Annotated in this window: 61 protein-coding genes, 1 tRNA gene and 1 pseudogene (1 of these 63 running past the window's edge); 25 read left to right on the top strand and 38 right to left on the bottom strand. The window is 63.0% G+C overall.

Annotation, left to right across the window (positions count from 1 at the left end):
• From coaBC to infC, 8 genes are all read left to right on the top strand, one after another.
• Positions 1–725, top strand: partial view of a bifunctional phosphopantothenoylcysteine decarboxylase/phosphopantothenate--cysteine ligase CoaBC gene (coaBC, locus tag WA070_RS17795; protein ID WP_422635236.1) — the 3' portion only. It extends 526 nt beyond the left edge of the window; only the last 725 of its 1,251 coding nucleotides appear in the window; its start codon lies off the left edge, out of view; its stop codon occupies positions 723–725.
• On the top strand, positions 700–1,155 hold the full coding sequence (gene dut / locus WA070_RS17790; protein ID WP_422635235.1) for a dUTP diphosphatase: 456 nt from the start codon (positions 700–702) through the stop codon (positions 1,153–1,155). Before coaBC ends, dut begins: the two co-directional genes overlap by 26 nt.
• A gap of 4 nt (positions 1,156–1,159) precedes the next feature.
• On the top strand, positions 1,160–1,570 hold the full coding sequence (locus tag WA070_RS17785) for a hypothetical protein (RefSeq protein ID WP_422635234.1): 411 nt from the start codon (positions 1,160–1,162) through the stop codon (positions 1,568–1,570).
• Positions 1,567–2,334, top strand: coding sequence for a HesA/MoeB/ThiF family protein (locus WA070_RS17780; RefSeq protein WP_422635233.1), 768 nt, complete (start codon positions 1,567–1,569; stop codon positions 2,332–2,334). The genes WA070_RS17785 and WA070_RS17780 overlap by 4 nt, the downstream gene beginning before the upstream one ends.
• On the top strand, positions 2,322–2,687 hold the full coding sequence (locus tag WA070_RS17775; RefSeq protein WP_422635232.1) for a DsrE/DsrF/DrsH-like family protein: 366 nt from the start codon (positions 2,322–2,324) through the stop codon (positions 2,685–2,687). Before WA070_RS17780 ends, WA070_RS17775 begins: the two co-directional genes overlap by 13 nt.
• Positions 2,688–2,770: 83 nt before the next feature.
• Entirely contained in the window at positions 2,771–3,937 is a 1,167-nt protein-coding gene (locus WA070_RS17770; protein WP_422635231.1) for a nucleotide sugar dehydrogenase, read from the top strand.
• A gap of 127 nt (positions 3,938–4,064) precedes the next feature.
• Positions 4,065–6,056 (top strand): threonine--tRNA ligase, encoded by a 1,992-nt coding sequence (gene thrS, locus WA070_RS17765; protein WP_422635491.1) that lies wholly within the window; start codon positions 4,065–4,067, stop codon positions 6,054–6,056.
• A gap of 130 nt (positions 6,057–6,186) precedes the next feature.
• The gene (gene infC, locus WA070_RS17760) at positions 6,187–6,720 is read left to right on the top strand and encodes a translation initiation factor IF-3 (protein ID WP_422635230.1); all 534 of its coding nucleotides are present in this window, start codon (positions 6,187–6,189) and stop codon (positions 6,718–6,720) included.
• Between the two features lie 96 nt (positions 6,721–6,816).
• Here infC and msrA read toward each other — a convergent pair whose 3' ends face one another.
• Positions 6,817–7,488, bottom strand: a complete 672-nt coding sequence (gene msrA / locus WA070_RS17755) for a peptide-methionine (S)-S-oxide reductase MsrA (RefSeq protein ID WP_422635229.1) — start codon at positions 7,486–7,488, stop codon at positions 6,817–6,819.
• 2 nt (positions 7,489–7,490) lie between these two features.
• Here msrA and WA070_RS17750 point away from each other — a divergent pair, with 2 nt between their 5' ends.
• A complete protein-coding gene (locus WA070_RS17750) occupies positions 7,491–7,799 on the top strand; it encodes a hypothetical protein (protein ID WP_422635228.1) in 309 nt (102 codons plus the stop codon).
• Positions 7,800–7,936: 137 nt separating this feature from the next.
• On the opposite strand, the gene WA070_RS17745 is transcribed toward WA070_RS17750, so the two are convergent.
• The 3 genes from WA070_RS17745 to pabB all read right to left on the bottom strand — a co-directional run bounded on the left by WA070_RS17745 (position 7,937) and on the right by pabB (position 11,212).
• The gene (locus WA070_RS17745) at positions 7,937–9,139 is read right to left on the bottom strand and encodes a pyridoxal phosphate-dependent aminotransferase (RefSeq protein ID WP_422635227.1); all 1,203 of its coding nucleotides are present in this window, start codon (positions 9,137–9,139) and stop codon (positions 7,937–7,939) included.
• A gap of 226 nt (positions 9,140–9,365) precedes the next feature.
• A complete protein-coding gene (locus tag WA070_RS17740; protein ID WP_422635226.1) occupies positions 9,366–9,989 on the bottom strand; it encodes an aminotransferase class IV in 624 nt (207 codons plus the stop codon).
• 47 nt (positions 9,990–10,036) lie between these two features.
• Complete coding sequence (pabB, locus tag WA070_RS17735) at positions 10,037–11,212, bottom strand: aminodeoxychorismate synthase component I (RefSeq protein ID WP_422635225.1); 1,176 nt, start codon at positions 11,210–11,212, stop codon at positions 10,037–10,039.
• Between the two features lie 93 nt (positions 11,213–11,305).
• Between pabB and WA070_RS17730 the strand changes: the two genes are divergently transcribed.
• Positions 11,306–11,698, top strand: coding sequence for a DUF983 domain-containing protein (locus tag WA070_RS17730; protein ID WP_422635224.1), 393 nt, complete (start codon positions 11,306–11,308; stop codon positions 11,696–11,698).
• A gap of 48 nt (positions 11,699–11,746) precedes the next feature.
• Here WA070_RS17730 and WA070_RS17725 read toward each other — a convergent pair whose 3' ends face one another.
• A complete protein-coding gene (locus WA070_RS17725) occupies positions 11,747–12,184 on the bottom strand; it encodes an acyl-CoA thioesterase (RefSeq protein ID WP_422635223.1) in 438 nt (145 codons plus the stop codon).
• Between the two features lie 191 nt (positions 12,185–12,375).
• Here WA070_RS17725 and WA070_RS17720 point away from each other — a divergent pair, with 191 nt between their 5' ends.
• From WA070_RS17720 to WA070_RS17710, 3 genes are all read left to right on the top strand, one after another.
• Positions 12,376–13,608, top strand: coding sequence for a YceI family protein (locus WA070_RS17720; RefSeq protein ID WP_422635222.1), 1,233 nt, complete (start codon positions 12,376–12,378; stop codon positions 13,606–13,608).
• Positions 13,609–13,705: 97 nt separating this feature from the next.
• Positions 13,706–14,068, top strand: coding sequence for a Rap1a/Tai family immunity protein (locus tag WA070_RS17715; protein WP_422635221.1), 363 nt, complete (start codon positions 13,706–13,708; stop codon positions 14,066–14,068).
• Positions 14,069–14,192: 124 nt separating this feature from the next.
• Positions 14,193–15,563, top strand: a complete 1,371-nt coding sequence (locus WA070_RS17710) for a class II 3-deoxy-7-phosphoheptulonate synthase (protein ID WP_422635220.1) — start codon at positions 14,193–14,195, stop codon at positions 15,561–15,563.
• Positions 15,564–16,166: 603 nt separating this feature from the next.
• Here the strand turns inward: WA070_RS17710 and WA070_RS17705 are convergent.
• Positions 16,167–16,955: a TerC family protein gene (locus tag WA070_RS17705; RefSeq protein WP_422635219.1), complete on the bottom strand. Its 789-nt coding sequence runs from the start codon at positions 16,953–16,955 to the stop codon at positions 16,167–16,169.
• Positions 16,956–17,174: 219 nt separating this feature from the next.
• On the opposite strand from WA070_RS17705, the gene WA070_RS17700 reads away from it, so the two are divergent.
• Positions 17,175–18,179, top strand: coding sequence for a class 1 fructose-bisphosphatase (locus WA070_RS17700; RefSeq protein ID WP_422635218.1), 1,005 nt, complete (start codon positions 17,175–17,177; stop codon positions 18,177–18,179).
• A gap of 404 nt (positions 18,180–18,583) precedes the next feature.
• Positions 18,584–20,470 carry an acyltransferase family protein gene (locus WA070_RS17695; protein WP_422635490.1) on the top strand — a complete coding sequence of 629 codons (1,887 nt, stop codon included), beginning with the start codon at positions 18,584–18,586 and terminating at the stop codon, positions 20,468–20,470.
• A gap of 6 nt (positions 20,471–20,476) precedes the next feature.
• Here WA070_RS17695 and WA070_RS17690 read toward each other — a convergent pair whose 3' ends face one another.
• Positions 20,477–21,370 (bottom strand): N-formylglutamate amidohydrolase, encoded by an 894-nt coding sequence (locus tag WA070_RS17690; RefSeq protein WP_422635217.1) that lies wholly within the window; start codon positions 21,368–21,370, stop codon positions 20,477–20,479.
• Positions 21,371–21,524: 154 nt separating this feature from the next.
• On the opposite strand from WA070_RS17690, the gene cpdR reads away from it, so the two are divergent.
• Positions 21,525–21,902 (top strand): cell cycle two-component system response regulator CpdR, encoded by a 378-nt coding sequence (cpdR, locus tag WA070_RS17685; protein ID WP_422635489.1) that lies wholly within the window; start codon positions 21,525–21,527, stop codon positions 21,900–21,902.
• Between the two features lie 5 nt (positions 21,903–21,907).
• On the opposite strand, the gene WA070_RS17680 is transcribed toward cpdR, so the two are convergent.
• Positions 21,908–23,239: a dicarboxylate/amino acid:cation symporter gene (locus WA070_RS17680; RefSeq protein ID WP_422635488.1), complete on the bottom strand. Its 1,332-nt coding sequence runs from the start codon at positions 23,237–23,239 to the stop codon at positions 21,908–21,910.
• A 128-nt stretch (positions 23,240–23,367) separates the two neighbouring features.
• Here WA070_RS17680 and WA070_RS17675 point away from each other — a divergent pair.
• Together WA070_RS17675 and WA070_RS17670 are read left to right on the top strand one after the other, a co-directional pair.
• Positions 23,368–23,442: transfer RNA gene (locus WA070_RS17675), tRNA-Val, on the top strand.
• Positions 23,443–23,531: 89 nt separating this feature from the next.
• Complete coding sequence (locus WA070_RS17670) at positions 23,532–24,167, top strand: 5'-methylthioadenosine/S-adenosylhomocysteine nucleosidase (protein WP_422635487.1); 636 nt, start codon at positions 23,532–23,534, stop codon at positions 24,165–24,167.
• Here WA070_RS17670 and WA070_RS17665 read toward each other — a convergent pair whose 3' ends face one another.
• The 4 genes from WA070_RS17665 to petA all read right to left on the bottom strand — a co-directional run bounded on the left by WA070_RS17665 (position 24,168) and on the right by petA (position 27,520).
• Positions 24,168–24,704: an adenine phosphoribosyltransferase gene (locus WA070_RS17665; protein WP_422635486.1), complete on the bottom strand. Its 537-nt coding sequence runs from the start codon at positions 24,702–24,704 to the stop codon at positions 24,168–24,170.
• Positions 24,705–24,782: 78 nt separating this feature from the next.
• Positions 24,783–25,634 (bottom strand): cytochrome c1, encoded by an 852-nt coding sequence (locus WA070_RS17660; protein ID WP_422635216.1) that lies wholly within the window; start codon positions 25,632–25,634, stop codon positions 24,783–24,785.
• A 15-nt stretch (positions 25,635–25,649) separates the two neighbouring features.
• On the bottom strand, positions 25,650–26,942 hold the full coding sequence (locus WA070_RS17655) for a cytochrome b (protein ID WP_422635215.1): 1,293 nt from the start codon (positions 26,940–26,942) through the stop codon (positions 25,650–25,652).
• 11 nt (positions 26,943–26,953) lie between these two features.
• Positions 26,954–27,520, bottom strand: a complete 567-nt coding sequence (petA, locus tag WA070_RS17650) for a ubiquinol-cytochrome c reductase iron-sulfur subunit (protein ID WP_422635214.1) — start codon at positions 27,518–27,520, stop codon at positions 26,954–26,956.
• 209 nt (positions 27,521–27,729) lie between these two features.
• On the opposite strand from petA, the gene WA070_RS17645 reads away from it, so the two are divergent.
• From WA070_RS17645 to WA070_RS17635, 3 genes are read left to right on the top strand one after another with little or no spacing between them, the layout of a single operon-like run.
• Positions 27,730–28,188 carry a tRNA (cytidine(34)-2'-O)-methyltransferase gene (locus WA070_RS17645; protein WP_422635213.1) on the top strand — a complete coding sequence of 153 codons (459 nt, stop codon included), beginning with the start codon at positions 27,730–27,732 and terminating at the stop codon, positions 28,186–28,188.
• Positions 28,185–29,069 (top strand): oxygen-dependent coproporphyrinogen oxidase, encoded by an 885-nt coding sequence (gene hemF, locus WA070_RS17640; RefSeq protein WP_422635212.1) that lies wholly within the window; start codon positions 28,185–28,187, stop codon positions 29,067–29,069. Before WA070_RS17645 ends, hemF begins: the two co-directional genes overlap by 4 nt.
• Positions 29,070–29,101: 32 nt before the next feature.
• A complete protein-coding gene (locus WA070_RS17635) occupies positions 29,102–29,674 on the top strand; it encodes a GNAT family N-acetyltransferase (protein ID WP_422635485.1) in 573 nt (190 codons plus the stop codon).
• Here the strand turns inward: WA070_RS17635 and WA070_RS17630 are convergent.
• Positions 29,663–30,454, bottom strand: a complete 792-nt coding sequence (locus WA070_RS17630) for a hypothetical protein (protein ID WP_422635211.1) — start codon at positions 30,452–30,454, stop codon at positions 29,663–29,665. The genes WA070_RS17635 and WA070_RS17630 overlap by 12 nt on opposite strands.
• A 77-nt stretch (positions 30,455–30,531) precedes the next feature.
• On the opposite strand from WA070_RS17630, the gene lipB reads away from it, so the two are divergent.
• The 3 genes from lipB (at position 30,532) to WA070_RS17615 (ending at position 32,368) form a co-directional block, all read left to right on the top strand.
• Positions 30,532–31,227: a lipoyl(octanoyl) transferase LipB gene (gene lipB, locus WA070_RS17625; protein WP_422635210.1), complete on the top strand. Its 696-nt coding sequence runs from the start codon at positions 30,532–30,534 to the stop codon at positions 31,225–31,227.
• A gap of 59 nt (positions 31,228–31,286) precedes the next feature.
• Positions 31,287–31,586 (top strand): hypothetical protein, encoded by a 300-nt coding sequence (locus WA070_RS17620; protein ID WP_422635209.1) that lies wholly within the window; start codon positions 31,287–31,289, stop codon positions 31,584–31,586.
• Between the two features lie 146 nt (positions 31,587–31,732).
• Positions 31,733–32,368: a hypothetical protein gene (locus WA070_RS17615; RefSeq protein WP_422635484.1), complete on the top strand. Its 636-nt coding sequence runs from the start codon at positions 31,733–31,735 to the stop codon at positions 32,366–32,368.
• Between the two features lie 247 nt (positions 32,369–32,615).
• Here WA070_RS17615 and queE read toward each other — a convergent pair whose 3' ends face one another.
• From queE to WA070_RS17490, 25 genes are all read right to left on the bottom strand, one after another.
• Complete coding sequence (gene queE, locus WA070_RS17610) at positions 32,616–33,263, bottom strand: 7-carboxy-7-deazaguanine synthase (RefSeq protein ID WP_422635208.1); 648 nt, start codon at positions 33,261–33,263, stop codon at positions 32,616–32,618.
• Between the two features lie 3 nt (positions 33,264–33,266).
• On the bottom strand, positions 33,267–33,968 hold the full coding sequence (gene queC, locus WA070_RS17605) for a 7-cyano-7-deazaguanine synthase QueC (protein WP_422635207.1): 702 nt from the start codon (positions 33,966–33,968) through the stop codon (positions 33,267–33,269).
• 71 nt (positions 33,969–34,039) lie between these two features.
• A complete protein-coding gene (locus WA070_RS17600; RefSeq protein WP_422635206.1) occupies positions 34,040–34,444 on the bottom strand; it encodes a DUF3617 domain-containing protein in 405 nt (134 codons plus the stop codon).
• Between the two features lie 137 nt (positions 34,445–34,581).
• Positions 34,582–35,490, bottom strand: a complete 909-nt coding sequence (locus tag WA070_RS17595; RefSeq protein WP_422635205.1) for an Hsp33 family molecular chaperone HslO — start codon at positions 35,488–35,490, stop codon at positions 34,582–34,584.
• Between the two features lie 103 nt (positions 35,491–35,593).
• Positions 35,594–36,523 (bottom strand): ornithine carbamoyltransferase, encoded by a 930-nt coding sequence (gene argF / locus WA070_RS17590; protein WP_422635204.1) that lies wholly within the window; start codon positions 36,521–36,523, stop codon positions 35,594–35,596.
• A 126-nt stretch (positions 36,524–36,649) separates the two neighbouring features.
• A complete protein-coding gene (locus WA070_RS17585) occupies positions 36,650–37,846 on the bottom strand; it encodes an aspartate aminotransferase family protein (protein WP_422635203.1) in 1,197 nt (398 codons plus the stop codon).
• Between the two features lie 159 nt (positions 37,847–38,005).
• Entirely contained in the window at positions 38,006–38,401 is a 396-nt protein-coding gene (gene fliS / locus WA070_RS17580; RefSeq protein WP_422635202.1) for a flagellar export chaperone FliS, read from the bottom strand.
• Positions 38,402–38,419: 18 nt separating this feature from the next.
• Entirely contained in the window at positions 38,420–39,823 is a 1,404-nt protein-coding gene (gene fliD / locus WA070_RS17575) for a flagellar filament capping protein FliD (RefSeq protein WP_422635201.1), read from the bottom strand.
• A gap of 83 nt (positions 39,824–39,906) precedes the next feature.
• The gene (locus WA070_RS17570; RefSeq protein ID WP_422635200.1) at positions 39,907–40,377 is read right to left on the bottom strand and encodes a hypothetical protein; all 471 of its coding nucleotides are present in this window, start codon (positions 40,375–40,377) and stop codon (positions 39,907–39,909) included.
• A 184-nt stretch (positions 40,378–40,561) separates the two neighbouring features.
• On the bottom strand, positions 40,562–41,698 hold the full coding sequence (flhB, locus tag WA070_RS17565) for a flagellar type III secretion system protein FlhB (protein WP_422635199.1): 1,137 nt from the start codon (positions 41,696–41,698) through the stop codon (positions 40,562–40,564).
• Positions 41,699–41,701: 3 nt separating this feature from the next.
• Positions 41,702–42,484, bottom strand: a complete 783-nt coding sequence (fliR, locus tag WA070_RS17560; RefSeq protein ID WP_422635198.1) for a flagellar biosynthetic protein FliR — start codon at positions 42,482–42,484, stop codon at positions 41,702–41,704.
• 10 nt (positions 42,485–42,494) lie between these two features.
• Positions 42,495–42,767 carry a flagellar biosynthesis protein FliQ gene (fliQ, locus tag WA070_RS17555; RefSeq protein WP_422635197.1) on the bottom strand — a complete coding sequence of 91 codons (273 nt, stop codon included), beginning with the start codon at positions 42,765–42,767 and terminating at the stop codon, positions 42,495–42,497.
• Between the two features lie 44 nt (positions 42,768–42,811).
• Positions 42,812–43,570, bottom strand: coding sequence for a flagellar type III secretion system pore protein FliP (gene fliP / locus WA070_RS17550; RefSeq protein WP_422635196.1), 759 nt, complete (start codon positions 43,568–43,570; stop codon positions 42,812–42,814).
• Positions 43,571–43,628: 58 nt separating this feature from the next.
• The gene (locus tag WA070_RS17545) at positions 43,629–43,892 is read right to left on the bottom strand and encodes a FliO/MopB family protein (protein WP_422635195.1); all 264 of its coding nucleotides are present in this window, start codon (positions 43,890–43,892) and stop codon (positions 43,629–43,631) included.
• Between the two features lie 85 nt (positions 43,893–43,977).
• Positions 43,978–44,307, bottom strand: coding sequence for a flagellar motor switch protein FliN (gene fliN / locus WA070_RS17540; RefSeq protein ID WP_422635194.1), 330 nt, complete (start codon positions 44,305–44,307; stop codon positions 43,978–43,980).
• Positions 44,304–45,188 (bottom strand): flagellar motor switch protein FliM, encoded by an 885-nt coding sequence (locus WA070_RS17535; RefSeq protein ID WP_422635193.1) that lies wholly within the window; start codon positions 45,186–45,188, stop codon positions 44,304–44,306. The genes fliN and WA070_RS17535 overlap by 4 nt, the downstream gene beginning before the upstream one ends.
• A 52-nt stretch (positions 45,189–45,240) precedes the next feature.
• Positions 45,241–45,870 carry a flagellar basal body-associated FliL family protein gene (locus tag WA070_RS17530; RefSeq protein WP_422635192.1) on the bottom strand — a complete coding sequence of 210 codons (630 nt, stop codon included), beginning with the start codon at positions 45,868–45,870 and terminating at the stop codon, positions 45,241–45,243.
• Positions 45,871–45,899: 29 nt separating this feature from the next.
• Positions 45,900–48,056 carry a hypothetical protein gene (locus tag WA070_RS17525; RefSeq protein ID WP_422635191.1) on the bottom strand — a complete coding sequence of 719 codons (2,157 nt, stop codon included), beginning with the start codon at positions 48,054–48,056 and terminating at the stop codon, positions 45,900–45,902.
• A gap of 1 nt (position 48,057) precedes the next feature.
• On the bottom strand, positions 48,058–48,483 hold the full coding sequence (locus tag WA070_RS17520; RefSeq protein ID WP_422635190.1) for a hypothetical protein: 426 nt from the start codon (positions 48,481–48,483) through the stop codon (positions 48,058–48,060).
• Positions 48,480–49,808 carry a FliI/YscN family ATPase gene (locus WA070_RS17515; protein ID WP_422635189.1) on the bottom strand — a complete coding sequence of 443 codons (1,329 nt, stop codon included), beginning with the start codon at positions 49,806–49,808 and terminating at the stop codon, positions 48,480–48,482. Before WA070_RS17515 ends, WA070_RS17520 begins: the two co-directional genes overlap by 4 nt.
• Complete coding sequence (locus WA070_RS17510; RefSeq protein WP_422635188.1) at positions 49,805–50,449, bottom strand: FliH/SctL family protein; 645 nt, start codon at positions 50,447–50,449, stop codon at positions 49,805–49,807. The genes WA070_RS17515 and WA070_RS17510 overlap by 4 nt, the downstream gene beginning before the upstream one ends.
• The gene (gene fliG, locus WA070_RS17505; RefSeq protein WP_422635187.1) at positions 50,436–51,452 is read right to left on the bottom strand and encodes a flagellar motor switch protein FliG; all 1,017 of its coding nucleotides are present in this window, start codon (positions 51,450–51,452) and stop codon (positions 50,436–50,438) included. The genes WA070_RS17510 and fliG overlap by 14 nt, the downstream gene beginning before the upstream one ends.
• Complete coding sequence (fliF, locus tag WA070_RS17500; protein ID WP_422635186.1) at positions 51,445–53,196, bottom strand: flagellar basal-body MS-ring/collar protein FliF; 1,752 nt, start codon at positions 53,194–53,196, stop codon at positions 51,445–51,447. The genes fliG and fliF overlap by 8 nt, the downstream gene beginning before the upstream one ends.
• A 3-nt stretch (positions 53,197–53,199) precedes the next feature.
• Positions 53,200–53,544: a flagellar hook-basal body complex protein FliE gene (fliE, locus tag WA070_RS17495; RefSeq protein WP_422635185.1), complete on the bottom strand. Its 345-nt coding sequence runs from the start codon at positions 53,542–53,544 to the stop codon at positions 53,200–53,202.
• 14 nt (positions 53,545–53,558) lie between these two features.
• A complete protein-coding gene (locus tag WA070_RS17490; RefSeq protein WP_422635184.1) occupies positions 53,559–54,854 on the bottom strand; it encodes a sigma 54-interacting transcriptional regulator in 1,296 nt (431 codons plus the stop codon).
• A gap of 359 nt (positions 54,855–55,213) precedes the next feature.
• Between WA070_RS17490 and WA070_RS17485 the strand changes: the two are divergent.
• Positions 55,214–55,490, top strand: a pseudogene (locus WA070_RS17485) (flagellin FliC); the annotation flags it as partial.

Genomic DNA, 55,490 nt, shown 5'->3' with positions numbered 1-55,490 from the left:
TGCTGGCGCTGCCCAGACAGGCTGATCAGCTGGCGGGCCAGCCCGACTTTGCGCCATCATCCGCCACTCGGACTTTGGCAGACCGCCACATCCTCATCACCGCCGGGCCAACCCATGAGCCGATCGACCCGGTGCGCTACATCGCCAATCGATCATCGGGCAAGCAGGGCTTTGCCATCGCCGCCGCCGCCGCGCAGGCCGGGGCGCGCGTCACGCTGGTCGCTGGCCCGGTGAACCTGCCCACCCCGGCGGGCGTCACCCGCATCGATGTGCAGACCGCGCGCGACATGCTGGCCGCCGTCGAAAACGCCCTGCCCGCCGACGCCGCCATCATGGTCGCCGCCGTGGCCGACTGGCGCACCGCCGACGCTGCGGACCAGAAGCTGAAGAAGGACGGATCGGGCCAGCCCGCCCCGCTCGCGCTGGTCGAAAACCCGGACATTCTCGCCACGCTCGGCCACCATGCCCAACGCCCAACGCTGCTGATCGGCTTCGCTGCCGAAACCCAGAATATTGCCGACCATGCCCGCGCCAAGCTGGCGCGCAAGGGTGCGGACTGGATCGTCGCCAACGACGTATCCGGTGACGTGATGGGCGGCGACACCAACGCCGTGCAGATCGTCACCGCCGACGGCATCGAAAGCTGGCCCGTCCTGCCCAAGGGCGATGTCGCCATCAAACTCATCGAAAAGGTCGCCCATGCCCTCTCCGCTCGCCTCGATTGATATCCAGCTCAAGCGCCTGCCCCACGGGGCGGGCCTCCCCGTCCCCGCCTACGCCACCGCCCACGCGGCGGGCATGGACGTGGTGTCGGCCGAAGACCTGACCCTCGCTCCCGGCGCGCGCCATGCCGTTGCCACCGGCTTCGCGATGGCCATTCCGCAAGGCTATGAGGTGCAGGCGCGCCCCCGCTCCGGCCTGGCGCTCAAGCACGGCATCAGCCTGCCCAACAGCCCCGGCACGATAGACGCCGACTATCGCGGCGAACTCAAGATCATCCTCATCAACCTGGGCGACCAGCCCTTCCCGATCCAGCGCGGCGACCGCATCGCGCAACTCGTCGTCGCACCCGTGCAGCTTGCCAGCTTTGTCGAGGTGGATATGCTGGACGACACCGCCCGTGGAGAGGGCGGTTTCGGTTCGACAGGAGTATGACGCCATGACGATGCTGCTTTCGCTGATGCTGGCCACGGCCAGTCCCGTGGCGGGTGCCGCCCTGCCCCCCATGCCGCAGGATCTGTCCACCGTGCCGGTGATCGACGGCTGGCTGGGCCGCAAGATTTCGCCGCGCTGGTCGGAAGAGGTCGCGCGCCTCTATCGCCGTGGGGAATGCGCCGGCGCGGTCCCTTATGAAGGCTCCAGCCTGCTGGAAATCGACATGCTGTTCCTGCTGTCGGGCGATGGCAAACCGCTGAAGATCGCGCCCGTCAACGCCAGTTGCCCCGGCGTCGAAAAGTTCGTCAACGCCCGCATCACCGGATCCCTGCGCAGCAGCTTTCCCAAAAATGGCGGCGACACGCCCCAATGGATGCGCTCGCAGGTCCGCTTCCTCTGGTCCGACGCCCCGTGACGCTGACGGACGATCAGCTTGAACGCTACGCCCGTCACATCGTCCTGAAAGAAATCGGCGGCGCGGGGCAGGCGCGCCTGCTGTCGGCGGACGTCGCCGTGATCGGTGCGGGCGGCATCGGCAGCCCCGCGATCCTCTATCTCGCGGCAGCGGGCGTCGGCACCATCCGGGTGATCGACGACGACAGCGTCGCCCTGTCCAACCTGCAACGGCAAATCCTGTTCGGCACCGCAGACATTGGCGCGGCCAAGGCGGAAACCGCCATGACCGCCGTCGCCCGGATCAATCCCGACGTCAAACTCATCCCCATCAATGCGCGGATCGATACCGACAACGCCGCCCTGATGCTGCGCGATGCCGATGTCGTGCTCGATGGCTGCGACAGTTTCGCGACCCGGCTGGCGGTGGCAGATGCGGCACAGGCGCTGCGGATGCCGCTGGTATCGGCAGCGGTCGGCCCGTTCGAGGGGCAATTGGCCACCTATCGCGGCTGGGAAAGCGACCGGCCCTGCTATCGCTGTCTGGTCGGCGATCCGGCGGACGCACCCGAACGCAATTGTTCGGAAACCGGCGTCATCGGCGCACTGACCGGCGTCATGGGCAGCCTCGCCGCGCTGGAAGTGATCCGTGCGCTCGTCCCCTTCGGCACCGACATGGCGGGCAAGCTGTTGATCGCGGACCTGCTGTCGATGCGCTTCCGCACATTGGACGTGCGCAAAGACCCCGCCTGCCCCGGTTGCGCGCCTGCCCTATGCGCGACCTGAACATCGTCCTGACCGTCCCCGATGCCGAACGGCTGCGCGGCGCACTGACGCTGGCAGCGGCACAGGCGGCGCTGGGCGGTCACGCGACCCTGTTCCTGCAACTCGACGCCGTGGGCCTGCTGCGTGCCCATACATCTGCGCCCTGCGATGCAGCACATCAGGCGGCGGGCCTGCCCGATCTGGCGACACTGATCGTGGAAGCGCAGGACATGGGTGTCACCCTGATCGCGTGCCAAAGCGGGATGGCGTTATCCGATTTGACGGCAAACGACCTGCCCGCAGGAGTCGAAATCGGCGGCCCGATTGGCTTCCTCCAACACACTGACGACGCGGCACGCCTACTCATCGCTTGATCGTTACGCTATTGTGCGGTTGCAGCATGGGGCCGATGGCGATAATGCCGTCGCGTTCAGCGGCCTTTGCACGAGTATAGCAAATGAAGATTGCGGTTTTCGGCCTTGGCTATGTCGGCCTCTCCAACGCAGTCCTGCTGGCGCAGCATAACGAAGTCGTCGCCGTCGATGTCACGGCCGAGCGTGTCGAGATGCTCAACGCCCGCCAATCGCCGATCAGCGATAAAGAACTGGAAGATTTCCTCGCCAACCGCCCGCTCAACCTGTCCGCCACGCTCGATCCGCTGGTCGCTCTGGACGGCGCGGATTATGTGATCGTCGCGACGCCTACCAATTATGACGTGCAGACCGACAAGTTCGACACATCTTCGGTCGAATCCGTCATCCGCACCGCGATCGCCGCCAACCAGACCGCGACCATCGTCATCAAATCGACCATCCCCGTCGGCTTCGTGGACGATGTCCGCGCCCGCTACGCCACCGATCAGGTGATTTTCAGCCCGGAATTCCTGCGCGAAGGTCAGGCGCTCTACGACAATCTTCACCCTTCGCGCATCATCGTTGGCGAACGGTCGGAACGCGCGCGCATCTTTGCCGACCTGCTGCGCGACGGCGCGATCAAGACAGACATCGACATTCTCTTCACCGATTCGCGCGAAGCCGAAGCGGTGAAACTCTTCGCCAACACCTTCCTCGCCATGCGCGTCGCCTTCTTCAACGAACTGGACAGCTATGCCATCGCCGGTGGCATGGACACGCGCCAGATCATCGACGGCATCGGTCTCGATCCGCGCATCGGCACCCATTATAACAATCCCAGCTTCGGCTATGGCGGCTATTGCCTGCCAAAGGATACCAAGCAGTTGCTGGCCAATTATTCCGAAGTGCCGCAAAACCTGATCCGCGCGATCGTTGACGCCAACCGCACGCGCAAGGATTTTCTGGCCGACCAGATCATCGCCCGCAAACCGCGCAAGGTCGGCGTGTTCCGTCTGGTGATGAAGGCCGGGTCCGACAATTTCCGCCAGTCCTCGATTCAGGGCATCATGAAACGGATCAAGGCCAAGGGCATAGAGGTCGTCATCTACGAACCCGCCATGACCGAAGCGGAATTTTACGGCTCGAAAGTGCTGCGCGACCTCGAAGTCTTCAAGGCGGATTGCGACGTCATCCTGGCCAACCGCATGACCCCGGCCATCACCGATGTCGCCGACAAGGTGTTCACCCGCGACCTGTTCGGGTCCGACTGACGGGGGCTTTGCGCCCACCCCCTTCTATTGACAGCGCAGGCGGCCCATTTATGGGGAAGGCGCAGCTATCTTCGCCGCGTGACGCCATAGTCATATCGTTTTTTCTGAGGGAAATCCCGTGTCCGCCATGCTCAACATCACTCTGCCCGACGGTTCCGTGCGTGAAGTCGCGCCCGGCACTACCCCGGCGGATATTGCAGCGGCGATCGGACCGGGTCTGGCCAAGGCGGCGATCGCCGCGCGCGTGGATGGCGAACTGCGCGACATCATGCGCCCGCTCGACCGCGACGCCCACCTCGCGCTGGTGACGAACAGGGACGAAGCCGACGCGCTCGAACTGGCACGCCACGACTTTGCGCATGTGCTGGCCGAAGCGGTGCAGCATCTGTTCCCCGGCACGCAGATCACGTTCGGCCCGTCCACCGACGACGGCTTTTATTACGACTTCGCCCCCGCCCCTGATCGCGGCCCGTTCACCGACGAAGACCTGCCCGCGATCGAGGCGGAGATGCGCCGCATCATCGCCGCGAACAAACCGCTGATCCGCAAGGAAATCGACCGCGAAACGCTGATCGCGCAATGGACCGCGCAGGGTGAGACGTTCAAGGCGCAATGGGCCGCTGAACTGTCCGGCGACGAACCACTGACCGTCTATCATTCGGGTGACGGCTGGTACGACATGTGCCGTGGGCCGCATCTCGCCTCCACCGGCCGCCTCGATCCGCAGGCGTTCAAACTGACGCGCGTGTCGGGCGCTTACTGGCGCGGCGATCAGAAGAACGCGATGCTCAGCCGCATCTACGGCACCGGCTGGCTGAACAAGAAGCAGTTGCAGGAACATCAGACGCGTCTGGAGGAGGCGGCCAAGCGCGACCATCGCAAGATCGGGCAGGAAATGGACCTGTTCCACCTCCAGCCCGAAGCGCAGGGCAGCGTCTTCTGGCATCCCAAGGGCTATATGATCTGGCGTCAGCTGGAGGCTTATATGCGCCGCCGCCTCGACGCGGCTGGCTATGAAGAGGTCAAGACGCCCCAACTGATGGACGCGCGCCAGTGGGAACAGTCGGGCCATTGGGGCAAATATCGCGAAAATATGTTCGTCGTCCCCGACGAAGTGCCCAACACCGACGATGAAGGCCCGGTCCTGTCGGGTGAGGCGGACATGATGGCCTTGAAGCCCATGAACTGCCCCGCCCACGTCCTCATTTTCCGTCAGGGCATCAAATCCTATCGCGACCTGCCGCTGCGCCTCGCCGAGTTCGGCTGTTGCCACCGCAACGAAGCGCATGGCGCGCTGCACGGCATCATGCGCGTGCGCCAGTTCACGCAGGACGACGCCCATATCTTCGTGCGCGCCGACCAGCTTGTCGATGAGGTCAAGGCTTTCTGCGACCTGCTCGACGTGATCTACAAGGATCTGGGCTTCGACAATTACGCCATCAAACTGGCGCTGCGCCCCGAAAAACGCTTCGGCTCCGACGAAATGTGGGACTGGTCCGAACAATCGCTGCGCGATGCCGTGGCGCAGGCCGGCCGCGCGACAGAGGCTTATGGGTGGGAGGAACTCGAGGGCGAAGGCGCTTTCTACGCGCCCAAGCTGGAGTTCCACCTGACCGATGCGATTGGCCGGACATGGCAGTGCGGCACGCTCCAGACCGACACCGTGCTGCCCGAACGACTCGACGCCAGCTATGTCGGCGAAGATGGCAGCCGCCATCGCCCGATCATGCTGCACCGCGCGATTCTCGGCACGTTCGAACGGTTCCTGGGCATATTGATCGAACATCATGCCGGTCGCTTCCCGCTCTGGCTCGCGCCGGTGCAGGCGGTCGTCGCCACCATCGTGTCGGACGCCGACGATTATGCGATACAGGTGGTCGACCGGCTGAAAGCGGCGGGAATCCGCGCCGAACTCGATGTCCGCAACGAAAAGATCAATTATAAGGTGCGCGAACACAGCCTCGCCAAAGTCCCCAACCTGCTGGTCGTGGGTCGCCGCGAAGCCGAAGAGGGCAAAGTCGCGCTGCGCGTGCTGGGCAGCGAGGGGCAGACCATCCTTTCGCTCGAAGACGTCATTTCACGCCTTGCAAATGAAGCCACGCCACCCGATATGCGGTGAGGCAGCAATGCCACAAGGGTTCGTGATTCCGCCAACGTGGGACCACGGACCCCTTTCGGCTTTGCGCAAAAGCCGTTAAGAGCCACTCGTTTTTGCAACGACCATAGGAGATACTGCTATACGACCCCCGATGATGCGCCGCCCGCTGGCGCCGCCGCCGAAATCCGGCCCTCGCTATAACGAATTCATCACCGTGCCAAAGGTGCGCGTGATTGACGAGGAAGGCGAAAATCTGGGCGTGTTGTTGACGCAGGAAGCAATCGAACAGGCCGCAGACGTGGGTCTGGACCTGGTTGAAGTGTCGCCGAACGCCGATCCGCCAGTCTGCAAATTCCTCGACATCGGCAAGTTCAAATACGAAGCGCAGAAAAAGGCGAACATCGCCCGCAAGACTCAGCGCACGCAGGAACTTAAAGAAATCAAGATGCGCCCGAACATCGACGATCATGACTATGATACGAAGATGAAGAAGGTCCATGATTTCATTGGCGAAGGCGACAAGGTGAAGATCACCCTGCGCTTCCGTGGCCGCGAACTCTCGCATCAGCAACTCGGCATGGCGCTGCTCCAGCGCGTCGCCGAAAATGTCGCCGAAGTCGCGAAGGTCGAAGCCTATCCGCGCATGGAAGGCCGTCAGATGCTGATGGTGCTCTCGCCCAAATAAACGCGCGCCTCAGACAAACGAAAAGGGCGGCCCGGAAACGGGCCGCCCTTCGTCGTTATGGCCATAGCGCGTTGCCGATGCCGAATATTGTCGGGGTCAGGCTGCAGGCTTGGCGATGTAAAGCGTGGGGAACGTCGCCTTCAACGCCGCGACCTTTGGCGCATCCCAACGCAAAATATAGGGATGGCGCGGATTGTCGCGCATGAAATTCTGGTGATCGGCCGCCGCGTCCTGAAAGCCGGTGAAGCGCTCCGTCTTGGTCACGATAGGCGCGCGCCACAGGCCGGCCTTGCCCAGCTGCGCCAGATAGGCATCCGCCACCTTCGCCTGATCGGCATTCAAGGGGAACAGCGCGCTGCGATATTGGGTGCCATGGTCTGGTCCCTGATAATTCAGCGTCGTTGGGTCCGCGACGACGGAAAAGAAGATGCGCAACAGCGTGCCGTAGCTGACCTGTGCAGGGTCATAGGTCACGCGCACGGCTTCGGCAAAGCCGGTGTCACCACCGCTCACAGTCTCATAGTCCACGGTGCGTCCCTTGAAACCACCGGCGAAACCGGACTTGACGAGGTGAACGCCCTTCACATGCGAAAACACGCCCTCGACACCCCAATAGCATCCGCCAGCGAAGATCGCCGTTTCCAGCTTACGCGTGGGGACCGCATCCGTGGCAGGCACAGGGGCCAGCACCGTCCGTTCGGCACGTACGGGCGACGTCACGGCCAGCGCCGCAAACAGCGCCATGGCTATGCCGTCAGAGCGCCGCATGATTGATCGTCGTTGCCGCGTTTGCCGTAGAACTCAGAACCGGCTGCTCGCTCGGCTGGAGCATGACCATGCCGATGGCGCCGATCGCAAACCCGCCAAAAAAGCGCAGGAAAAGTTCGGATTTGAAGAATGCCACCATGGCCTTGCCTTTCTTATTCTGTCTCGGCTTCGTTGCCGCTGCCCTACGTGCCTTCGCCTTGACACCTGCTGAACATCGCAACCGCGAACGAGCGCTGTTCGACCAAAGCTACGCAGGAACCGACGAAACGGATGCAGATCGAAATCAGTTTCTTTCCGCAACGGGCATATAGCGCGCAGCCCGTCAATCGCAAGACGGCGCCGACGGAAAAGGACCGTTTCCATTTTGGATAGCTCCGTGTTCCCGCGCAGGCGGGAACCCAGTCCAAACGCCCGATCTGGGTTCCCGCCTGCGCGGGAACACCAAACCTTATTTCAATGCAGCGCAGGCTTCCTGAATCCGGGTGCAGGCTTTTTTCAGCACCTCGTCCGATGTCGCATAGCTGATGCGGAAGGCGGGCGAGAGACCGAACGCCGCGCCATGGACCGCCGCCACCTTGGCCTCGTCCAGAAAATAGGCGATCAGCGTTTCGTCGCTATCGATCGTCACACCCTTGGGCGTCACCTTACCGATCACGCCGCTGGCGTCGGGATAGACGTAGAACGCGCCTTCGGGCGTCGGGCAATCCAGCCCCGGCGCATCGTTCAGCATCGCGACCACCATGTCGCGGCGCTTACGGAACACGCCGTTGCGTTCTTCCAGAAAATCCTGCGGCCCGGTCAGCGCCGCGACGGCGGCCGCCTGACTGATCGAGCAGGGGTTGCTGGTCGATTGCGACTGCAACTTGCCCATCGCCTTGATGATCCATTCGGGACCACCGGCAAAACCGATGCGCCATCCGGTCATCGAAAATGCCTTGGAACAGCCATTGACCGTCAGCGTACGCTCATACAGGTCGGGGCATACCTGCGCGATCGTGGCGAAGGGCGTCGCGGCGTACCAGACATGCTCATACATATCGTCCGTCATCACCAGCACATGAGGATGGCGCAACAATACGTCGGCCAGCGCCTTCAACTCGTCAGCCGAATAGGCCGCGCCGCTGGGGTTGGACGGTGAATTGAGCATCACCCATTTGGTGCGCGGCGTGATCGCGGCATCCAGTTGGGCGGCGGTGATCTTATACCCCTGACTCGCCGGGCCTTCGATGAACACCGGGGTGCCGCCCGCAAAGTTCACGATGTCGGGATAGCTGACCCAGTAAGGCGCCGGGATGATAACCTCATCACCCACATCGACCGTCGCGACCAGCGCGTTGAACAATGTATGCTTGCCGCCCGAATTGACGGTGATCTGGCTGCGCTTGTAGGTCAGGCCATTGTCGCGCTGAAACTTGAACATCACCGCTTCCTTGACGTCGGCGGTGCCGTCCACGTCGGTATAACGGGTCAGGTTGTTGCGAATCGCCGCGATCCCGGCTTCCTTGACGAAATCGGGCGTATCGAAATCCGGCTCACCCGCCGACAGGCCAATCACATCCACGCCTTGCGCTTTCAGCGCATTCACCCGCGCGCTCATGGCGAGCGTGGCGGAAGGCTGGATACGGCCGAGGGCTGCGGAAGTCTGGCTCATGGCAATAATCTTTCTTCAAAGCGCTTTCAAAGCAGGCCAAAAGGCCCGCTCACCCGGAAATCGCGACAAAAAATACTATGATCCCCGTTTCCGCCAATAAAGCGGACGCGGCGGTCCTTAGTGCGCAAAGGACGCAGGGGCAACCGCCAGATGGCAGGAAATGGCTTTACGGCAAATAGTCTGGTGCTCGCTCAGGAAATCGGTGCGACCTGCCGTCCAGCGCGGATCAATAGGCCAGCGTCGCCGCCACCATGCCCCGCGCCGCATTGCCGATGAAAAACCCGTTGTGCAGATCATAGACGCGCAGATCGCCTTCGACCGCTTCGCCCATCTCGATCAGGCTTTGCCGCAATATGCCCGGCAACACCCCCCGGCGAAGCGGCGGCGTCACCAGCTTCTCGCCCCGTTCGACGAAGATCGATGAAAAACAGCCTTCGGTCAGATAGCCCTTCTCGTCGGTCAGCAGCACTTCATAGGTGCCGCCGCGCGTCAACGCATCGCGATACAGGCTGCGGTCGGTCGTCTTATGCGCCAGCCGCATGTCGTCGGCGGGGGCATTGCGTGGCACGACCGCGACCGGCATGATCGCCTCTGGCCAGGCGCGATGGTCGCGCACCTCGATCGCCACTGCGCCGCCGCGCGACACCAATAATCGCACCCGACTTTTGGCGGTCAGGCGAAAGGTCGCGGCCTGAAGCTCATTGCGCACATCATGCCGGTCGAAAGCGAAGCCCAGCGCATCGGCGCTGGCCTTCATTCTGCCCAGATGCAGTTCCAGCAACCTGACACCTTCGAGCGGATCGAAGGCCATGGTTTCAAGCAGATCATAACGTCCATCACCCAGCGACATGCCAACCATTCCAAGCGTTTGCCGCCAGTGAAGTCAAGCCGGGCCAGTCACAAAGGATCAAGAAAACGCCCCTTGGCCAAACATTCCGCCCACTCCAGACTTCCACGCGAATCAACGACGATCCCGGACCCCAGACCAATGCGGCCTGCCATGCTCTTTTCCTCGACGCAAAGCGTGCGGATGGCGACGTTGAACGCAGCGTCCCCATCCGGGTCGATCCAGCCGATCGTGCCGGTATAGACGCCACGCGGATGCGGCTCGATCGCATCGATGATTTCCATCGCGCGCACCTTGGGCGCGCCGGTGATCGATCCGCACGGGAACAGCACGCGCAGCACATCGACCGGCGACAGGCCCGGCAATATGCGCGCGCGCACGGTCGATACCAGTTGGTGGATCGTTGGAAACGTCTCGACCTTGAACAGGTCGGGCACGGTCACGCTGCCCGCCCGCGACACCCGCGACAGGTCGTTGCGCAACAGGTCCACGATCATCAGATTTTCGGCGCGCTGCTTGGAATCATTGCGCAGCCATTCCGCACGCTGCGCGTCCCGTTCCGCATCGGGGTCACGCGTGGCCGTCCCCTTCATCGGACGTGCGGTCAACTGACCACGCACCAGCGTGAAGAACAGTTCGGGCGAAAAGGACAGGATCGCCTGATCGCCCGTCCGTATCACGCCGCCATAACCCGCCGCGCCGCGGGACCGCATGGCGGCGTAGAGCGCCATCGGATCACCAGTGATCTGCGTTGCGCACGGGAATGTCAGGTTGACCTGATAGATGTCGCCAGCGCGGATATAATCCTGCACCCGGTCGAACGCGACCTGATAGCCTGCCTCGTCCAGCAGCGGTCGAAGCGGCGCGATGCTGGCTCCTGCGGGATCGGGCAGCAGGTCGGGCAAAGCATCGGGCGCTATGAACCGCACACCTTCGAACAGGCCGAACCACAGCAACGGGCCAGCATCGCGCGCCGCATCATGGCGACGGGCAATGGGCAAAAGCCGATCCTCCAGCGCCAGTCCAGCTTCATAGGCCATATAGCCAGCGACATGCAGCCCGGCCTCGGTCGCTTCGGCTACCCGGTCGAGCGCAGGCTGGACCTGCGCCATGCTATGGGCAGTGATGATGGAAACCGGATCGCGATACAGCCGCGCCGGGGCCGCGCCACGCACGCGCGCATCGTCGAACAGGACAAAGACTTCGGACGGACCGGGCAGACGCATGGACAGCCTCTTAACAGGCTTTGGCTCATGCGAAAGGGTCAGGGACGATTATGCCTTGTTGCGCCGGTTGGGCCAAACTTCTACCCCACCGCCATGAACGCTACTCCCGATCCGGCACCGCACCAGACGATCGATCGCCCCCTGCGTCCCGCGCTGCTGCTTGCCCTGCGCGGACGGTGCCCGGCCTGCGGCAAAGGCAAGATGTTCGCGCGCTTCCTCAAGCCGACGGACGCCTGCGCCCATTGCGGCCAGCAGTGGGACAGGCATTCGGCGGACGACTTCCCGTCCTATATCGTCATCCTGCTGCTCGGCCATATATTGGTGCCGCTGATGATAGAGGTGAACAGCGCGCTGGCCATTCCCCTGGGGTGGCAGGCAGTGATCTGGCCGACGCTGGCGATCATATTGGCCGTCACGATGATCCAGCCGGTGAAGGGCGCGGTCATTGCTTTCCAATGGAGCCGCCGGATGCACGGCTTCCGCTAGAAATCGCCCTGCGCTAAAACCCACCCTGCTCGTAAACCCGCAGAAATATCAGTCCGGCTGGCGAATGAAATTCAGCTCCATCGCCTCGCGCAGCGTTTCATCAATCTCGCGGCGGCCTTCTGCCCCATGCGTCACGACGGTCGTATCGCAGGTCGCGACACACACGCCCTTCTGGAACCCGGCCGAACTGATCGTCCAGCTTGTCCGACCGATATGACCGATCGCGCAATGCACCTCGAACGGATAGGGGAAATGCGATTCCTCGATGAAATTGAGCTGCACCGCCGCGACCAGCCAGCGCACGCCCTGTTCCTGCGGATGGCGGCCCAGATGGTGATGGAAACGGATGCGCGCCGTCTCGAATATCCCCGAAATCGCCACATTGTTGATGTGGCCCATTGTATCGAGATCCTGAAAGCGGGTGTCGATGCTGGTGACGAAGCGATAGGCTTGAGGACTGAAGCGCCAGTTATCGGGCTTGGCCATGCTGTGCGTTTCCCCTGAAAATATATGCCGTCTTCTTTAGCCTTACTGCGCGATGATGCAATCACACCCGTCAAATTGGCGACAGTGCGGCCTTTATGACACAACAGGGACAACCGAGCGTTTCGTGATGGACGATAGACTTTTTCACCACGCAGACATAGTTTCGCTCGCGCCACGATTGATGGAATTTCATGATGCAGCGTTACAGCCTGACCGCCATTATCCTGCACTGGGCGATCGCCGCCCTGCTCGCTTTTCAGATCAGCGTCGGATGGGCGCTGGAATCGCTCGGCGCGCGCGGATTCTCGCTGTACCAGCTACACAAATCGGTCGGCATCACCATCCTGCTGCTGACGTTCGTGCGCATCGTGGTGCGTTTCTATAAGCCGCGCCCGGCAAAGCTGGAACGCGGCTGGCAGGGCGCGCTGGCGTTGTGGGTGCATGTCGGCCTCTATGCCTTCATGCTTGGCGCGCCGCTGACTGGCTGGGCGCTGGTGTCTACCGCAAAGGTCAAGGTGCCGACCCTGATCTTCGGCCTCATCCCCCTGCCCCACCTGCCTTTGCCAGCGTCGGTCCATGGACTGGCGGAAAACAGCCACGGCCTGATCGCGTGGCTGGGCATCGCGCTCTTCCTGCTCCACGTTGCGGGCGCGCTGCGCCATCATGTGCTGATGGGCGATGGCCTGATCTATCGCATGATCCCCGGTCGCTCGCGCGTGCTGCTGTTCGTGCTGCCTGCGCTGATCCTCGTGGCGTTTGCCGTCGGCAGGATGATAGTCCCCGCCGCCGCGCCCGACGCCGCAGCCACCGCGCCAGCAGCCGATGAAGACGAAGCGGCCCCGATCGACAATGCGACGAACGCCGCCGTCCCCGAACAAGCCGCCAATGCGACCACCAACACCGCCGAGGCGGAAACCGAAACGCCCGTCGGCCCGCCCCCGGCATGGAGCGTGCAGCCCGGCGGCAAAATCGGCTTTGCGGTCGGCAATGACGGCGACACCATCAGCGGCAGTTTTTCCAGATGGACCGCCGACATCGTCATGGACCCCGACCATCCCGACAGCGCCACCATCACCGTCAGCATCGACATGACCAGCGCCAGCGTGGGTGACGCTTACAAGGACGGCATGTTGCCCGGCGACGAATTTTTCGGCGTCGCCGCCCATCCTACAGCCACGTTCAAGGCGACCGGCGCGCAGCAGACCGCTCCTGGTCGTTACCGCGCCGACGGCACGCTGACGCTCAAGGGCATCAGCAAGCCGCAGCGGATCAGCTTCACCCTGTCCGGCACGGGCAAGACCCGCTCCATATCCGGCACCGCCCGCGTCACCCGTGCGCTCTTTGGCGTGGGCAATGGCGACAGCAGCACCAGCCTGGCTCCCAGCGTCGCCGTGACGTTCGCCTTCAAGGCCAAACAGAAATGAGCCTAGTTGCGGCCACGCCTCCAAGCACCTAAACCGGCGTATCGCCGGGCGCTCCGTCATCAGGACGGGCGGACATCGGCGGGTCGCAGGATGATTTATGATACGCAGCATCGCGCTCGCCACGGCCCTTTCGGTCGCTTCCCCCGCCCTTGCCCAACCGGCGGCCGGGACAGGGGCCTTCATGTTCGAAAGCGGCACCAGCCTGCTGGGCAAATGCCGTAACAAGGCACCCGAATATGCGCTCGCCTGCACCGCCTATATCGTCGGCGTAGTCGATGGCATCCGCAAGGACACCTTCATCGGGCGCGGTCGCCCGGTCTGCTGGCCCGACGCGATGCAGGCGCAGGACGCGCGCAAGATCGTCGTCGCCTATCTCGAACGCTGGCCCGACCAGCGCAAAAGCCCCGCCTCCGTACTGGTCAGCGTGGCGCTCAACGAACGCTACCCCTGCCAGAAATAAGGCAATCGCCCCGCCCCCCACCGCGATGATTGCGCGTGGAGCGACCATGACTGCTATAAACTTGCCATAACCACAGCATCATCGTAGGTGCGGCCCCTATTTTTTCATGTTCAGGAGACTCGTCGTGGCGGCGAAATGGACGCCGGATAGCTGGCGCGCGCATAAGGGCATTCAGATGCCCACCTATCGGGACACGCAGGCGCTTGCCGCCGTGGAAACCCAGCTCGGCCAGTTTCCGCCGCTCGTCTTTGCAGGCGAAGCGCGCAGCCTGACGGCCGATCTGGCCAGGGTCACCGCTGGCGAAGCCTTCCTTCTTCAGGGCGGCGATTGCGCCGAAAGTTTCGCGGAGTTTCACCCCAACAACATCCGCGACACGTTCCGCGTGCTGCTCCAGATGGCCGTCGTCCTGACCTTCACGTCCAAGCTGCCGGTGGTCAAGGTCGGTCGCATGGCGGGCCAGTTCGCCAAGCCCCGTTCGGCCGATACCGAGACGATCGATGGCGTCGAGCTGCCCAGCTATCGCGGCGACAATGTCAACGACATCGCCTTCACGCCGGAAGCGCGCGAGCCGGATCCGGACAAGATGGTGCGCGCCTATAATCAGTCGGCTGCGACGCTCAACCTGCTGCGCGCCTTTTCGACCGGCGGCTATGCCAGCCTGGATCGCGTGCATGGCTGGATGCTCGACTTCATGGGCCGCAGCCCCTGGGCCAGCAAGTTCGAACAGACCGCCGACCAGATCGGTCAGGCGCTCGACTTCATGCGTGCCTGCGGCCTGTCCGCCGACACCGTGCCGCAGCTTGGCGGGACCAGCTTCTATACCAGCCACGAAGCGCTGCTGCTGCCTTTCGAACAGGCGCTGACCCGTCAGGATTCGCTGACCGGCGACTGGTACGACACGTCCGCGCACATGCTGTGGATCGGCGACCGCACCCGGTTCGAAGGGTCCGCCCATGTCGAATATCTGCGCGGCATCGGCAATCCCATCGGCATGAAATGCGGCCCCAGCCTGGAACCCGACGCGCTGCTGCGCCTGCTCGACATCCTCAATCCGTCGCGGGAGGCCGGGCGCATGACGCTCATCACCCGCTATGGCTATGACAAGATCGAGTCCGGCCTGCCCAAGCTCGTCCGCGCGGTGCAACGCGAAGGCCATCCGGTCGTCTGGTCCTGCGACCCGATGCACGGCAACGTCATCAAGGCCGCCAACGGCTACAAGACCCGCCCGTTCGACCGCATCCTGGCCGAAGTGCGCGGCTTCTTCGCCGTCCACCGCGCCGAAGGCAGCTTCGGCGGCGGCATCCACGCCGAAATGACTGGCCAGAACGTCACCGAATGCACCGGCGGCGCGATCGCCATCACCGACGAAGGTTTGGCCGACCGCTACCACACCCACTGCGACCCGCGCCTGAACGCCTCGCAAAGCCTGGAATTGGCCTTCCTGCTGGCCGACATGCTGAACGAAGAACTGAAAGAACGCCGCGCCGCGGCATGAGGGATAAGGCGGGCCGGGTCACGCGATCCGGCCCGCTCATTTTTTGGCGAACGCCTACATCTCTCCCGTCATGCCAGCGCAGGCTGGCATCTCTCTTTCCCTTCAAGCGCTTGGTTAGCAGAAGTGAGATCCCAGCTTTCGCTGGGATGACGAAAGTGGGTGACTAAAAATGGTCGCTTCCCGCATCCTCCCCTACAAGGTAGGGCAATCGCATATGGACATCTTCCCATTTCACTTCGTCATGCTGAACTTGTTTCAGCATCCATCGCGCCCCAAAAGCCTCCGCTTTTGACGAGAAATGGCCCCTGAGCCGCAGGCCAGCGCAAGTCCCAGCCTTCATCCTTCCAATGTAGGATTTTCTCTGATCTATCCTGACGGATGGACCGCCTCTTCCTCCCAGCCTCCACGCACCACTGCACAACCGTCGCGTCAGTGGCGCGCCGAAGCCGCGTCAGCGTCGCGTCACCCTGCCCCAACAGGCGCGCCAGCGTGACCCAACCGCCGCGCAAATGGCGCGTCGCCGTCGCTTCACCGGCGCATGCCCGTCGCTTCGCGCCAAAAACATCGCACGACATTGTGAACTTCGCCGCTGTGACCCTACTGCTACTTCGCCGCGACCTTCCGCTCCTTCGCCCGGCGCGCGAAAATGTTCAGGCACTCGACCAGCGTCGAAAAGGCCATCGCGGCATAAATATACCCCTTGGGCACATGCACGCCAAAACCATCGGCGATCAGCACTGCGCCGATCATCAGCAGGAAACCGAGCGCCAGCATCACCACGGTCGGGTTCTTCGCGATGAAGTTGGCGAGCGGATCGGCGGCCAGCAGCATCGCCGTCACGGCCGCGATCACGGCGATGACCATGATGGCCAGATTGTCGGTCATGCCAACGGCCGTCAGAATCGAATCGAGCGAAAAAATCATGTCGAGCAGGATGATCTGCACGATCGCGCTGCCAAAGGTGATGGTCGCCACGCCTGCCTTGCCCATCCCGTCTTCACCGCCAACCGGATCGACCGTATGATGGATTTCCCGCGTCGCCTTCCAGATCAGGAACAGCCCGCCGGTGATCAGGATCAGGTCGCGCCAGGAAAAGTCCGTCTCGAACGTCGGCGCGCCATGCTGGTCAAGCGGGCCGGTAATGCCCAGATCGAACACCGGCTGCGTCAGGCCGACGATCCACGCGATCATCGACAGCAGCACCAACCGCATGCCCAGCGCCAGCCCGATGCCGATCCGCCGCGCCCTGGGGCGCTGCGCTTCGGGCAATTTATTGGTCAGGATGGAGATAAATACGAGATTGTCGATGCCCAGCACGACCTCCATCACGACCAGAGCGACGAGCGCGGCAATGGCGGTGGGATCGGTGAAGGCGGCGATCAAACTATCCATAGGGCGTCCTGAACCATGATTATCGATGCGCAGACGCAACGGTATAAATGGATCGCCGGTTCCATCATACATGCTTTGTAACATGACAACGCTAACAGTGCGTCGTTGCGCGCTCCCCATCTGGACTAGGGCTTTGCTCTCCCCTAGCGATGACACGTCATTCTTACTTTGCGGCGCGGCATCTTGTCGCGGCGCCATGCCCTTTGCGAAAGGCGGCCCATGGCTCGTACCACCCTCACCCGTTTCCTGATCGAACAGCAACGTGAAGCGCAGGCTTTGCCCGGCGAACTGCGCCTGTTGATCGAAACCGTCGCCCGCGCGTGCAAGACGATCGCTCATGCCGTTGGCAAGGGCGCTCTGGGCGAAGTGCTTGGCAGTCTGGACACGGAAAATGTGCAGGGCGAAGTGCAAAAGAAGCTGGACGTGATCGCCAACGAAATCCTGCTCGACGCCAATGAATGGGGCGGACATCTGGCCGCGATGGCGTCCGAAGAGATGGAGACGATCCATCGCATCCCCAATCGCTATCCCAAGGGCGAATATCTGCTGCTGTTCGATCCGATCGACGGGTCCAGCAATATCGACGTCGATCTGTCGGTCGGCACGATCTTTTCCGTCCTGCGCGCGCCCGAAGCGTGCGCCGGTCGCGAAGTGACGGAGGAGGATTTTCTTCAGTCGGGCCGTGAACAGGTCGCCGCTGGCTACGCCATTTACGGGCCTCAGGCGATATTGGTGCTGACCGTCGGCACCGGCGTCTTCGAATTTACGCTGGACCGCGAAGTCGGAAGCTGGGTCATGACCGACGCCGATATGCAAATGCCGCAGGGCAAGTGCGAATTTGCGATCAACATGTCCAACCGCCGCCAATGGTCACCCGGCATCGCCCGTTACATCGACGAACGGGTGGAAGGCGGCGCTGGTCCATGCGGCAAGGATTATAACATGCGCTGGACCGCATCCATGGTCGCGGACGTCCATCGCATCATCAAGCGCGGCGGTATCTTCCTCTATCCGGTCGATACCCGCACACCGGGCAAGGCCAAGCTGCGCCTGATGTATGAAGCCAATCCCATGAGTTTCCTGATCGAACAGGCCGGTGGCGCATCGACCGACGGCTTTGGTCCGTTGATGGACGTCACGCCCACCAGCCTGCACCAGCGCGTCGGCGTGGTGTTGGGGGACAAGGCCGAAGTGGCGACGATCACCGCTTACGGACAGGCATGATACTGATGTGAAAAAAATGGGGGGAGAGCGTTGCGTGACGCTCGATCCCCCCATGCTTCGGTTCGCCGTGCCGGTCTTACCGGCGGCTCCTCTCCAGAAACTTTTTATGTGTTTGGCGCACCGGAAGCGAAATCGCCCTAGACCAGTCCGCAGACAAAAAAAAGGCCGATCGTGAGACCGGCCTAAAAAGTTTAGGAGAGGATGCCTGAAAGGCACAGTCTCTCTGCGGCAAACCGATATATCTCGCAAATGCGAAGAATAAAGTTGCGGTTGCACAAACTGCAACCGTACCCGAAACGACTGACTTACCCTTACGGAAACCGGACTTTGATGATGGAGCGAATCGATCGTAACGCCTGTTGCAGGTAAACAAATATCAGGGCTTTGCCGGTAAGTTTCCGCCGATGCACGGCTCCGCCCCTCTTTCCGCGACGACTCAGGCCAGCCGATATCGCCGCGATATCGACGGCCTGAGGGCGCTCGCCATCCTGCCGGTGCTGCTGTTCCACGCCCATGTCCCCGGATTTTCGGGCGGCTATGTCGGTGTCGATATCTTCTTTGTCATTTCCGGCTTTCTGATCACCGGCATCATCGCAAAGGAAGTGGATGAAGGCAGCTTTTCGCTGACCCGCTTCTACGAACGCCGCTTCCGACGGATCATGCCAGCTTTGGGGCTGATGATTCTGGCCGTGCTGGCGGCCTCCGTCTGGTTCTATCTGCCCGGCGATCTGGAAGGGGTGCCAAGATCCGCACTGGCCGCGACCCTGTTCGCGTCGAACCTGTGGTTCTTTACCGACACTGGCTATTTCGCAGGCGGCGCGGACGTTAAACCGCTGCTCCACACCTGGTCGCTGGCAGTGGAAGAACAATATTATATCGGCTTCCCGATCCTCTTGATCCTCCTGGCCCGCTACGCCCCCCGATGGCGCACCCCCGCCATCGCTGGAATCGCGGCTTTATCCCTTGCTTTGTCCGTCCTGATGCAGCGCGACGCCACCGGCTTCGCCTTCTACCTCCTGCCGACCCGAGCCTGGGAACTGTTCGCCGGCGCGCTGCTCGCTGTGGGTGCGATTCCCGCAGTCCGATCCCGCTGGGGCAGGGAAGCCATAGCCTGGGGCGGGATCGCCGCGATCGTGTTTGCCGTCACCTGCTACAACGCCGACACATTGTTTCCAGGCTATGCCGCGCTGGCTCCGGTACTGGGCGCGGCGGCCTTGATCCACAGCGCGCCGGGCACCCACGCCGGACGATGGCTGGGCTGGACGCCGCTGGTCGGCATCGGCCTTATTTCCTACTCCCTCTATCTGTGGCACTGGCCGCTGATCGTCCTGACCGAATATACGACAGACGTGGCGCTTGCCGGATCGACGCGTATCTGTGTCATTGCCGGGTCGGTGGTTGCGGCAATCCTGTCATGGCGCTTTGTCGAACGTCCTTTTCGCGATTCGCGCCGCTTGCCCGCACAAACGATATTCCGCTTCACCGCTGCAACCATGCTGCTGCTCGCCGTGCTTTCGCTGGTTTTGATCGCCGTCGGCGGCTGGCCCACCCGTTTCGCTCCCGCGGTGCTGCAACAGGCGGCCGGACACACCGATGTCAGCCCGGATCGCAAACGCTGCCACGACAGCTTCGCCCGTGGCGCGCAGCCCTGCGTCCTTGGCGCAGCGGTACGCCCCGATGCAATGCTATGGGGCGACAGCCATGGCGTGGAATTGGCGCAGGCATTAGCGTTGGTTGCAAAGGCCAGGGGGCGGTCGCTGATCGAACGCACGTCATCCAGTTGCCCGCCAGTGATCGGCTATGATGCGCCAAAGGACGCGCGCTGCGCCGCCGCCAATCGCGCGACGCTGGCCGCGATCCATGCTGATCCCGGCATCCGCCGCGTCTACCTTGTCGCCTTCTGGGCTAATGGCCAGTTTGACGATCCCGGTTTCGTGGCGAAACTCGACCGCACGGTCGCGCTGCTTCGGCAGGAAGGGCGGGAGGTCGTGCTCATCGGACCAGTGCCGCCCCAGCCCTTCGACGTCCCGCGCCACCTCGCCCATCTTGCCCGCGCCGAGCGACTGGATGAAGCGCAGGGCGTCGATCGCGCCTTCGTCGATGCGCGCACCAAACATATCCGCGCCCTGTTCAACCGCTGGCGCGCGCGCGGCGTGGAATTGATCGATCCAGTCACGGCGCTATGCGATGTCCGTCAATGCGCGATCGAGCGTGACGGCAAGCCACTCTACTTCGATTCACACCACCTGAGCATGGCAGGCGCGCGACTGGTCATCGGCCAGTTCGACTAAGGCACGCTATTCCGCTGCCATTGCATAGGCCGCACCGGGATTTTCGACCGCCAGCGCATCGGCCATGGCAGTGACGAAACCCCTCATCCGTTCCAGCCCCGGCCCCGGTCGATCCAGCGCCGCGTCGAGATAGAGCGCCCGGTCGATTTCCACCTGGATCGCATGCATCCCGCGATCCGGCCGTCCATGCCGTTCGATCAGATGATCGCCAGCATAGGGGTGGTTCTGCGTCGCCAATAGTCCGTGCCCGATCGCGATGTCGGCAGCCAGTGCCACCAGACGATTCGACGCGCTACGCCCAAAGCGGTCCCCGAAAACCACGCTGGGAGCGGTCTGCCCTGCTGCGGGCGGGGGCAGCGTTGGCATGGAATGGACGTCGATCAGAATGGCATGGCCATGCGCATCCCGCGCTGCCATCATCATTTGTGCCAAAGCAGCATGATAAGGGCGGTGAAACTGATCGATGCGTCGCTGTATGTCAGGCCAGGACAGCGCCCCCCGCCACAATTCATGCGCACCGGGCAGGCGGCGTGGGATCAGGCCCAGACCCCCGCGCAATTTTGCGCTGCTATGCAACGCGATATCATGGGGTAGCCCTGCAATCATGGCTGGGTCGATTTCGCGTTCATGCCGGTTAAGGTCGATCATCGCACGAGCGGTACGCGCCACGATGACACTATAGCCCCGCGCGATCAGCGGATAGGCGAGCAGATCAGCCCAGCGATCCTCAAGCCTCCGCAATATATGTGGTCGTACGCGCGCTTCCGCGAGAAGATCGGCCGGATAATTACGGCCCGCGTGAGGGACGGAAATAATGACCGGGCAGTCTGGAATGGCGGGGCCGTACAGGTCAAAACCCGGCTCGCTGAGGACGGGAGGACGCGGCGCGGGATGATCCAACGAGGCTCCTTTCACCGACCACGCGAAAAATCGCTGTTCGGCTGGATAATATTTACACCTTGTCGCATATATCGGCACTGGACGCCACCCGAACGCTGCCAAAAAGGATAGCGTTACTCCGGATTGGCGGCGGGTGGACTTAACGACTGGGGCGATCGTGCGCATATTATTGGCCGAAGATGACGAAAGCATGCGCACCTATCTGGCCCGCGCGCTGGAGCGCTCGGGTTATGAAGTGGTGGCGGTGGCAACCGGCGCAGCCGCCGTGCCCTATATCGACACGGAACGTTTCGACCTGCTGTTGACGGACATCGTCATGCCGGAAATGGATGGCATAGAACTGGCCCAACATGCCGCAGCTGCAGCGCCCGACATGCGCATCATGTTCATCACTGGCTTTGCTGCCGTGACATTGAAAGCCGGGAAAGCCGTGCCGCAGGCCAAGCTCCTGTCCAAGCCTTTCCACCTGCGCGACCTGGTGCTGGAGGTCGAACGCATGTTTGGCAATGAAAGCCTGACCGGACTAAACTAAAGCCATCAATCCGGCACGACTTCCTGCATGTCCGGCGTGGGGTCGAGCGCTATGCCCGCCATCGCCGCCTTGAAGCGCTCGCGGTCCAGGCCTTTTTCCCAGATCGACACAATCACGGTCGCCACGGCGTTGCCGATGAAGTTGGTCAGGCTGCGGCATTCGCTCATGAAGCGATCGACGCCCAGGATCAGCGTCATGCCAGCCACCGGGACGGACGGCACGATGGACAGCGTTGCAGCCAGCGTGATGAACCCCGCCCCGGTCACGCCCGCCGCACCCTTGGACGAAATCATCGCCACCAGCAGCAGCAGGATTTGCTGCTCCAGACTGATATGGACGTTGCAGGCCTGCGCGATGAAGAGCGCGGCCAACGTCATGTATATGTTGGTGCCGTCCAGGTTGAAGCTGTAGCCGGTGGGCACTACCAGACCGACCACCGACTTGCGGCATCCGGCCCGCTCCATCTTCTCGATCAGGCTGGGCAGCGCCGCTTCGGATGAGGAAGTGCCCAACACGAGCAACAGTTCGGCCTTCAGATAACGGATGAGGTGCAGGATGTTGAACCCGGCGAACCAGCAGACCGCCCCCAACACACCCAGCACGAACAACAGGGACGTCAGATAGAAAGTCGCGACCAAGCCGGCAAGATTGGCGAGCGTGCCGACACCATATTCCCCAATGGTGAAGGCCATCGCGCCAAATGCCCCGATTGGTGCGACCTTCATCAGCAGCGACACGAGCTTGAACACCGCGTGGCTGGCCGATTCGAGCACGACCATCAAGGGGGCCGCTCGATCGCCGATCATGGTCAGCGCGATCCCGAACAAGATGGCGACAAACAGCACTTGAAGAATGTTGCCGTCCGCCACCGCCGACACCATGGTCGAGGGAATGATGCTCATCAGGAATCCGGTCAGCGTCCGCTCATGCGCCTGATGCGCGTAGTCGGCGACCTTACCCGCGTCGAGCGTCGCCGGGTCGATATTCAAACCGGCACCCGGTTGCACGACGTTGGCGACGATCAGGCCTACGACAAGCGCCAGCGTGGAGAAGGTAAGGAAATAGGCAAAGGCCTTGGCCGCGACCCGTCCGATCGCGCCCAGTTCCTTCATCCCCGCAATGCCAGTGACGATGGTCAGGAAGATCACCGGAGCGATGATCATCTTCACCAGTTTGATGAACGCCTCACCCAACGGTTTTAACTGCACCCCGGCATCGGGATAGAAATGACCGATCGCGACGCCCAGAGCGATGGCTGTAAGCACCTGAAAATAGAGCTGGCGATAAAAAGGGAGGCGCGGGGTCGTCTGCTCGGACGCGGTTGGCGATGGCAGCATATTGGTCAACGTCCCCCTGTTTCCCCGTCAACATATGGGACGCCCCGTCCCTGTCCAGAAGAATGTCGAAGCGATGCAATTTCCCGCTTGCACGCCCTCATGTCCCCGGCTATTGGCCCAACTCCCGTGGGCGTGTAGCTCAGTGGTAGAGCACTGTGTTGACATCGCAGGGGTCGCAAGTTCAATCCTTGCCACGCCCACCATCGAAAAGCCCGTCAGGTCATCATGATCTGGCGGGCTTTTTGTTGGGCTTTTGGATATGGCCCACGGCGAAGCGATATGGGAGTTGGACATGACGCCGGGATGCGAGACGATTTCAGGTAAGCGCGTGCTGTTCATCATGGCGGTGGATGCTGAATATGGAACGCATCTGCGCGGCCGCTTCAAGCCGCTCTTGACCGGCGTTGGCCCTGTCGAAGCGGCGCTGGTGACTGGCATGGCTTTGCAGGATCTCGCCCGGCAGAGCGCGTTGCCTGATCTGGCGGTCTGCCTGGGATCGGCAGGATCGCGGACCTGCCCTCTAGGCGATATTTTTCAGGTAGCGAGTGTGTCGTGGCGCGACATGGATGCGTCACGCCTCGGCTTTACCAAGGGCGTAACCCCCTTCATTGATCATCCGGTCGATGTGCCCTTGGTGACACCGCTGCCGCTGCAGACGGCGCGGCTGTCCACGGGAGCGAATATCGTGGGCGGCGCGGAATATGCCGCCATTGATGCCGACATGGTGGATATGGAAAGTTTTGCTGTGGCACGGGCCTGCGCGCGGTTTGGCGTGTCATTGGTGGGACTGCGCGGCATTTCCGATGGCCCTGGCGAGTTGGCGCACATCCATGGCTGGACGGAGTTGCTTGGCCTGCTGGATGAGCGATTGGCGGCGGCGGTCGATCTGCTGCCCGACGCACTGACGCGCTGGACGACGCAGGCCTGATCAGTCGCCGTCGAAGGCGATCAGCGCCTTTGCAATGACGCCATCGGCTTCCAGAGCGACCTTGCCACCCAGATCGGGCAGATCGATCGCAAACAACGCCATCAGCACGCTCGCCCCTTGCTCCCGCAATAATTGCGCGGTGGCGAGTGCTGTGCCCCCGGTAGCGATCAGGTCATCGACAAGCAGCACGCGCGTGCCCGGTACGACCTGACCATCATGCATTTCCAGCCGGTCGGTGCCATATTCGAGGGCGTAGTCGATCCCCACGGTCTTTCCCGGCAGCTTGCCCGCCTTGCGGACGGGCACAAAGCCCTTGCCCAATGCCAGCGCTAATGCCGCGCCCAAAATGAAGCCACGCGCCTCAATCCCGACAATGATGTCGGGGTCCAGGGGGCGCGCGATAGTCGCCATGTGGCCTACCAGTTCAGCCAGACCCGGACCGTCGGCCAGCAGCGTCGTGATGTCGCGAAACTGGATACCGGGCTTGGGAAAGTCGGGGATCGTGCGGACCAGTGCCGTCAGGCTGTCGATGCTCATCATGTCTCCATAATGCAAAAGGGCGCGGCTTCGTAAAGAAACCGCGCCCCTGGCTTATCCATGTCAGGCCTTGACCGATCAGGCCGCCTTTTTCTTGTCCGCCCAGATATTCTGATAGGACATGTAGGCCAGGCCAGTCGCAATCAGCAGGAAAAGGAGCGTCGCAAAGCCTGCTCGGCGGCGATTTTCCAGCTTCGGTTCAGCGGTCCACGCCAAGAATGCCGAAACGTCCTGTGCCATCTGGTCGACCGTCGGCTTGGGTTGCCCCGGACCATAGGTGACCTGACCTTCGGCCGTCAGCGGCGGTGCCATGGCGAGGTTCAAGTTCGGGAAATAGGGATTGTAATGCAGCCCCGCAGGCGTCTTCGCGTCAGGAAATTCCTTCAGCAGTTCGGCTGGCTGCGCCTGAAAACCAGTCAACAGCGAATAAACATAGGCGGGACCATGATGGCGCGCCTTGGTCATCAAGGACAGGTCTGGCGGGATCGCATTGTTGTTCGCCGCCGCCGCCGCGACATTGTTCGCGAACGGCTTGGGGAAGTGATCGGCAGGCACAGGATCGCGACCGGCCATCTCACCCGTCTTGGGATCGACGTCGGGGGTCTTGATCGCCCACTGCTTGGCGATAGCCTTCACTTCCGCTTCGTTATAGCCGAGCGCTTGAAGATCGCGGAAAGCCACGAACTTCAGGCTGTGGCAGGCTGAACAGACTTCCTTGAACACCTGAAAACCGCGCTGCAATTGCGGACGATCATAGGTGCCCAGCGGTCCGTCGAACGAGAAGGACACATGTTTGGGATCGCGGTGGAATTCATGCTCCACCGTGGCCTTGGGCGGATCGGAGACATAGGCCACCGCGCCGATCAGGAAGGAAATGAGCAGCCAGCCTGAAAAGAAGAGGCCGACGAGGAATGCGCCAATGCGGACCATGGTCTTATCTACCCCTTATTCGGCCGGGACCGCGACGGGTTCGCCGTCGGTCTTGCCATATTTCGCCAGCACGGCCTCGGTGATCGAACCGGGCAGCGGCAGCGGCTTTTCATAGCGTGAGATCAGCGGAAGGATGATCAGGAAGTGCGCGAAATAATAGGCTCCCGCGACCTGGCTCATCATCACATAGGGCTCTTCCGCCGGCGCGCCGCCCAACCAGCCCAGGATCACCACGTCGAAGCAGAGGATCCAGAAGAACTTGTTGAAGGTAGGCCGATACTTGCCCGACCGCACCGGCGAGGTGTCGAGCCAAGGCAGGAAGAAGAGCAGCAGGATCGACGCAAACATCGCCAGCACGCCCATCAGCTTGGCCGGGACGAAGAAGAAGTCCACCGTGAAGGCGCGCAGGATCGCGTAGAAGGGCCAGAAATACCATTCCGGCACGATGTGCGCAGGCGTCGAAAGCGGGTTCGCTTCGATATAGTTGTCCGGGTGCCCCAGAAAGTTGGGCGCGAAGAACAGCAGGATCGAGAAGGCAATCAGGAAGATGCCGGCGCCGAAGCCATCCTTGGCGGTGTAATAGGGGTGGAAGGGCACAGTGTCCTGCGGCCCCTTCACTTCCACGCCGGTCGGGTTCGAAGACCCTGGAATATGCAGCGCCCAGATGTGCAGGATGATGACACCGGCAATCACGAAGGGCAGCAGGAAGTGGAGCGAGAAGAAGCGGTTGAGAGAAGCGTTGCCAGGGGCAAAACCGCCCAGCAGCCAGGTCTGGATCGGTTCGCCCACGACAGGGATCGCGCCGAACAGGCCAGTGATCACCTTCGCCCCCCAATAGGACATCTGCCCCCAGGGAAGCACATAGCCCATGAACGCGGTCGCCATCATCAGCAGGAAGATGACGAGGCCCAGCAGCCACACCATTTCGCGCGGCGCTTTGTACGAACCGAAATAGAGACCGCGGAAGATGTGAAGATAGACCACGATGAAGAAGAAGCTCGCGCCGTTGGCGTGGGCATAGCGCATCAGCCAGCCCGCGTTCACGTCACGCATCGTCTGTTCAACGGTGCCGAAAGCGACCAGGTCGTTGGCGCCATAGTGCATCGCCATGATGACACCGGTCACGATCTGGATCATCAGCGCCAGACCGGCCAACACGCCAAAGTTCCAGAAATAGTTGAGATTGCGCGGCACAGGATAGCCCGCGCCGACAGCGTTGTAGGCGAGACGCGGAAGCGGCAGCTTCTCATCGATCCACACCATGACCGGATTTTTCGGCGTATATTGCTCAGCCCAGGGAAAGCTCATGGTTTCTTACCTCAGCCTACAAGAATGGCGGTGTCGGAAGTGAAGGTGACCTTCGGCACTTCCAGGTTCTTCGGCGCCGGGCCTTTCCGGATCCGCGCGGCGGTGTCGTAGGAAGAGCCATGGCAGGGGCAGAAATAGCCGCCAAATTCGCCACGATTTTCGCCCTCGCCCGCGCCAAGCGGCACGCAGCCCAGATGGGTGCAGACGCCCATGGTCACCAGCCACTGCTTCTTACCAGCGACGGTCCGTTCTTCCAGCGTCTGCGGATCACGCAGCGTGGCAGGATCGACCTTGTCGGCTTCGGCGATTTCCTTGGGCGTCAGCTGGCGCACGAACAGTGGCTGTGCGCGAAAGGTCGTCTTGATCGCCTGCCCCGGCTGAATCGCCGACAGGTCGACTTCCGTCGACGCAAGCGCCAGCACGTCGGCGCTGGGGTTCATCTGATCGATCAGAGGCAGGACGACGGCAACAGCGCCGACCCCTGCGAAACTCACTGCGGCGATGTTGATGAAATCGCGACGACGCACCCCATCTTCGCCGGATAGACCCGTGCTGTCTGTATGTTCAACGATCGCCATGCACCTCAACCCTTGCAAGAACGTCCCTGATCCCGCCGCATTGCCGTGACCGGCTCCGCTTATCAGGGGATCGGGAAGATGCCATACATTATGGCCCCGCCTTCCCCCCGGCGTGGTTCGCGGGCCTGATAACCTCACTGTGCGCTCTTTGCCAACAGCAAACTCACCTCCCCTATGACAATTTGCCGCAGTGCATTATGGGCGAGGCCATGCGTATCGCCCTTTACCAGCCCGAGATCGCAGGCAATGTCGGCGCTATCCTGCGCCTCGCCGCCTGTTTCGCCACTCCCGTGGACATCATCATGCCGACCGGATTCGCCTTTTCCGATGCGAAGCTCAAGCGGGCCGCCATGGACTATGGCGAATCCGCCGACGTCACCCGCCACGCCAATTTCGCCGCGTTCGATACAGAACGGCGCGCGCAGGGCCGCCGCCTGTTGTTGATGAGCGCTCACGCGTCACAGCGATTGCCCGACGTCGCCTTTCATGCCGACGACATATTGATGATGGGATCGGAAAGCGCGGGCGTGCCGGACGATGTGCGCGACATCGCCGACATCCGCGTCCGCATCCCCATGGCGGCAGGCTTTAGATCCTTGAACATCGCCGTATCCACGGGCATCGCCGTCGCCGAAGCCCTGCGCCAGACCGGAGGCTTCCCGCAATGACCCCACCCGTCCCCACAATTTCCTTCGACCTTGATGCCCGCCAGCAGGCCGCGCGCGACTGGTTCGAATCGCTGCGTAACCGCATCTGCGCCGAGTTCGAGGCGATCGAGCGGGAAGCGGGCAGCGATGCCTGCTTCACCTATACTGCGTGGGACCGCGAAGCGGAGGGGCAAGCGCCCGGCGAAGGTGGCGGCGGCGTGCGCGGCGTGATGAAGGGCAAGGTCTTCGAGAAGGTCGGCGTCAACGTCTCCACTGTGGGTGGCGAGTTCGCGCCCGCCTTTGCCCAGAGCATCCATGGCGCAGGGGACAATCCAGCCTTCTTCGCCACCGGCATCAGCCTGGTCGCGCATATGGCCAATCCGCATGTGCCCGCCGTCCATATGAACACCCGTTATCTAGTGACGACGAAAAGCTGGTTCGGCGGCGGCGCGGACCTCAATCCGCCATTGCCACGCGATCAGGACACCGCCGACTTCCATAGTGTATTAGAAACCACATGCGCTGCGCACGACCCGGAATACTACTCCCGGTTCAAGGCGTGGGCGGACGAGTATTTCTATATTCCTCATCGCGGCGTACATCGCGGGGTCGGGGGGATTTTCTACGACCATCTGGAATGTGACGATAGCGAAACGTTCGACGCGAATTTCGCTTTCACCCGCGCAGTGGGCGATGCGTTCCTGAACGCCTATCCGCCCATCGTGCGGCGGCGCATGGACGAGCCGTGGGATGCGGCCGACTATGCCGCCATGCTGGAATGGCGCGGCCGCTATGCCGAGTTCAATCTGGTGCATGATCGCGGCACGCTGTTTGGCCTCAAGACCGGCGGCAATATCGACGCGATCCTGATGAGCCTGCCACCCATGGCCAGTTGGAGCTGACGCGCGTGGCGTTGATCCCAGTCGCGCAGGGCATGGTCGCGACCATCGTCACGCATCTTGAGATGCGCGATCGGCCGCGCCCCGCGCCGGTCCCTCCCGCGCCGCTGCGGCTAGCGCGATGGAAAACACCGGATCTGGCCGCCTATCGCACCCTGTTCGCGCGAGTGGGCGCGCCATGGCTGTGGTTTTCCCGCCTGATCATGCCAGATGGCGATCTGGCCGCGATCCTGCATGATCCGAGTGTGGAGGTCTATGCCGTCACTGATCCGCGCGGCACGGAAGTCGGCCTGCTGGAACTGGACTTTCGCGCATTGCCCGATTGCGAATTGAGCTTTTTGGGACTGGTGCCGGAACTGAACGGCAAAGGGCTTGGCCGATGGCTGATGGCCCAAGCCAAATCGCTGGCCTGGCGCAGGGGCGTGAACCGCTTCTGGGTCCACACCTGCACGCTGGACAGCCCGGCGGCGCTTGGCTTTTACATCAAGTCGGGCTTCGTCGCCTATGATCGCGAGATCGAAACCTTTCCCGACCCGCGCCTGTCGGGCATATTACCGCGTGAGGCTGCGCCGCATGTGCCGTTACTGGGTCCGCCTTTATCGCGCTGAGGCGTCAGCCTGCCGATAGAGGCGCGCCAGCATCACCAGCATATAGACCTGAATCACGCTGGACACAGCAGCGGCGGCCAGGCCACCGGCCAGACGCGCGCCATCGGGACCGGCGACCAGACCACCGAGCAGCCCGATAACGACCTGCGCCGCTGATCCGACGATGGTCGACAGGATCATCATGACGGCCAGAAAGGCCAGCAGTCGCCAGAAATGTCCGCGCGTCAGCGCCCATGCCTGCCGCAGCGAAACGATGACGCCATCCTGCCGATCGATCACCACAGGATTGAGCAGCGACAGCCGCACCCCGATGAAGACCATCGCAACCACTGCAACCGCCCCTACCAGCACGGCGAGCGCCGGTCCCGCGACCATGCCGAGCAGCACGCCGCCAAAGACGATCAGGAACAACAGGCCAAACAGCACCACGCCCGCCAGTAACGATGTCCCCAGAAGCACCGGCAGGCGAGTCAGCGCCAGCCGCAGTGCTTCCTTGACGCTGATCCCCGGCCGCAGCGCCAGCGCGAACAGGGTCAACGACCCGAACCAGATCAATATCACCGCGATCATGATCGACAGGCTGTAACTGGCCGGAATGTCGGGCATGGTCTCCGCCTTGGGCGCAGCGAGCCACGCCTGCAATTCGGGCGGGGCCATTTCCTGCACGATCAGGCCGGGCAGCGCCACAAACAGCAGCGCCACAGGCAACAGCAAGGCCGCCTCCCGCGCGACGAAGGCCACTGCCTCCTCCCACGCCTTGCCGATCGACATCGTCGTCATATCTCTAGTGCCTGCCTGTTATCGGAAAATCGCCGTGGAGACTTGATCGCTCGCCTCCACCAAGTCAAGGAAGTGCCATGACGCTCTCTCCCCCTTTTCCCCAACAGGTCGAATGGCGCGTCGATGCAGCCCCGGTCGATTACCCCGGCGCGCTTGCCGACATGGAGGAGCGCGCGGCGGCCATCACAGCGGGAGAGGCAGGGGAGCGTGTATGGCTGCTGGAGCATCCGCCGCTCTATACCGCCGGGACCAGCGCCGATCCGGCCGAACTGCTCGACCCGCAATTTCCGGTTTACAATGCCGGGCGCGGCGGGCGTTACACCTATCATGGGCCGGGACAGCGGATCGGCTATCTCAACATCAGCCTGGCCGACCGGGGCAAGGATGTGCGTAATTTCGTCCATCATCTGGAAGGATGGATGATCGCGGCACTGGATGATGTGGGCGTCGCGGCGCGGCGAGCGGAGGGGCGGATAGGCATCTGGACCGACGATGCGCAGGGGCGCGAGGCGAAGATCGGCGCGCTTGGCATCCGGGTGCGGCGCTGGGTGACGCTGCATGGCTTTTCGATCAACGTCGATCCCGACCTGTCGCATTTCACCGGCATCGTGCCGTGCGGTATCAGCGAATATCCCGTCACCAGCATTGCGGCGTTGGGCGGCGAAGCATCCATGACTGCGCTGGATGCAGCGTTGAAGGCGCATTTCCCCACCTTTCTCAATCGCCTGACCCGGTGCGGCACAGGGGTTGAGCAATGCGAAGCGGGTCGCTAGGGTCTCGGCCCTTGGGTGGCGTCCCCTGCCCCGACCCGATCCATGCCAAGGAGAACCGGATGCGCGCGAACGCAAAGACTGTCCTGATCGCTGCCCTGACATGCGGCATCGCTGCGCTGACTGGCTGCGGCGGATCGGAAAAGGGCGGCAACAGCGTGCAGATGAAGGATATGGAGGTGGTCGACGGCACCGCGACCGACGCCATGACCGATCTGGACGGCGTACAGAGCGAAGGCACTGCCGTCGCCCTGCCCGAAGGCAATAGCGCCGCCAATGCGAGCGCCCCGGCCAAGCCCGCTACGCCTCCGGCGGCGACTGCGGACAAGGCCGACGATGCCGAAGTGCTATCGGATCAATAAAGGTTCAGCCGGGATAAAGCCGCTGAACAGGATGAACAGGGATGCGCGATCGTTGGACGCCGCATCGTTTCGGAGAGAATGACGCAATGACCCTCCCTACCCCGCTGCGCCGAATTATCGTCGGCCTTGCGCTGGCCTGTACGCCGATGCTGGCACAGCCTGCGTCCGCGCAGTTTTTCTGGTCGCCGCCGGATATGTCCGCGCCGCCACTGACCGATGCTTCCGCCGCAGCGGCGCTGGGCATGCCGGGCGCGACCCCTGCGGAGATCAAAGCGGGACTGGTGTGGAACCTGCGCGCCGCGCTCAACGTGTCGGCTTTGCAGTGCCAGTTCGAACCCACGCTGCTGGAAATCAGCAATTACAATGCGATGATCGCCCATCATGACGCCGAAATGGACGCAGCGCAGGCAGGCGTGCTGAGCTATTTCCAGCGCACGGTGGGCAAGGGCAAGCCGGGGCAGGCTGCGGCTGATGCATATGGCACGCGCATCTATTCGGGCTATTCAACGGTGCAGGCACAGAAAGGCTTCTGCCAGGCGGCGGCCGTCGTGGGCCGCGATGCCATCTTCGCCGATCGTGGCACGCTGCACGAAGTCGCGCGGAGCGGCCTGCCATCGATCAAGAAGTCGCTGGTGCTGGCGGGCGAGCAATTTTATGGCACGCCGGGCTATGACTATACCGTCGCCCTGCCCTCGCTGGACGTGAAGTGCTGGAAGAAAGGCGTGATGCTGCCAGCCTGCCAGCAGGCGTGGAATGAAAAGGCGGGCGTGGCTCGGCCTTGATGGGTTAGCGGCGATTGGGGGATCGGAGCCGATCAGCCGCGTAAGAGCGAGTATCTGATGACGACCATTTTAAGTCACCCACTTTCGTCATCCCAGCGAAAGCTGGGATCTCACTTCTGCTAACGAAGCGCTTGAAAGAAAAGAGAGATGCCAGCCTTCGTTAGCATGACGTTGGGGAAAACCGATATTCCGCAATCCACCCGATCCAGACACCTCGCCCCAGCCGGCGCAATCTCCGACAGCCCTCTTACCGCAGCCCCAGATATTTATGCGCCTGCACCGTCAGCCGCCATGTGGGCCGGTCCATCACCAGCGCGATCGCAACGCGAGCGTTATCCTGCGCGTGGGCGTCGTCCAGCGGCTGGATCAGGTGGTGAGTAAAGGCCCAACCTTCCATCGCATCAACATCGGACAGACTATGGCCGCCGCCCGGTTGCGGCCAGACCAGTTTCAGTTCGTCGCCTGACTGCTGCACTACATGGCTGCCCGCCTTGGGGCTGATGCAGATCCAGTCGAGGCCGGGATGCGCGGGGAGAGTCCCATTGCTCTCGATCGCGATGGTAAAGCCGCGCACATGGAGCGCATCGACCAGCGCATCGTCCACTTGCAACATCGGTTCGCCGCCGGTCAGAACGATATAGCGCCCGTCCACGCCGTCGCCCCAGAATCCCAGCGCTGCGTCCGCCAGCGCATCGGCATCGGCGAATTTACCACCGCCAAGGCCGTCCGTGCCGACGAAATCGGTGTCGCAAAAGCGGCAAATGGCGTCCGCGCGATCCTGCTCGCGACCGCTCCACAAATTGCATCCGGCGAAACGCAGAAACACCGCGCGCCGCCCCGCCTGCACCCCTTCGCCCTGAAGCGTAAGGAACATTTCCTTGACCGCATAACTCATCGGTTATGCTTTGGGTGGGGTGACGGCATAGACGGTGGGATCGGGCAAGCCCGCTTCTTCGAAACCCTTGGAACGCAGGCGGCAACTGTCGCACAGGCCGCAATGCTTGCCATCGGGCGTCGGGTCATAGCAGGACCAGCTGATCCCCGCGTCCAGCTTCAACCGGGCGGCTTCGCGGACGATATCCGCCTTGCTCATATATTGCAGCGGCGTGTTGATGCGGATCGGCCGCCCCTCCACCCCCGCCTTGGTCGCGAGCGTCGCCATCGCCTGGAACGCATCGATAAATTCGGGGCGACAATCAGGATAGCCCGAATAATCGAGCGCATTGACGCCGATGAAGATGTCGCTGGCCCCCGCCACTTCGGCCAGACCAAGCGTCAGGGACAGAAATATTGCGTTGCGCGCGGGGACATAGGTGACGGGAATTTCGGTGCCAACGCCCGACTTTGGCACAGCGATGTCAGCGGTCAGCGCCGATCCGCCAAAGGCCGTCAGATCAAGCGGCATGACGATGTGGCGCATGGCGTTGAGCGCCGTAGCTACGCGCCCGGCGGCGCGCAGTTCGACCCGGTGCCGCTGGTTATAGTCGATCGACAGCGCCAGCAACCGATAGCCAGCTTCCCGCGCAAGGGCGCCGGCAACCATGGAGTCCAGTCCGCCCGAAAGCAGGACGACGGCAAATTTTCCTTCATTCGCACTCATGGCCCCGCGCTACGCCCCACGAAGCATAAGCGCAAGCATGGCGCCATTCGGCCTGCCGCATGGTGAACAGCTTAGTGGCAAGCGCCGACACGCCGTCCTTCGACGGAGAATGCGAACGGCGCCCCATTGGCTACGCCCTGCGAATTGATCTGCACAAGTCGGGCGGTTTCGACGCGCAATTGCGTGCGGCCATTGCCGGCTGCAGCGCAATCATAGTTCACAGTGATCGACTGATGGCTATCGTCTACGGTCATGCTGCGGCAAAGCGTGCGACCATGGCGCACCTGAAGCAACTGACGCAGGTCGGACACGCATAGTTTGCGCGACTCCGCGCCGCGTTCATGCAGTTCCCATTCGCCGGTTTCCAGCCCGCGCAGCGCGATCGGCGACGTCGTGGTCGGGGCCGCACTGGCCATGCCCATCATCGTCATCGCCGCTGCCGCAAGCGGTATTATCCGCAGTGAAATTTTTGCCATATCCCCGTTTCCGCTTCGCTGGGCCGCGCCAATGACGACACGCCCACTACGCGCCATGCCGATCAATTACGGCATTTTGATAGCGTGAACTGGTGGTGCTGCCCCAATCGATCATATCGGTTGCAGAACAGGACTTTTCAATGGGTGACGAAGCTGTCCAGCGGAAGCGGGAAAAGGCGCGAGCAAAAGGCGCAGTCAACGCCGATGATCCCGGCCTCGTCCGCCATTGCCACCCGTTCGGTTGCGGGAAAGCGGCCGATGACGTCACGAATATGATCCAGATCGCAGCGGCATCCCTTGGCCAGCGGCACCGGGTCGGTCACCCGCACCTCTGCCTCCTCATGGAACAGGCGCCAGACGATATCGGCCAAAGATAATGCCGCGTCGGTCAACTCGTCCTTCCCCAGCGTGACGGCCAGCGCCTGAACATGCTCCCATTCAGGATGATCGTGACGCACATGCAGCCTTTCGCGGCCCACTTCGCCTTCAGGCAAATGCTGGATCAGTATCCCGCCCGCAACGCAACCCTTTCCCCGTTCATGCCGGGTCTCGATCGTCATCAGGCTGGGGATTTGTTCGGATTGGAAGAAATAATGTTCCGCCGCCGCCGCCAGCGATTCGCCCTCCAGCGGAACGATGCCCTGATAGCGTTCGCCCGTGACCGACTGGTCGAAGGTGATCGCCAGATAGCCCTTGCCGAACAGGCCGAACAGCGTCGGGTCCGGGCCAAGTTCCGCCAGCCTGTCCGCATCGAACTTGGCATAGCCGCGCAGATCGCCATTCTTATAATCGGCCACCAGCAGGCTGACGACGCCATGTTCGGTCTGCGCCTGCAGCGTCAACTGGCCATCGGCCTGCTTGAGCGTGCTGCCCAGCAATGCGGCCAGCACCAGTGCGGACGCCAGCAGCCGCTCGATCGGCGGGGGATAGGCGTGGGCGGCAAGGATGTCGTCCAGCGCCGGGCCAAGGCGCACGATGCGGCCACGGGCATGGCGCGCGGGGATGGTGAAGCCTAAGCCCTGGTCGATCGGAATTGCAGGATTCAACGCGATGCTCCGGTCGCCCCGGTCAGGCGGGGCGCAAATGATGCGGCATCACCTAAGTCGGCGATGCGAGCGAGCGCCCTAGATAGGTCGCCCGCCCGAAAACTCAACCGAGCCGCCCCAGCGCCCATAGCAGCACTGATTTTTGGGCATGGATGCGATTTTCCGCCTCGTCCCAGATCAGCGATTGCGGCCCGTCGATCACCGCGTCCACCACTTCCTCGCCGCGATGGGCAGGCAGGCAGTGAAGGAATTTGGCCTTCGGTTTCGCACCCGCCATCAACGCCTGTGTCACCTGAAACGGCATCATCGCCGCCAGCTTGGCGTCGGCATGGGCCTGACCCATGGAAATCCATGTGTCGGTCAGGACGACGTCGGCCTGTGCCACGGCCCGCCCAGCGTCGCGGGTCAGGGTGATGCCGGCACCAGCACGGCGGGCCGCATCGGCAAAGGCCGGATCGGGATCATAGCCTTCGGGTATGCCCATGCGCACATCGAACTTGAGCAATCCGGCGGCTTCGATGATCGAATGTAGCACATTATTGCCATCACCCAGCCAGGCCCACTGACTGCCGGGCAAAGCGATGCCATGTTCCACCACTGTCAGCAGGTCCGCGACAATTTGGCACGGATGCGACAGGTCTGTGAGGCCGTTGATGACCGGCACGGTGGCGTAATGGGCCATCTCCTCGACCTTGGCATGGTCGTCGGTGCGGATCATGATGATATCGCACATCCGGCTGAGCACGCGCGCGGTGTCCGCAACCGTTTCGCCGCGCCCCAGCTGGCTGGTCGCGCCGTCCAGGATCAGCGACGTGCCACCCAACTGGCGGATCGCCATGTCGAACGACACGCGCGTGCGGGTGCTGTTCTTTTCGAAGATCATCGTGAGCACATGCCCGGCGAGCGGCGCATCGGCGTCCACCATGCCCTTGGGCTTGCCCGCGCGCGCGGCCTTGCGGTCGATGGCGTCGGCGATCATCGCGGCGATCGCGTCGCCGCCTGCATCGGACAGATTCAGAAAATGCTTGGTCATCGGAACCAACCTCATAGTCCGTTCAGGCTGAGCGAAGTCGAAGCCCTCCCCTGAACGAAGTGAAGGTACCTCGCTTCGCTCGGCAACACCCTTCGACTTCGCTCAGGGCGAACGGAAGTTAAATAATCAGGCCGCCTCGGCTTTCGCGAAGGTCCGCGCACCGGCGGAAATCTTCTCGATGGCTTCGGCGATATGGCTTTCCTCGATCACGAGGGGCGGCAGGATGCGCAGCACATTCTGCCCCGCCGACACCGCCAGCAGGCCGTGATGGTCGCGCAGATGACCCACGAAGGCGCGGGCGTCATAACCGTCCTTCAGCTTGACGCCGAGCATCAGGCCCATGCCGCGCACATCTTCGAACATGTCGTCATGATTGGGGATGAGTTGCTCCAGCGCCGCACGCAAACGCGCGCCCATTGCCGTCACATGGTCCAGAAAACCATCGGCCAGCACTTCCTCGATCACCGCAAGCCCGACCGCCATGGCCAGTGGATTGCCGCCATAGGTGGTGCCATGGGTGCCGAACACCATGCCCTTGGCCGCTTCCTCCGTCGCCAGACATGCGCCCATCGGGAAGCCTGCGCCGATCCCCTTGGCCACGGCCATGATATCGGGCGTGACGCCATATTGTTCATGCGCGAAGAAGGTGCCGGTGCGGGCATAGCCACACTGGACCTCATCCAGAATCAGCAGCAGGCCATGGTCATCGCACGCCTTGCGCAGGCCGGTCAGGAACGCCTTGGTCGCCGGGGTGACGCCCCCTTCGCCCTGCACCGGTTCCAGCAGGAAGCCGGCGGTATTGTCGTCGATCTGCGCCAGCGCGGCATCCAGATCGTTGAACGGCACCACGGTAAAGCCCGGCAGCAGGGGTTCGAACCCATCACGCATTTTCGGCTGGCTGGTGGCGGAGATCGTGCCCAGCGTCCGCCCGTGAAAGGCATTGTCGAAGCTGATGATCTTGTGCCGATGCGCGTTGCCATTGGCATAATGATAACGGCGCGCCGTCTTGATCGCGCATTCCACCGCTTCCGCACCCGAATTGGTGAAGAAAACCGTGTCAGCAAAAGTCGAATCGACCAGCCGCTGAGCAAACTGTTCACCCAGCGGCATGCCGTAAAGGTTCGATACGTGCATCAGCGTCGCGGCCTGATCCGCGATTGCCCTGACCAGCTTGGGATGGCCATGGCCCAACAGGTTGACCGCGATGCCACTGGCGAAGTCGAGATAACGCTCGCCACGTTCGCCGATCAGATAGCATCCCTCGCCTCGGACCGGACGCACATCGCACCGGGGGTAAACGGGCATGAGCGGCGTAATCGACATGAGCCTTCCCTTTCTGGGCATGATGCACGTCCCCACGGGGACAATGGTTACAACGCAAAAAGGCGGCCCCCGCCGGGCCGCCCTTTGCGAGCATCGCCTATACCGGCGTGCCGTTGGGGGTGCAACCCCGCAACACGGGCCAGTCGACTGGCGCTGGCCTTATCCGATCTGGTTCCAGGCATCGGCGATTTCGGCGATCATGGCATGAGCCTGCTCGACCGGTTCTGCGCTGCGTTCCTTGACACCCACCAGCAACAGACGGCGTGCTTCGCGATAGATTTGTGCCAGACCGACCGACACGTCGCCGCCATTGTCGAAATCCAGGCTGGATTCGAGCGCGAACAGGATCGACATCGACCGCGCCTGCTTGTCGGACACCTTCATCCGGTCGCCGGTACGTTCGGCCAGTGCCGCCGCATCCAGCGCGATCAGCAGTTCATCGAACAGTATCTTGACCAGCGCGTGCGGCGTCGCACCTTCCGTCCGGCTGCCAGAATGGACCGCCGCATAGCGCCGCGCTGCCGTGTTTCCTGCATAACCCTGATTATAAAACATTGTCTTGGCGTCCCTGAGTTAGCTGCTTTTCGTCCACATCGCTACCTGCTGCTCCAGATAGCTTTGCGTCGCCTTCAACGCGGTGATCCGGGTATCCATCTTGGAATAGATGGTGGTCAGCCGCGCTTCGTAATCGGTCATTTGCGTGTCGAGCTTGTCGAGCTGCTTGGTCAGCGTTTCGGCCAGCGTCTTATATTTGGCCTGCGACAGCGTGAACGATCCGTCCTTTTCCTGAATCTTGTCACGCACCTTATCCATCATGCCAGCCAGGCCCGGCGTCGTGGCTGTCGCCACGGCAGGGTTCAGCATCTGGGTAATGGCGGACGGATCGGCAGCGATCGCCTTGTCCAGAACCTTGGTATCCAGCGTCAACGTGCCGTCGCGGTTGGTGGACACGCCAATGTCGCTCAACGTCCTGTAAGTGCCGCTCCCCGCCAGTGCGGTGGACGTCATGCTGGACAATTGGCGTCGCATGTCACGGATCGATGCTTCGCCGTTCAGCACGCCTGCGCTCGACGAGTCCGCACCTGTCGCCGTCGCGGTGTTCAGCGCCTTTATCAACGTATTATAGGCGCTGACGAATTCGACCATCAGGTCGCGCATCGACGTCGTGGGTTCGCTGGACGCCAGCGTGACGCTCGAACCGGGCGACGCCTTGTTCAGGTCGATGCGCAGATTGTTGATCGCGGTATCGATGGTGTTGCTGGCATAATGCTGCTCCACCCCGTCCAGTTTGATGATCGCGTCCTTCGGCTCGCCCTTCGACTGCATCGTGCTGCTGTCGGTGCCGTTCCATGCGAAGGCAGCCAGATCGTCGCCGCTGACCGACGTCAGCGAAAAATCGTTGGCTGCGCCGGTCGGCCCCTTCATCACCAGGCGCGTGCCCTGCGTGTCGGTGATGACCGATGCAGTGACGCCAAGGTTTGACGCGTTGATCGCGGCGGCAAGGCCGGTGTAGCTGTTGTTGGCCGACGTGATGGTGATGGAGGCGGACTTGCCACCGACACTCAACGTCAGTTCGCCAGTGCCCACGGTCGTCGCTGCGCCGTTGCTGCTCACGACTGGCATCGATGCCAGCGTGCGCGCGGAGGCCAGCTGCTGGACTTCCAGCTGAGCGGGCAACCCCTTGGGCACGCCGCCGGGCAGCAGGCTGACCGACGCGATGCTGGGGTCGTTGGATGCGGGCGTGCCGGAATAGCCAGTGCCCGACGTCAGGCTGGTCAGGGCGTCCGCAAAGGTGTCGAGCGAGCTGGAAGCCGATGCCAGCGCGGAAATGCGCGCCGACGTCAGGCTCTGGCGGCTGTTGATCACCTTTTCCTTGGGATCGCGCGCGGCACTGACCAGGCTGGACACCAACGATTTGGTATCGATGCCAGACCCGACGCCAAGCGCCGTCGTGATACTGCTGCTGACAGATGCCATAATGCCGTCCTTTCAGGAGATAGAACGGCCCTAACGCCAAGACCTTTAGGAATGATTTCCCGCCCGCGTCGCGCGGGAGAAGGTCAGAGCGAGGTGGACATGACCTGTTCGACGGTGCCCCGGCGCAGCGGCGCTTGCGCAGCCTGCGCGAAGACGGCCTGCTCCACCATCCGCTTGGCGATGACGGCGGCATGTTCCACCGCATCCTTGGAAGCGGGGGGCAGCGGCACCAGGATGATGGGCGTCGGGATCAGCGACTGGATCGCATCGGCAGCGCCTGACACGCTGGTGCTGCCACCATTGGTATTCAGGTCGGCCAATATGCTGGAAATTTCCGCATGGATTTTGACATATTCAGCCGCACTGGCAACGTCGCCGTCGATGTCTGCGGTGTCGAACGAGGGCGCTATGGCCCGGCTGGGCGACGGGTCGCGATCCGGCATGGCCGTCCCTGCACTGGCCGACACAGGTTGCACGGCCTGCACCGGCGCTGCCGCACGCACAGAGGCGCGATCAACCGGCGATACTTCGCTGCGTGAAACATAGTCGTTCATGGCGCACCACCATAATGCGTCCCCATGAAGAGAATACGGACAAACGGCGCTAAACTTTAGTTCACCAAGTCATTTTTCCCGATGAGGATGAATATATTGAATAGCGCATTGATAAAGCGGACATTTCCTTCACGCTCTTTTGCATACGCCAAGTCCGTATGGCGCGCTCGCAGGCGTGTTTCCGCTATTGCTTGCGCCCGTCTGTATCGAATCGCATGTCATCTGGCACCGAAATGAAGGGGCGGTCCATCTCGCCCGCCATCTTGTTTTCCACGCGGAAGACGAAGGCCAGGATCGTCGCCACGGCCATGAACAGCCCTTCATTGACGATCTGCCCTGCGCGCGACGTGAAGTAGATGGCGCGCGCCAGTTCGGGATATTGCAGGATGGTCACGCCATTCTGGTCCGCCAGTTCCCGGATCGCCGCTGCGACCTCGTCATTCCCGCGCGCCACCACGACCGGCGCAGCGTCCACGCCCGGCTTGTAGCGTAGCGCGACGGCAAAATGCGTCGGGTTGGTGATGATGACGCTGGCTTCGGCGACGGCCTGCCGAGTCGAACCGCTCAATACTTCGAACTGACGGCGGCGGATCTGGCCTTTTAACTCCGGCGATCCCTCGCTTTCCTTATGCTCGTCCTTGACGTCTTGCTTCGACATGCCAAGGCGCTTGGACCGCTGCATGATCTGCGTGGGCACGTCTATCCCCGCGATCACGAACAGCCCGCCCGCCATGACCAGACAGGTGAAGATGAACATATTGCCAAGGTCGGCAATCGCCGGAGCCAGCCCCGCCTTGCCCATGCCGATGATCTTGGTCATGCTGTCCCACATCAACCATATGCCGACGCTGCCCAGCAGGCCGACCTTGGCGATCGACTTGAGCAGTTCGATCAATCCCTGCGTCCCGAAGATTTTCTTCAGGCCCGCACCGGGGTTCAGCTTCGACGCCTTGGGCGCGAAGGCACCGGGACGAAAGCCCAGCGATCCCAGTAGCGCAGGCGCAGCGATGGCAGCGACGAAGGTCGCGAACATAACGCCCGCCACAGGCAGAACAATGCCACCCAGCAGTTCCAGACCACGCTGCGCAGGCGAGAAATCGGCGATATCTTCACGTCCGAAGCGCAGCCCCTGCGTCAGCATGTGTGACAGGGAACCGATCAGGGACGGGCCAGTGACCGCCAGCCAGCCGATGCCTGCCATGACCACCAGCGCCGTACCCAGTTCGCGCGACTGAAGGATGTCACCCTTCTTGGCGGCGTCATCCAGCTTCTTCTGGGTCGGCTTTTCTGTCTTTTCGCCGCTGTCGTTGCCGCCTGCCATCGCCTATCGCCCCTGCGCGATCGTCTGGGCATGCTCCAGACCAGCCTTGAGCGCAGCGGTCATCCCCTCGGCCATGATCGGCGCGGCGATGGCCAGCAGGATGAGGCCCGCCATCATCGCGACCGGCATGCCGACCGCGAACAGGTTAAGCGAGGGCGCAGCGCGCGCCAGCATCCCCATGATGATCTGCACCAGCACCAGTGCGAAGCCGACCGGCAGCGCCACGGTGATGCCCGCGCCCAGCAGCGATCCGCCAAATTCGATGAGCCGCCATATGACATCGTTGGACAGCATCGCCGCGCCCGGCGGGATCGCCTGATAACTTTGCACGACGAAGCTGACGAGCAGCAGATGCCCGTCCATGCCCAGCAACAAAAAGGTGGAGAGGATGGAGAGAAACTGGCCGATCACCTGCGTCCCCTGCCCCGACGACGGATCGACCATCGCGGCGAAGTTAAGGCCCATCGCATTGCCGATCGTTTCCCCCGCGACGAAGGCGGCGGCATAGCCGATCTGGACCGCAAAGCCGATGGCGAGACCGGCCAGGATTTCGCCCGCGACCATCATGATGCCTTCGAAACTGGCGACGCCGTCCTGCGGCAGGGTGATGGTCACGGTGTTTAGCGCGGCCAGCCCTAGCGCCAGCGAGAGGATCAGGCGCAATTGCAACGGCACGGCTGGCGCACCGAACACGGGCGCAGCGACGAAGGCCGCGCCGGGCCGGATCATCGCGATCAGCCACAGCCAAAGCTGGTTTTCGACGCCAGCAAAGCCCGGCGCGATCATCGCCGAACCCTCATTGCATCAGGTCCGGTATGCGTTCGAATATCTCGCGCGTAAAATCGGCGATCAGGACCATGATCGACCCGCCGAACAGCGCCAGCATCCCGCCTACGACCAGTATCTTGGGAATGAAGCTCAACGTCTGTTCGTTGATAGATGTCGCCGCCTGCACCATGCCGATCAACAGGCCCACGATCAACGCAGGCAGCAGGATGGGCGCAGCCGCCAATGCCGTGATCCACAGCGCCTGCTGGGCCAGGCCCAGGAAGAAATCGGCGTTTTCCATCCCGCGCCCTTATGCCAGTAAAGGCGCGCGCAAGCGAGCGTGGATCATGTCACGAAAGACCCCGCCAGCGACCCCATGGTCAAGGCCCAGCCATCGACCAGCACGAACAGCAGCAGCTTGAACGGCATGGATATGATCGTGGGCGACAGCATCATCATGCCCAGCGCCATCAGCGTGGAAGCGACGACAAGATCAATAATCAGGAACGGCAGGAAGATCATGAAGCCGATCTGGAACGCGGTCTTGAGTTCGCTGGTGACGAAGGCCGGCAGCAGGATGGTGAAAGGAATGTCTTCGGACGTGCGGAAGGCGGGCGCCTTGGCCAGCCCTGCGAACAGTTTCAGGTCGCTCTCGCGCGTCTGCTTGGACATGAAGCCATGCAGCACCTTGGCCGACCGGCCCACCGCTTCCTCGATGTTGATCTGGCCACGTCCATAGGGGTCATAGGCCTGCGCGTTGATCTGGTCGATTGCCGGACGCATCACGAACAGCGACAGGAACAGGGCAAGGCCCACCAGCACCTGATTGGGCGGCGTCTGTTGCAGGCCCAGCGCCTGACGCAGCAGCGACAGGACGATGATGATCCGGGTGAAGCTGGTCATCATGAGCACGAGCGACGGCAGGACCGTCAGCAGGCTCATCAGGACGAGGATTTGCAAGGATAGCGACAACGGGCGGCCGTCGCCCGAAATCTGGCCCATGGCGCGGGTCAGCGCGCCGCCATTATCGACCGGCGCGGCAGGCACGGCCTGCGCAAAGGCGGGACCGGCAAGGAGAAACAGGATTACACCAACAACCGTCATCCCCACGAAGGCGGGGAGCCATTTCCTGACCGTGCGCCAGGAAATGACGGAGGAAGAGTCAGCGCAGGCGCGCATGGTCGCCTTCCGCGATCTTTTCGATCCGGCTGCGCGTGACCGACAGCAGGATTTTCTTGCCCTCGAACTCCACCACCGCCAGCTTGCCGAATGCCCCCATGGGCAGCGCTTCGAGCAGCTTGAGCGACCGGTCGCCCTGCGCGCCCATCATGCCGGGCTGATATTTGCGCCACAGCCACAGCGCGCCAAAGGCCATGCCGCCGACCAGCGGCAACAGGATCAGCAGTTTGACGAAATACCAGAACATGATGGGGTCGCCCGCAGAGGATGGTTAAGGCGCCTGCGTTCCGCAGTTTTGGGCCGCAACGCAAGCGCAAAATGGGCTGGCGCGATCAGCCGCGCCGTTCGATCCCGGCCAGACGGTTTTCGGTGGCGGCAATGTCGATGATGCGGATGCCATAACGGCCGTTCACCGTCACCACCTCACCCTTGGCGATCAACGCGCCGTTGACCATGATGTCGAGCAGGTCGTCGGCCTGCCGGTCCAGCTCCACGATGCTGCCTTCGGCCAGGTCCATGACCTCCGCCAGACGCAGCGACGTCGATCCGACCTCCACCGACATGCGCACGGGAATGTCGGCCAGCAGCTTGAACTGGCGGTTGTTGGTCATGCGGCCGACGGCGTCTTCGCCGATGCGGGGGGCTTCGCTCATATCGCTCATTGCTCTGGTCCCTGTACGAGTTTTTCAATCTGGAAGGCGGCGCGGCCATCCTGTTCGCCGATGGTGCCATGGGCGACGATGCGGTTGCCGACGATCAGCGGCAGCGCGCGGCCGATCGTCACGGGTATCACGTCGCCGACCTTGAGCTGCATCAGCTCCGCCAGCGACAGGTTGGGGCGGGCCAGCACGGTGCGGGCAGGCATGCGAATGTCGCGCATGCGCCGGGCGATGCGGGCCTGCCAGACCGGATCGGCCTGATCCGCGTCGGCGGGCATCCGCGCGCCCATCAACGGTTCGACGGCCCGCAGGGCCGACAATGGAAAAACGATGTCGATCGGCCATAGCTGATCGCGGGTAATGCTGATCTGAAAACGCTGAACGACCATCTGGTCGCCCGGCTGCGCCGAAGCGGCGAAACCGACGCCGGTTTCGCGCACGATCAGGCCGGGTTCGAGCGGCAGGACATCGGCCCAGCTTTCAACCAGCCGGGCGATGATGGATTCCGACAGGCGGGCGATCAGCCGGTCTTCTGTCGGGGTAAATTCGCCGCGCGGCGGCAGGGGACGGTTGCCGATGCCGCCATAGAAGCAATCAACCAGCGTCGAAATCATCGCTGCGTCCATGCGCAGGAGCATCTGCCCCTTCATCGGGGACAGGCGATAGACGGAAATGCTGGCGAAGGCAGGCACCTGCGCCGACCAGTCGGAAAATTCGAGCAATTGTGCCTCGCGCGCTTCGACATGCGGGCGGACGCCACAGATGGGTTCGACCAATGCACGAATACGCCGGCCGAGCTTTTCGCCCAGCCGGTCGAGACCGGACAGCATCACCGGCGCCTGAGATTCACCCCGCCCGAAGGCATAGGTTTGAACGTCGTCCATCTATAGTCCCCAGCCCAGCGGACCGGGGGACTTCCCGGCCTTTTGCGCAGTGCTACTGAATAACGAAATTGGTAAAATAAACGTTATCAACCCCGCCATAACCCGTCTTTTGCTTCAAAATATCGTTAATTACCGCTTTTATCTTGGCCTGGAGGACGCGCTTGCCGTCCGGCGTCAACAATGCCTCTTCGGGCTGTTGCGCCAACATCATGAGCACCTGGCTGCGGATCGCCATCTCATGTGTCTTGATCGCGTCGATCACGCGCAGGTCATAATAGGTCGAAACCGCGATCGAAATCTGGGCGAAGGCGTCGGTGTCCGACATGTTGGACGTGAAGGGTTGCTGAAGCTGGAAATAGGTCGCCTGATAGGCGGTCGGGTTGGATGGCGGGGGCAGGTCGATGCCCTTGCCATGCGGCGCACCGTGGGGCGATGCCTCGGCGCCTCCCTCGCCATGGGGGGCTGCGTGGGCCTTGGCGACCTCTTCGGCGCTTTCGCCAGCCAGCACGAGCACCGGCTTGTTGGGATCTTCCTTCGGGCCTTCCACCTTTGCGCCAAAGAAACCGGCGGCATAGAGGCCACCAGCCGCACCAGCGCCGCCAATGACCATGGCGATGACGATCAGCAGGATCATCTTGATCCCGCCGCCCTTTTTCTTCTTGGCCTTTGGCTCGTCACTCATCGTTCATGTCCCCAAGGAAGTGTGGCCGGTCACGCATAGCGCGCGCGCGCGGGTTCGCCCGCGCCGTCTCCGGTCTGTCCGTGGTTGATAACGACCGCATCGCCTGCGCCTTTAGGGTTGGGAAACGGATTTTCGCGGGCCTGCGAACGGGCCTGCTGCTGCGCGGGATTCTGTCCCTGCCAGTTGGAAGCCTGCCCCTGCCCGGTCGATTGCTGCTGGGTCGCGGACTGATCCGATCGCGTCGCGTCGGCGGCCATCGGCCCCCGTTCTATCCTGACGTCGCTGATGCGTGCGGCGGCCCCGCCCACATCGAAGCGCAACTGGTCGCTGTCGCGGCGCAGGGCCGCTTCGGCAGCGGCATTTTCCACAGTGAGGACCACAGATGAACCGCCATCGCCCGGACGGATGTCCACCTGCACCGGGCCAAGCTGATCGGCCTGAATCTGGAACCGGCCCTGCGCGCCATTGGCCGACAATCCGGCGATGTCGCGCGCCAACCCGTCGATCCACTGACCCGACACGCCCATATCGACGACCTGCGCACCAAGACTGGCGGACAGGTTGACGACAGCCATGGTGGTCTGTGTGGAAGTTGCCGGTTGCATCGTCGGGGCAGATGGCTGGATCGCCGCGCTGTCGATGCGCCCGATGCCGGATGCCGGAAGGCTTGCAGCGTCGGTCGATGGCGCACCGGCGGTGATTGAGGGCCGGGCGACTTCGTCCTTACCGGAAGGCGCGACGCGGCCAGCCATATGATCGCGCGCCAGTTGCAGCAACGATACCGCATCGCTGCGGGAGACGCGTTCGAAGGATGCGGGCTTGACCGGTGCTGCCGTCGGAATGGTGGCGTCGGGTTGGATCGTTGCGTCGAGCGGCGACGATGCCTGCACGGGGGTGGATGCGGGCGCGGCGACCGGTGCAAGCGTCGTTGCGACCGGCGATAGCGGCGCATCGACAGGTTGGGCGGTGACGATCGCCGACGTCGGCGTGGCGGGCGCGGCGGCAACCGGCCCTGTCACGGGCGCTACTACTGGCGAAGGAATGGCGACGTCGCGAGACACCGGCGCAGGCGCGACGAGGGATGCGAGCGCGTCAGTCACAGGCTGGGCTGGCGATGGCGTGGCTGCCTGTGGCGCGATGGCCGTGGCTGGCATGCTGGCGGGGGCTTTGGCATGCGGAATCATGGGCGCGATATCAGGCGAGGCTACAGCCGCTTCAGGCGCGATGGCCTGCGCATCGGTAGCCGGAACCGGCGACGCATTTGCGGGTCGCGATTTGAGGGAGATGGCCTGTTCGGGCTTGGCCGGTGCGATCGGAAGCGCATCGGGCGCGACGGTTTCAGCAGCGATCGGCGATTGGACTGACGCTTTTGGAGCGGTCGGTGCAGTGCTGATGGGTGCTGGTGCGCTGTCGATTTCAGTTGCTTGCGGTGTGGTGGGCGCGACGGCGATCGGCGGCACGAGCGGCACGGCGTTTGCCAGCGGCTGGACGACGACGGAGGGTGGAGCTGCATCATCTGCCTGCGCATCCGCATCGTCGGCGTCGCCATCGTCATTCCGCACGACGGGTTCAGACGCAATGAGGCGCGTCGTCGGAGCGGCGGCGGTCAACGCCGACGCAGGGTCGATGGAGGGCGACGGGGAAGCGGGTTTATCCCTGGCCGTCGTGGCGACGGTGACGGGCGAAGCGATCGTGGCGTCTTTCATGACGGGGGTCGTCGTCTTGGACGGAGCAGCAGCATCTGTCGGCTGATCGTCAGCTACGGATGGCAGAGGCACAATATCCTGCGCGGCCGTTTCCGGGGCGGCTGTCGGCAGGGCCAAGGGTTCTGGGGTCGCCGGGAGGACGGTCGCGTCGGCCTTAGCCTGCACGATCGGCGCAGCGGGCATGTCCAGTGCGGCGGGCGCGACAGCCGTCATGGGCGCAGCGTGCGGCGTGGCGGGTATATCCAGCGCGACAGGGGCGACGACTGGTGCGGCCGTCATGTCTGGCGCAGCAGGCATGTCGAGCATTACCGGCGCGGCATGCCCCGCAATCGCCTTCGGCGGCGCAGCGACCTGATCCAGCATCTGCGCGAAGTCGGATGCGCCCTGCGACGGATCGGGGATGGCGCTACCGCCCTTTCCCAACGACGTGATCGATGGCGTGGTGGACAGCATGTCCCTGAGGCTGGTCAGCATGTTCATGTCAGACACTCCCGTTCCGCTGCATCCGGCGATAGCGCGGCAGCGCCGCCAGTTTGTTTTCGCGCCATTCTTCCATGTCCGCATGCGCGCGGTCTTTCAGGCGGGTGGCGATTTCCTTTTCGCGGTTGGCGTTCAGGGTCACCCCCTCCTTCGCCTCCACCTTGCGGCGCGCATCATAGAGCGCGCCATCAAGCTGCCGTCCCGCCTGTTCCAGCCGGTTGGCCAGTTCCTGCATCGCGGCAAAGGACGCGCCGGTGGCCGCCCCGTGCGTTTCGAACAGTTCGCCGCGCACCTTGCGCAGTCGTTCGATATTGTGGGCAAGGCCGTCCGCCTCGTCACGCGCATGGGCGGCGTCGGCAACCGCCATGGCGTGCTGCACATGGCGCACGCGCAACACGCGCTGGCGGCGGGAGACCAGACCCTTCATGCGCCGAACCCGGCGATCAGCGCGTCGGCGCTGGTATCCAGGTCGATGCGGCTTTTCTGGTCCTGCCGGATGAACTCCAGGATTTCCTGACGGCGCTGCACCGCTTCGTCGATCACCGGATCGTTGCCGGGGCGGTAGGCACCCATCAGGATGAGATCGCGATTTTCCTCATAGGCGGCCCACAGGCGGCGATAATTGGCGGCGGCCATGCGATGATCGTCCGGTACGACGTCGGCCATGACGCGCGAGAGCGATTTGCCGATGTCGATCGCGGGGAAGATGGATTGTTCCGACAAATGGCGCGACAGGACGAAATGGCCGTCCACGATAGCGCGGGCGGCGTCCACGATCGGGTCGTCAGTGTCATCGCCATCGGCCAGCACGGTATAAAGCGCGGTGATCGACCCGCCGGTGCGGGCGTCCACCCCTGCCCGTTCGACCAGACGGGGGATCAGCGCAAGGGCGGAAGGCGGATAGCCCTTCATCGCAGGCGGTTCGCCCAGCGCCAGACCGATTTCACGCTGCGCATGGGCGCAGCGGGTCAGGCTGTCGATCAGCAGCAGCACCTTCTTGCCACGGGCGCGGAAATATTCGGCGATGGCGGTCGCGCGCGCGGCGGCGCGCAGGCGCAGCACCGGCGGGTGATCGGCAGGGACCGCCACGACGATGCTCTTGTGCATCGTGTTCTTGAGTTTGGTTTCGAGGAAATCGCTGACTTCGCGACCCCGTTCGCCGATCAGGCCGACGACGACGATGTCGGCTTCGGCCCCGGCGATCATCTGGCCCATCAGCACGGATTTACCGACGCCCGACCCGGCGATGATGGCAATGCGCTGGCCGCGCCCGGCAGTGAGCAGCGCGTTAACGGCGCGCACGCCCAGATCGAACGGTTCGGTGACGCGGCCCCGGTCGAGGACGTTGCCCTTCACCCCGTTGAGCGGCCATGTGCCGCCCGCGATGATCGGGCCTTTACGGTCGAGCGGCTGGCCCATGGCATCGACGACGCGGCCGATCAGCCCCTCGCCCACCTGCACCATATTGGCCTGACTATCGGGTTCGACGCGTGCGCCATTTTCCAGCGGCGCATCGCTGTCGAGCGGAACCATCAGGGAGCGCCCGCCGCGAAAGCCGACGACTTCGGCGCGGGCGGTCGTGCCGTCGCTGGCGATCACGCGCGCACTGGCGCCGATCGGGCGGCGGAAGCCGGTGACTTCCAGCATGCCCGCATCATGGCTGACCAGACGGCCGACATGGCGGGGCGCGCGATTCTGCACCTGCAAATGATCGAAGAGGGTTTCGGCCTGAGCCAGCGACGCGCGGATCATGCCTTACCCTCCATATCGTCCATCAGCGCGCGCAGGCGCGACAGGCGCACGTCCGGGCCATCCTCGACCCAGCCATCCGTCGTTTCCAGCCGCACGCAGCCGCGATGCATCGCCTTGTCCGGCACCAGCTTGACGCCGACTGCTTCGCCTTCCAGCAGCGCGACGTCGTCGGGATGCAGGTGCAATGCGCTCTTGTCCTCATTGTCTTCGATAAAGGCGGCGACGGTGTCGCACCGCTGCACCAGCCGTTCGATGTCGATTTCCACTTCGCCGACAATCTGTTCGACCAGCCGAACGACCGTGGCCGACAACATGGTCGACAACATGCCGCTGGGCGCGGGGGCGAGGTTGGCGAGCGCTTCGGCCAGGTTCGTCAGGCCGTCGGCATGGGCCATGTTCGCTTCGGTGGTGATGCGGCAGCCTTCGTCAAAGCCCATGGTGAAGGCTTCCATCCGGGCTTCTTCGATCGGGTCGGCTTCGGACATGTCGTTCATCGCCGCGCGCATGGTCGCCGTCTGCTGACCGGCAGGCGCGGTATAAAGGCTACGGAAACCGCCGCTTTCGACCTGCCCCATGCCCGTCATCGATATGGCGGCAACGTCCTGCACCGCTTCAGCGCCCCATATCCTAGACAAAATCATTCCCCTTGCCGCCCAGCATGATGGTGCCTGCGTCCGCCATGCGGCGGGCCGTGGCGATAATCAGTTTCTGCGAGTCGATGACTTCGGCCAGACGAATGGGGCCGCGTTCCTCGATTTCATCAGCGATCGCCTGCGCGGCGCGCGCGGACATGCAGCTGAATATCTTGCCCTTGAGGATGTCGTTGACACCCTTGAGCGCGACGACCAGCACGGCGCTGTCGACCGTGCGCATCAATGCGCCCAGATTCTTGTCGTCCATGTCGACCAGATTGTCGAAGACGAACATCTCTTCCTCGATCGTCTGCGCGATCATCTTGTCGCGCTTCGACACGGCCTTCATGATGCGCAGTTCATTGTCCTTGCGGACATTGTTCATGATCGCAGCCGCTTCGACGGTGCCGCCGCGCTGCGACGCTGCCCCCTGCTTCTTGGCGGGGCCGCGCATCAGCAGCTGTTCCAGATCATCGAGCGCCTCGTTCGACACCGGACCCAGCGTCGCGATGCGATAGACGATTTCTTCCTGATATTCGGTCGGCAGCAGTTGCAGCACGTCGGCAGCGACTGGCGCTTCCAGATGGGCCAGCACGATCGCCATGATCTGCGGATGTTCCGCCTCGATCAGCAGGGCGATTTCCTTGGCGTCCATCCATTTGAGCATTTCAAGCTGGGTGGAGCGGGTCGGCGGCGTGATGCGCGCGAGGATGGTTTCGGCCCGTTCCTCGCCCAACGCCTTGGTCATCGCGCCACGGATATGGCGGGTCGCGCCGTAGCCGATGGTGGTGCGTTTCTTGGCCTTGTTGACGAAATGGTCGAGCGCTTCGTTGACTTCGGCAGGATCGACATCCGCAACGTCATACATGGCATAGCCAAGCTGGCGCACTTCTTCGGGTTCCAGACGCGACAGGATCTGCGCGGCTTCGTCTTCGTCGAACAGCATCAGGAGGACGGCGGCGGCGGCGCTGCCCTTAAGGGCTTCGGGCCGGCCGGGAACGATCTCAGGCATTTTCCTTCTTCCCCTCCTTCAGGAGGTCGCGGACGACCAGGGCGGCGCGATCGGGATCCTGCTTCACAAAGTTACGGATCAGGTCGGCGCGCTGGGCATAGTCATAGGTGGAGGAGATCATGTCGAGCGTGATGGGCTTGGCCGGATCGGGCGCCTCGACCGCCTGACGGGTCATTTCGCCCGAAATTTCACGGCCGATGCGCTGACCGGTTTCGGCAGTTTCGGCAGCCGCGACTTCCTGCTGGGCGGCGCGGCGCTTGAGCAGTGGGCGACCGATGCCGAAGATCACGAGCAGGGCGACCAGCAAAGCGGAGACATTGCGCACCAGCGGCGACACCCAGTCGGCTTCATACCAGGGGGTCACGACTGCGGCAGGCTTGAGGAAGCTGCGCGAGGACAGCGCCACCACGTCGCCACGAGCCTGATCGAAGCCGATCGCGCCCTTTACCAGCGATTCCAGCGCGGCGATTTCCTGCGGCGTGCGGGCCTTGCCATCCGGCGCTGTATCCAGCGCGACGGCGACGGACAGCCGCTTGACGGTGCCGATCGCATCCTTGGTCACGGACACTTCACGGCCCAGTTCAAAGCTGCGGTTAAAGGTTTCCTGCGTCTTCATCAGCGGATTGGGCGGCGTGCCGGGGGTTGCGCCCTGCTCTGCCGTCTGCCCCTGCTGCACGGTCTGGCCGTTGGGGTTGGTCTGCGTCACGGTGGGGTTGACGGGTGCCTGATTGCTCAGCGCGCCGGGAATGCCGCCAGCCTCGCCCGTGCCCTGACCGCGCGGGTCGGATGCCCAGGTGCCCTGTTCGACGCGTAGCCGCGCTTCATCCTGCGGATAGGTTTCGCGCGTCGCCTGCCGCTCTGCAAAGTTGAGTTCGGCATGCACTTCGGTCGAGAAATTCTCGGTGCCCAGGATCGGGGTCAGCAGCGCGACGACCGACTGGCGATAGCGATCCTCAATCCGAGTCTGGATCGCCAGTTGCCGATCGTCGGCGGCGTCGCTGTCATTATTGCTGATCAGGCGACCATTCTGGTCCACGACCGAAATCTGGTCGGGCGACAGTTCGGGAATGGACGATGCGACCAGATGGACGATCGCGCTGACCTGCGCGTCCGTCAGCGTGCGGCCCGCCGACAGGCGCAGCATGACCGATGCCGATGGCTTGGCCCGGTCGCGCAGGAACACGCTGGGCGGTTCGACGGCCAGATGCACTTTGGCGGTTTCGACGCTGTCGATCGCCTCGATCGTGCGGGCGAGGTCCATTTCGCGGGCGGAGCGCAGTTTTTCACCCTCCACCGCGCGGCTGGCGCCCATGGGCAGGCTGTCGATCATGCTGTTGCCGTCCGGCGCGCTCTTGGGCAGGCCCTGCGCGGCCAGCATCATCTTGGCCTTGAAATAATCATCCTGGCCGACCGTCATCGCACCCGATGAATCGAACCCGTAGGGAATGCCGTTCTGGTCCAGCACCTGCGCGACCGCCGACTTGTCGGTATCGGGCAGGCCACGGAACAGGTCGCGCTGCGGCGGTTCGCGCAGCGCCAGCCAGGCAAGCCCGGCCATGGCGACGACGCCCAGCAGGCCGAGCAGCGGCAGGCTTTTGGCCACAGCGGGCTGTTTCATGAAGCCGGTCAGGCGCGCCCTGACCGCATCGACGCCCTTGGGGCCGCCGAAGCTGGAAGGGGTCGACGCCGGGAGGGCGGGACGGGCGGCAGCGCCGCCATCGAGGGTGAGTGCGTTCTCGCTCATGGTTTAAACCGGCATGCTCATAATGTCCTTATAGGCGGACAGGAGTTTGTTGCGGACCTGCAAGGTCGCTTCGAAGCTGACGGACGCCTGCTGCTTGGCCAGCATGACACCGGCAATGTCAGTTGTTTCGCCCCGCTCGAACGCACCGGCGGCTTCGCCGGCTTTGGTCTGGAGGCCGCTGACCTGTTGCAGGGCATCGTTGAGCGCCTGCGTAAAGCCGCCGGGCTGCGTGCCCTGCGCGCCGACCGTTCCGGTCGAGGCGACGTCGCGCAGCGCGGCGTTCTTTTGCAGGATGGCGTTGCGGATCGCCATCACGCTGTCGGTCGGGGATATGCCGTTGACGGCCATGGTTCAGCCCTCCTTCAAGCCGCTGCCAGCTCGCGCATTTCGGCGAGCCGATAGCGTAGCGTGCGTTCGGAGATGCCCAGCTTTGCAGCGGCGGCGGCGCGATGGCCGTCGGTTTCGCGCAGAGCAAGGCGGATGGCTTCCAGTTTGGAATGGCGCGCGACATCGCGCAGCCGGATCGGTTCGACCGACGGCGACGTTGCCACCGGGGCGGAGGACGGGACGACCGGAACGATATGCAGCGCGTGGATCGACGCCTGTGGCGCGCCTGTCAGATGCAGGTCGTCGGCTTCGATCCGATCACCATCGCGCAAAACCAGCGCACGTTGCAGGACGTTGCCCAATTCGCGGGCATTGCCGGGCCAGACATGGGCGTTCAGCTTGTCGATCGCGGCAGCGGTCGGCCACACGAAACCGGCCTTGCCCGCATCCTGATGCCGCAGCAGCATGGCGGCAGCAATCGCGCCGATATCTCCGCGCCGTTCGACCAGCGGACGCAGTTCCAGCGGCATGACGTTGAGGCGCCAGTAAAGATCTTCGCGGAAGCGTCCGGCAGCGCATTCGGTGGCCAGATTGCGGTTGCAGGCGGCGATGACGCGGACGTTGACGGCGACCGGATGGGTCGCGCCGACGGGCAGCACTTCGCCTTCCTGCAAAGCGCGCAGCAGCTTGGCCTGCAGCGCGAGCGGCAGTTCGGCGATTTCGTCGAGGAACAATGTGCCGCCATCGGCTGCCAGGAACAGGCCTTCCGATGCATTGGCCGCGCCAGTGAAGCTGCCTTTGCGATGGCCGAACAACATGGCTTCCATCATGGTTTCAGGCAGCGCCGCGCAATTGACGGCGATAAAGTCGTGGGTGGACCGGCCGGACTGGGCGTGCAGGAAGCGCGCCATGCCTTCCTTGCCGGTGCCGGTGTCGCCCTGGACCAGGACGGTGGCATCGCTGCGAGCGACGCGGCCCGCCAGCGTCATCAACCGGGCGCTGGCGCCGTCGCCGACCGCCGGGATCAGCGCGGGTCGCGCCAGTTCGGCGATCAATGCAAAGGCGAAGCCCATGTCGGCGAGGCCAAAGGCGACGCGGGCAGGCAAGCCGTTGGCGGCCGCGACCAGCGACGGCGCGCCGTCGATCAGGTTGATCAATATGTCGCGATGGGTCGCATGACCGATCTCGGTCGCCAGCAGCACGCGGCGGCTGTCCCGTTCACGCGGGGAAGCGGCATCCACGACCCGGACAGCGAACATTGCGTTTTCAAGCCAATGCTGCAAGCCCGGAACGAGCGCGCAGACTCCTCGGCTCACGTCGAGCGATGACATGAACAAATATCCCAATTTTGGTAGGCTTGTACCCCCGTACGCCCCTGACCCCTTCGATATCCAATATGTATATTTCTGTGGTTATTGATTGGTTAACGCGGCAACCCTGTTTGCCGCCCACCGGCAATTTTCTTCCGGCAAAAGCGGCAAACCCCCCCGACCTTAGTCTTATTCGCGTGTACGCGACGCGCGAGGGCGCGTTTCAGGCGCGGTAATTCAAGGAAAATCGAGATATTCCGAATCAGGGCGTAAAAAAATGCGATGCCGGTTAAAGGCCCGCCCCGCCCTGCCGTTATTCACCTTCGAGGCCGCGTATGTCCTGATGGCAGCGACCTGATGTTGAATTGAAAGGGCATATCATGACTGTTATCGGAACCAACACTGCGGCTCTACGCTCCACCAACGCGTCGGCCATGGCCAGCAAGTCGCTTTCCACCGCGATGGAACGCCTGTCGACCGGCAAGCGCATCAACAGCGCCAAGGACGACGCAGCCGGCCTTGCGATCACGTCGAAGATGACGGCGCAGATCAAGGGCATGGAACAGGGCGTACGTAACGCCAACGACGGCATCAGCCTGGCGCAGACCGCTGAAGGCGCGCTGGGCGAAGTATCCAACATGATCCAGCGGATGCGCG

Source organism: Sphingobium sp. (assembly GCF_049304695.1).
Classification (GTDB): Bacteria; Pseudomonadota; Alphaproteobacteria; order Sphingomonadales; family Sphingomonadaceae; genus Sphingobium.
The sequence above is the reverse complement of the archived record's forward strand: the minus strand, read 5'-3'. Positions and strand labels throughout refer to the sequence as shown.

Bases quoted from the DNA above. Each gene is read 5' to 3' on its own strand.
- msrA (WP_422635229.1), bottom strand. From the start codon at position 7,488: ATGCGGCGCTCTGACGGCATAGCCATGGCGCTGTTTGCGGCGCTGGCC.
- WA070_RS17705 (WP_422635219.1), bottom strand. From the start codon at position 16,955: ATGGATAGTTTGATCGCCGCCTTCACCGATCCCACCGCCATTGCCGCG.
- WA070_RS17670 (WP_422635487.1), top strand. From the start codon at position 23,532: ATGACGCCGGGATGCGAGACGATTTCAGGTAAGCGCGTGCTGTTCATC.
- WA070_RS17525 (WP_422635191.1), bottom strand. From the start codon at position 48,056: ATGAACATGCTGACCAGCCTCAGGGACATGCTGTCCACCACGCCATCG.
- fliF (WP_422635186.1), bottom strand. From the start codon at position 53,196: ATGAGCGAGAACGCACTCACCCTCGATGGCGGCGCTGCCGCCCGTCCC.
- WA070_RS17720 (WP_422635222.1), top strand. From the start codon at position 12,376: ATGATGCAGCGTTACAGCCTGACCGCCATTATCCTGCACTGGGCGATC.
- WA070_RS17630 (WP_422635211.1), bottom strand. From the start codon at position 30,454: ATGACGACGATGTCGATCGGCAAGGCGTGGGAGGAGGCAGTGGCCTTC.
- WA070_RS17665 (WP_422635486.1), bottom strand. From the start codon at position 24,704: ATGAGCATCGACAGCCTGACGGCACTGGTCCGCACGATCCCCGACTTT.
- WA070_RS17655 (WP_422635215.1), bottom strand. From the start codon at position 26,942: ATGAGCTTTCCCTGGGCTGAGCAATATACGCCGAAAAATCCGGTCATG.
- WA070_RS17515 (WP_422635189.1), bottom strand. From the start codon at position 49,808: ATGATCCGCGCGTCGCTGGCTCAGGCCGAAACCCTCTTCGATCATTTG.
- petA (WP_422635214.1), bottom strand. From the start codon at position 27,520: ATGGCGATCGTTGAACATACAGACAGCACGGGTCTATCCGGCGAAGAT.
- queE (WP_422635208.1), bottom strand. From the start codon at position 33,263: ATGAGTTATGCGGTCAAGGAAATGTTCCTTACGCTTCAGGGCGAAGGG.
- queC (WP_422635207.1), bottom strand. From the start codon at position 33,968: ATGAGTGCGAATGAAGGAAAATTTGCCGTCGTCCTGCTTTCGGGCGGA.
- WA070_RS17740 (WP_422635226.1), bottom strand. From the start codon at position 9,989: ATGTCGCTGGGTGATGGACGTTATGATCTGCTTGAAACCATGGCCTTC.
- fliN (WP_422635194.1), bottom strand. From the start codon at position 44,307: ATGAGCGATATGAGCGAAGCCCCCCGCATCGGCGAAGACGCCGTCGGC.
- fliE (WP_422635185.1), bottom strand. From the start codon at position 53,544: ATGGCCGTCAACGGCATATCCCCGACCGACAGCGTGATGGCGATCCGC.
- fliR (WP_422635198.1), bottom strand. From the start codon at position 42,484: ATGATCGCGCCGGGCTTTGCTGGCGTCGAAAACCAGCTTTGGCTGTGG.
- WA070_RS17620 (WP_422635209.1), top strand. From the start codon at position 31,287: ATGCGCGCGAACGCAAAGACTGTCCTGATCGCTGCCCTGACATGCGGC.
- lipB (WP_422635210.1), top strand. From the start codon at position 30,532: ATGACGCTCTCTCCCCCTTTTCCCCAACAGGTCGAATGGCGCGTCGAT.
- WA070_RS17680 (WP_422635488.1), bottom strand. From the start codon at position 23,239: ATGCTGCCATCGCCAACCGCGTCCGAGCAGACGACCCCGCGCCTCCCT.
- WA070_RS17700 (WP_422635218.1), top strand. From the start codon at position 17,175: ATGGCTCGTACCACCCTCACCCGTTTCCTGATCGAACAGCAACGTGAA.
- WA070_RS17510 (WP_422635188.1), bottom strand. From the start codon at position 50,449: ATGATTTTGTCTAGGATATGGGGCGCTGAAGCGGTGCAGGACGTTGCC.
- fliD (WP_422635201.1), bottom strand. From the start codon at position 39,823: ATGGCATCTGTCAGCAGCAGTATCACGACGGCGCTTGGCGTCGGGTCT.
- WA070_RS17730 (WP_422635224.1), top strand. From the start codon at position 11,306: ATGAACGCTACTCCCGATCCGGCACCGCACCAGACGATCGATCGCCCC.
- infC (WP_422635230.1), top strand. From the start codon at position 6,187: ATGATGCGCCGCCCGCTGGCGCCGCCGCCGAAATCCGGCCCTCGCTAT.
- WA070_RS17785 (WP_422635234.1), top strand. From the start codon at position 1,160: ATGACGATGCTGCTTTCGCTGATGCTGGCCACGGCCAGTCCCGTGGCG.
- dut (WP_422635235.1), top strand. From the start codon at position 700: ATGCCCTCTCCGCTCGCCTCGATTGATATCCAGCTCAAGCGCCTGCCC.
- WA070_RS17660 (WP_422635216.1), bottom strand. From the start codon at position 25,634: ATGGTCCGCATTGGCGCATTCCTCGTCGGCCTCTTCTTTTCAGGCTGG.
- WA070_RS17770 (WP_422635231.1), top strand. From the start codon at position 2,771: ATGAAGATTGCGGTTTTCGGCCTTGGCTATGTCGGCCTCTCCAACGCA.
- WA070_RS17635 (WP_422635485.1), top strand. From the start codon at position 29,102: ATGGTCGCGACCATCGTCACGCATCTTGAGATGCGCGATCGGCCGCGC.
- WA070_RS17530 (WP_422635192.1), bottom strand. From the start codon at position 45,870: ATGAGTGACGAGCCAAAGGCCAAGAAGAAAAAGGGCGGCGGGATCAAG.
- pabB (WP_422635225.1), bottom strand. From the start codon at position 11,212: ATGCGTCTGCCCGGTCCGTCCGAAGTCTTTGTCCTGTTCGACGATGCG.
- thrS (WP_422635491.1), top strand. From the start codon at position 4,065: ATGCTCAACATCACTCTGCCCGACGGTTCCGTGCGTGAAGTCGCGCCC.
- fliS (WP_422635202.1), bottom strand. From the start codon at position 38,401: ATGTTTTATAATCAGGGTTATGCAGGAAACACGGCAGCGCGGCGCTAT.
- fliG (WP_422635187.1), bottom strand. From the start codon at position 51,452: ATGCCTGAGATCGTTCCCGGCCGGCCCGAAGCCCTTAAGGGCAGCGCC.
- WA070_RS17490 (WP_422635184.1), bottom strand. From the start codon at position 54,854: ATGTCATCGCTCGACGTGAGCCGAGGAGTCTGCGCGCTCGTTCCGGGC.
- WA070_RS17715 (WP_422635221.1), top strand. From the start codon at position 13,706: ATGATACGCAGCATCGCGCTCGCCACGGCCCTTTCGGTCGCTTCCCCC.
- fliP (WP_422635196.1), bottom strand. From the start codon at position 43,570: ATGACGGTTGTTGGTGTAATCCTGTTTCTCCTTGCCGGTCCCGCCTTT.
- WA070_RS17585 (WP_422635203.1), bottom strand. From the start codon at position 37,846: ATGTCGATTACGCCGCTCATGCCCGTTTACCCCCGGTGCGATGTGCGT.
- WA070_RS17725 (WP_422635223.1), bottom strand. From the start codon at position 12,184: ATGGCCAAGCCCGATAACTGGCGCTTCAGTCCTCAAGCCTATCGCTTC.
- hemF (WP_422635212.1), top strand. From the start codon at position 28,185: ATGACCCCACCCGTCCCCACAATTTCCTTCGACCTTGATGCCCGCCAG.
- argF (WP_422635204.1), bottom strand. From the start codon at position 36,523: ATGACCAAGCATTTTCTGAATCTGTCCGATGCAGGCGGCGACGCGATC.
- WA070_RS17600 (WP_422635206.1), bottom strand. From the start codon at position 34,444: ATGGCAAAAATTTCACTGCGGATAATACCGCTTGCGGCAGCGGCGATG.
- WA070_RS17570 (WP_422635200.1), bottom strand. From the start codon at position 40,377: ATGAACGACTATGTTTCACGCAGCGAAGTATCGCCGGTTGATCGCGCC.
- WA070_RS17535 (WP_422635193.1), bottom strand. From the start codon at position 45,188: ATGGACGACGTTCAAACCTATGCCTTCGGGCGGGGTGAATCTCAGGCG.
- WA070_RS17615 (WP_422635484.1), top strand. From the start codon at position 31,733: ATGCTGGCACAGCCTGCGTCCGCGCAGTTTTTCTGGTCGCCGCCGGAT.
- WA070_RS17695 (WP_422635490.1), top strand. From the start codon at position 18,584: ATGCACGGCTCCGCCCCTCTTTCCGCGACGACTCAGGCCAGCCGATAT.
- WA070_RS17745 (WP_422635227.1), bottom strand. From the start codon at position 9,139: ATGAGCCAGACTTCCGCAGCCCTCGGCCGTATCCAGCCTTCCGCCACG.
- flhB (WP_422635199.1), bottom strand. From the start codon at position 41,698: ATGGCAGGCGGCAACGACAGCGGCGAAAAGACAGAAAAGCCGACCCAG.
- WA070_RS17545 (WP_422635195.1), bottom strand. From the start codon at position 43,892: ATGTTCTGGTATTTCGTCAAACTGCTGATCCTGTTGCCGCTGGTCGGC.
- WA070_RS17520 (WP_422635190.1), bottom strand. From the start codon at position 48,483: ATGAAGGGTCTGGTCTCCCGCCGCCAGCGCGTGTTGCGCGTGCGCCAT.
- fliQ (WP_422635197.1), bottom strand. From the start codon at position 42,767: ATGGAAAACGCCGATTTCTTCCTGGGCCTGGCCCAGCAGGCGCTGTGG.
- WA070_RS17645 (WP_422635213.1), top strand. From the start codon at position 27,730: ATGCGTATCGCCCTTTACCAGCCCGAGATCGCAGGCAATGTCGGCGCT.
- WA070_RS17775 (WP_422635232.1), top strand. From the start codon at position 2,322: ATGCGCGACCTGAACATCGTCCTGACCGTCCCCGATGCCGAACGGCTG.